The following is a 57,313-nucleotide window of genomic DNA, read 5'->3' as shown; positions in this document are numbered from 1 at the left end:
TACGGCAGCGTCGATCCCGTGCTTCGGTCGCGGCCCGGGTCAGCAGGTCGTGGCGGCGGAACCCGGTGTCGGCGCCGGCGGCGTCGAGGAGGGCGTTGACGATCGCGGTGTCAATGTCGGTTCGGCGGGACCCGGTCGCCACCTCCCGCAGCAGCTTGAGGAAGCCGACATGGGCGTGCACAGCGCCGACATAGCGACGTGCGGCACGTTCCGCGAAGTCCGTGACGTCGTAACGCTGATACGCGCATTCCTTCCAGAAGGCTGTCCAAAACGTCCTCGGGGTCGGCCAGGACTCGTCCGACCAGGGCGACCATGTGCTCGGTGCCGCGCTTCCGCGGGGCTGGCTGGTTGAAGGTCCGGGCGAGCTCTCCGGCCCAGCGTGGCCGCGGCCGGTCCTGGCCGAGTAGCCGAGCACCCTGGTGAGGGATTCCTGCCGCTCGGCCAGGCTCGGCCAGGAGTACTCACCCAGCAGGTTGAAGTGTGCGGCGCGTAGCGTAAGCCATGCCGAGCCACGTCACTGACGTGCTCCCGACTGGCACCCGTTAAGCAGGATGTCGTGAATGTATCGGTTGCGATGCGGGCGGCCGCGCCTGCTGTGAAGATAGGCGTCCGAGGGCTTCTCGCTGACGATCAAAGGGATCAGCTGCTCGTATCTGCCGCCGTGCGAGCGGAGGTGCCTGGGCGGTTCGGCCTGGCGGTGAAAGGCGGATGATCTTCCGAGGACCGTGTGCCGATCGGCGGCTATGGCGATGTCACCCGTGAGATCGCTGGGTAGTTCGAACGCTGTGGCTGCTTCGCTACCGGTGTAGACCTCAGTGATACCTGCGGTGTTACCGAGCAGTTCGATGGCGCGTTCGCGGTGGACGGGCTCGGTGTACAGCCAGGCGAAGGATCCCAGTGCGCCGTGGTGAGCGGTGTAGGGATCGGTGATGGGAAGCACTGCGTGGCCGGGGATTCCGGCGTCACGGAGGATGTCTTCGAGCATGAGCACTCGAGGTGCCCCGTCCGGGTGGTGCTTGGAGTTCATGCCGTGATCGGCGGTGATGCCGACGACATAGCCGGCGTCGAGGTATTGGGCGAGCCGGTCATCGAAGGCGGCATAGAACTGGTTGGCCAGCGGTGATCCCGGCGGCTCGCGGTGCTGGACGTAGTCGGTGAAGGAGATGTAGAGCAGGCCGATGGGACCCGCTTGGCGGTGGGCCGCCAGCCCGATGTCGAGGGCGTAGATGCTCGCGTCCCAGTCGTAGATATGCGGGGCGGGTCGTCCTACGAGCTCGGATGCGGTGCCGTCACCGAACGGGGAGATGAGGTTGGAAGCGGCCTGCTCCACGCTCACTGTGGGGACGCCGCCGATGCCGAGCAGTCGGCGGAGTTTCTCTTTCGCGGTGACGACGAAGACAGGCACCCCGACCTGGTGCAGTGCGGCGTGGATGGTGGTGACGCGGAGGTCGCTCACCTCGGTGAGCTGGCGTTCCCGTCCGTCGCGGTCGCGGTAGTAGTTTCCGATGATGCCGTGCTGGACGGGAGGAACGCCGGTGACAATGGAGACATTGTTGGGGTTGGTGAAGCTTGGCATTTCCGACAGTGCGTCCACGAAGAAGGCTCCGCCGTCCAGGAGGGCGCGCAGATTCGGCATGCGGCCGGCGTTCAGCGCCGCGGTCAGGTAGTCCACAGCGCATCCGTCGATGGTCACGACGACAGTCGGCCGGCTGGGGATGCTATAGACAGTGCCGTTGACTGTGACGGCTGAGACTGTGGATGACACAGGAGAAGACATAGGGGAATACACTCCGGTGGTGGCGATTTGATGTTGGGGTACGCCCTTGGACGGACGCGGGGACGTCAGCGTGGGACGTGCAGGGCGTATTCGGCCCGGTCACCGCGGATGCGGTGAACGATGTACGCGACGATCCGGCCGTGCTGATCGACATTGGTACCGCTGAGCAGCAGCAACGGGGCTCCGACTGCGATGTCGAGTAGCGCGGCGTCCCGCGCGTCGGCGGCGAGTGCGGAGAATCGGCGATCGTCCCGGCGCAATTGCAGGTCGTGAGCGTCGGCCACGGCGTTGAAGACGCTCTTGTCGCGATCCCAGTCCTCGGGAACCAGTTGGCTGGGCAGCACCGCGAATGACCGGCACCAGGGAACCTCGTCGAGGAGCAGTTTGTAGCGGTACTCGACCAGGGGCCCGGGGAAGGCGGGGAAGGTCCACAACTCGCTTGGTGAGCTCAGCCCCACTCCGGCCAGTTGAGCCAGCCCTGGTACGCCTTGGTCGCCGGTCGCGGCGGGATCGGGATGAGTGATCACCTGCTGGTGTTCCTGGCGAACGGCGTGCCCGCGCGAGTTCATGGACTCCAGCAGGCTGATATTGCCGTCGTCGATGCGGTGCCGGATGGGCTGAGGTGCGACGAAGGACCCTACGCCGTGCTCCGTGCGTACCGCTCCGGCTCGCGCGAGCTCGGCAAGCGCCCGACGGACCGTCATCCGGTTGACGCCATAACCGTCCGCCAGGGACGCCTCGCTGGGCAGCTGCTCCCCAGCGGCGAACTCCAACCGCTTGATCCGGTCGAGCAGATCGGCGCGGATCGCGTCCCACAGCGCCGTGCCCGCACCTCGCGGGAGCGGAGTGATCGGCCGTCGCCGCTCACCGCCATCCCCCATCTCCCCTGCCGCGGCAGTCATCTTGGCATGCCTCCTTCATCTACGTGCGGTACATGGTCGACCACCCTCTGGTCCGCGGCTCTCGGGGCCCTCCCCGGTCCAGCCGCCACCCGATCGGTGGTCACCTCGAAGGGCTTCCGCGGCCGAAGGACACCGGCCCTGCACCTGCGATCGACATCTGTTCACCTGGCCTTCGACGCCCGCTCACCTTATTTAGAAGTCTACACAAGTATAACTGACCAGGCAGAACCGTGAAAACGATCAGGAGGTAACAGGTGAAGGTGTTGTTCCTGGGTGACGTCGTCGGTCCCGAGGCAGCCGAGTACGTCGTCGAACGGATGCCCTCACTGCGTGCGGAGGTGAGTGCTGACGCAGTCGTCGTGAACGCGGAAAACGCCGAGCAGAGCGGTCCTCGAATCCGCACCGGCTTCGGAATGACCAGGGCGCTGGCCGACCGGCTCCGCGGCGCCGGAGTGGACGTGATCACGAGCGGTAACCATGCGTGGGACGGAGAGATGACGACGGTGGAGTCGGCCCTCGCGCACCCCAGGGTCGTCCGGCCAGCCAATATGCCTGATGGACTCCCGGGCCGGGGCAGCGTCACGATCGACGTTCACGGCGAGAAGCTGACCGTGCTCAACCTCATGAGCCGTTCGGCGGTCGTCGAACCCAACCCCCTGTTCCAGCGGTGGCTCGCCTCCCCCGACGGCGTTCAGCCACTGTGGCCCGCATGGCGCGCCGCGGACAAGGCCGGAGCGGTGCTCGTGGACCTCCACGGACTCGTCATCAGCGAGAAGCACGCCTTCGCCCACGCCGTGGACGGCACCGCCGCCGCCGTCCTCGGGACCCATACCCATGAGGCCACTTATCACCTGCACCGGTTGCCGGGCGGCACCGCATTGGTCACCGACGTCGGGATGACCGGACGCCTGGGCGGAGTTACCGGTATCGATCCGCTCCACTGGGTCGCCGGCCTGCAAGGAGACGATCCAGCGAAGCTGCCTCCCTATGAGCTCGCCACCGGTCCGATGACGCTCGGTGCCGTGGTTCTGACCATCGAAGGCGGCCGTACCACGGAATTGGAACGCGTCTTCTGACCCTGCTCCCGCCGATCAACGGGCTTCAGCACCCGTATCGCACGCTCCTGTCGAACCGACATTCGTCCGACCGAAAGGTGAAACACTCATGGCCGTCTCCGGCCGTCGTGGCATCCCCGTCCTGTTGGCCGCGCTGATCACACTGGTCTGCTCGGCCTGCGGAACGGGTGTTGCCCTCAAAGACCAGAACGACTCCACCCCCACTGGAGGCGTCATCAAGGTAGGCGCCCCTTACCCTCTTACCGGGGCCTGGGCGGAGAACGGCCGCAACGCGTTGCGTGGCATGGAGGTGGCCGTCAAGGAAATCAACGCAAGCGGCGGCATCAAAGCCCTCGGGGGAGCACGACTGAAGATCGTGTCAGCGGACACAGGCTCGACCGATCCGAGCCAGGCACGGACCGCCACCACGAAACTGATCGACACCGACCATGTCAGTGCCGTGGTGGGAAGCTTCCTGAGCAGTATGTCGCTCACCGTCTCGACGGTCGCCGAGCAGTCGAGAGTGCCGTTCGTGACACAGTCGCTGATCGATCAGCTGGTCACGCGTGGATACAAGTACACATTCAAGGTCCCGGCGAACACCAGTGCCACGGGACCCGCTGCCCTGCGGGCCTATCTCGATATCGCCGCCTCCCATGGCCCGGCGCCGACCAAGGTCGCGGTCTTCACCTCGAACGACGCGGCGTCGAAGGCCCAGTCGGACGCCTTGCGAGCCGAGGCGGAAAAGCGCGGTCTGTCGGTGGTCGCGTACAAGGCCTACTCGCCCGGTCTGACCGATGCCTCGGCCATTGTCACCCCGCTCGCCGCGGCCGAACCGGAGGTCGTCTTCGGGGCCGGTTCCGTCAGCGATCTCACCATGATCGTGAAGAACCTGCGCGATCGCGGCATCAGGACGCCGATCGTCGGCAGTGGCGGAACGGGCTTCCTCGGCAAGGGCCTCAAAGAGGGCCTCGGGGACGAGACGAACGGTCTCCTCGCCATCTCCGGGTGGAGCGACGATCTCAAGCTTCCCGGCGTCGGGCAAGCCAGGGCCCGCTACCGCTCGCAGTACCACGAGCCGTTCATGCCGAACGAGGCCGGAGAGTCGTGGGTCGCGATGCACTTGGTCGCCGAGGCGATGGAGAACGCCCACAGCAGTGCCCCCGCAGCAGTCGCCAAGGCTCTGCGCGCCACGCCGGCGACCAGCGGACCAGCCTCGTCGATGCCGCCCGGACGGGTCGGATTCGACGCCTCCGGCTTCAACTCCGGGGTCGTGCCGATCATGATCCAGTGGCAGAACGGCCGGCCGCGCACAGTCTGGCCGGCTTCGGTAGCCACCGTAACCCCGACCGGCTGAGGGGCGACGATGACCATTTTCGTTCAGACGGTGCTCGGCGGCCTGCTCCTGGGCGGTGTGTACAGCCTTGTCAGCGCCGGCTTGGCCCTCAGTTTCGGTGTCACCAACATCGTCGACTTCGCCCACGGCGACTTCGTCACGGTGGGCATGTACGTCGCCGTAGTCCTCGGAGGGGCCGGCATCGGCCCTCTTCTGTCCGCCCCCGTGGCCGCGATCGTGGTGGCGCTGTTCGGAATCCTGATTTACACCACCGCGCTGCGCCGAGTAGTCGACCGCCCCCAGGACACCAGCGACGCACGCCACGTGCCCCAACTCGTCGTCACCTTCGCCCTGGGCATCGTGATCCAGAACGCGCTGCTGCTGGGGTTCGGGCCCGACCAGCGGACGACCCCGGGAGGGGGCCATGTCCTCATGCTCGGACCCTTCACCCTCGACCGCGCCCAGCTCATCGCGTTCTGCCTGGCCGTGACCATTCTCGGTCTCCTGCTGATCACTCTGCGATCCACCCCCTTGGGGCGGGTCATCAGCGCGGTAGTCGACGACCAAGAGGTCGTCACCCTGCTCGGCATCCGTTCGGGACGCCTGCTTCCTCTCGTGTTCGCGGTAGGGCTTGGACTAACCGGTTTCGCCGGAAGCGTGATCAGCAGTTACTTCCCCGCCGCACCGGCCTCCGGCCTGTCCTTCATGACGATCGCGTTCATCGCGGTCGTCCTCGGCGGGATGCGCAATGTCCTCGGTGCGGTGGTCGCCGCGCCCCTGATCGGCATCACCCAGCAGATCACCGCGACCTACCTGTCCCCGGAAATCGCCAACCTGGGAGTCTACGCCGTGTTCATCACCGTCCTGCTGGTGCGACCCCACGGACTCTTCGGGCTGAAGGGACTCGCATGACCGGCCTGCTCAAGTCCCCCACGACCCACATCACCGGCTTCGCCATCGCGATCGCAAGCCTCCCGTTCTGGCTCATCCCCAACAGCGGCATCCTCGCCATAGCCATAGTCGCGCTGCTCTACGCGGCCGCCGCCACCGCGTTCAACCTCACCGCCGGCCTCGGTGGCCAACTGTCGTTCGGCCACTCGATCTTCTTCGGGCTCGGCGCTTATGCCACCGCGCTGCTCCGGCAGGACCTCGGCTGGAACGTGTGGGCCGCGGTCCCGGTCGCGCTAACCATCGCCGTGGTGGCCGCCCTCGCCCTCGCCCTGCCTTCTGCACGGCTCGGCGGTGTGTACTTCGTACTGGTCAGCTTCGTCGCCACACTCGCCCTCGAATCCATCGCGACCTGGGCCAGTGACGTCACCGGAGGCGCCGCAGGTATCTCTCTCACAGTCGGCTCACCGGCACCAGCGGAACTGCGGTTCGAAAATCCGCTCGGGCACTACTACGTCGCACTCATCCTGCTCACCACCTTCCTCGGGCTGTTCGCCGCGGTGACGCGCAGCAACTTCGGCCTACGTCTGCGCGCGGTGCGCGACGATCCCGCCGCGGCAGCCGCCTCCGGGATTGCCGTGGCCCGGCAGCGAACCGTCTCACTGCTCGTAAGCGCCGCGCTGACCAGCCTCGTCGGCGTCGCTTACCTGCAGTACATCTCGTACATCGACCCGACAAGCGCCTTCGGCTCAATGACAGCTTCCATGATCGCCATGCCTGCACTGTTCGGAGGACTCGGCACATTGTGGGGACCCGTTCTCGGCGCCACCGTGCTCATCTCGGTGCAGCAAACCCTCAACCCGGCATTCTCCGGACTCCCCGCAGGCCTCGGACTCATCGTGTTCGGAGTGCTCGTCATGGCGCTGCAGACCATCGAGCCCAAGGGAGCCGTCCACCTGCTCCGCTCCGGACTCCGGCACCTCGGCCAGCGCCTGGGCACCTCGAAGCGAACGGCCCAACCCGCAGGGGACAGCCTGACATGACCGGACAACCGCTCCTCCAAGTCCGCGACCTCGTCGTCCAGTACGACGGCCTCCGAGCCCTCGACGGCGTAAGCTTCGATGTGCGGCGCGGCGAATTCCTCGGGCTGATCGGCCCGAACGGCGCCGGCAAGAGCACGGCCTTCGGAGCCATCGCAGGAACCGTCCGCCCCACCGCCGGCACGATCACCTTCGATGGCCGACCGATTCAGGGCCTGGCCGGCCACCGCATCGCCAAGCTCGGGATCAGCCGCACCTTCCAGCACGTACGGCTGTTCACGTCACTGACCGCCCTCGAGAACGTGACCGTTGCCGCGGCCACCCGACACCGCTCCCGCCGGACCGCCCGGCTGCGGGCACAGCAGCTCCTCGAGCACGTCGGATTGGCCCACCTCGCCACGAGCCCCGTGGCAGCCCTGTCCCTCGGGCACCAAAAGCTCGTCGCGATCGCCCGCGCCCTGGCCAACGAGCCCTGTCTGCTCATGCTCGACGAGATGATGTCCGGGATAGCCGACCACGAGTGGTCCCACATCCTGAGCGTGCTCACCGACCTGCGCGACACGGGACTGACCCTGATCGTCGTGGAACACATCATGGAGATCATCGACCGGCTCACCGATCGCGTCATCGTCTTCTCCGACGGACGCATCCTGGCCGAGGGCAACAGCCTCGACGTCCAGGCACAACCCGCGGTACGAGCCACCTACCTCGGAGAACCCATTGCTTGACATCGACGGTCTCTCAGTACGCCGGGGCACCCGCCAGGTACTGACCGACCTCAACCTGTCCGTCAGCGCGGGAGAATTCGTCGCGATCGTGGGCAACAACGGAGCCGGAAAAACCACTCTGCTGCGCACGATCAGCGGCCTGCTCCCACATCACCGCGGCCGTGTCTCGGTCCTCGGACACGACCCGGCCCGCGCCCGCCCGGACCAGATCGCCCAAGCCGGCCTGGGACACGTCCCCGAAGGACGCCGCGTGTTCGCCTCCCTCAGCGTCCTCGACAACCTCACCGTCGGGGCGACCACCCTGTCCCGTCGACAGCGCAAGGACACGATGGAACGAGTCCTCAGCCTGTTCCCCCGACTTCAGGAACGGGCCGCACAACGCGCCGGAACCCTCAGCGGCGGCGAACAGCAGATGCTCGCCATCGGCCGCGCACTCATGGCACGTCCACGCATCCTCATGCTCGACGAGCCCTCACTCGGGCTCGCGCCCATCATCACCCGCAACACCTTCAAGCACCTACGAACCGTTCAGCAGGAGTGGGACGTCGCCATCCTTCTCGCCGAGCAACGCACACGCATACTCACCGAAATCGCCGACCGCACACTGCTGCTCAGCTCGGGGCGCCTCGAGCCGGAACAGCAGGTGCCCCGGACCGCGGGAGCAAGCGCCTCATGAGTACAGCCAGCTTCATCGCGGGCAGCATCGTCGACGTCGTCACCGGCACCACAACCGACGAGGTGGTGATCCACACCGACGATGGCCTGATCACCGGCCTCGACAGCACGGCCGGGAGCAGCGGCGAGGTCCACGACCTGCGCCCGTACACCGTCGTACCAGGCCTGATCGACTCCCATGTCCATCTCACCTGGAGTGGCCTCGCGGTACCCAACGAGATCAGTAACCAGGAGAGTGACGAATTGTCACTCCTGCGTGGCGTCGCCAACGCAGCCGCGCACCTGCGGGCCGGTATCACGGCAGTCCGGGACCTCGGCTCCCGACGCGGCACCGCACTCCATCTCGCGGCCGCCACGCGTCTGGGCATCATCACCGCCCCCGAAATCGTCGCCAGCGGCAACCTCATCGCGATGACCGGCGGCCACGCACATTACCTCGGCGTCCAGGCCGACGGCCCATGGGCGGTGACGAAAGCGGTCCGCACCGAACTCGCCGCCGGCGCGGGCGTCATCAAGATCATGGCATCGGAAGGGCTCTTCGGGATCGACGAAGACCCTCGCGTCCCCCAGTTCGAGATCGAGGAACTGCGCGCAGGAGCGCAAGCAGCGCACCGCGCCGGGAAGACGATCGCCGCTCACGCGTACGGGGCCGCCGCCATCACCAACGCGCTCGCCGCCGGCGTCGATACAGTCGAGCACGGCGCTCATCTCGAACCCGATCAAGCCGAGAAAATGGCCTCGAGCGGCACGATCTTCGTGCCCACCCTGTCGACCTACCACTCGTATACGACCAAGGCCGACGCCCTCGGCTTCAACAGCCAGATGCGCGCCACCGCACACGAGACCTACGACCGCGCCCGCCACGCCGTACACCTCGCGCAGCAACACAAGGTGGCCATCGCCGCGGGGACCGATGCCGGGGTCCCGGGACAACCACACGGCGCCCTTGCCACCGAACTCAGACTCCTGGTCGACGCCGGCCTCTCCCCAGCCGAAGCACTTCGGGCCGCCACCGTCACCGGAGCCGCCGCCCTCAACCTCAGCACCACCCGCGGCCGCCTCACCCCCGGCATGACAGCCGATCTCATCGCCCTCGACGGAAACCCACTCGAAGACATCACCGCCACCGCCCGAGTGAGAACAGTCGTACAGTGCGGGCGGATCGCAACCAAGAAGTGATGCCCCGATTTCCGCAGCGCTGCGGCGTCTATGGGCTGCGAACGATCCGGTGTGACTTGCCCCATGGGTTGGTGCGGTCTCGCGGTTCGCTGGTGTGCCTCGCCGGCATGAGCAGGGGACGGTGGGGTGGCATGTGGCGCAGATGGTGTGGTGGTGCCAGCCGGTCCAGGTGCGGCCTTCGAAGTGGTTGAAGCTTCCTGCCTACCCCCGGTTCGCCCCCACCTGTCGGTCGAAGAGCTACTGGCGGCCAAGAACACCCAGCCGATCCGTTTCCTGGACGATCTCGTGGCGGACACCTTCGAGTCCGATGAGGAACTGGATGAGTTCCTTGCCTTTACCTACACCGAGCGCCACCGAGACGTCGCCTGACAGCCGTGCTGGCTATGTGCCTGTTTGCGGGGCAGGGATACGAGGAGGTCACGCGGCTGCTCACGCACGGGCTGCAACAGATGGGCCGGTGGAAGGGAACGTGACGGGCGCCGACCACCGCGGCCATCGGCCGGGCCCGGCTGGGGCCGGAACCGCTGAAGACCCTGTTCGCCCGGTTGTGCCACCCCGTGGCCACCGAGGAGACCACAGGGGCGTGGTATCGGGGCTGGCGGTTGGTGGCGGTGGACGGCACCACCTTCGACGTGCCGGACACCGAGGCCAACGCCGCCTTTTTCGGCCGCCCGGGCGCCAGCCGGGGACAGGAGAAGAGCGCCTATCCGCAGGCGCGAGTGGCCGCGCTGGTCGAATGCGGCACCCACGCCGTCTTCGCGGCCGAGGCAGGCCCGTTGGCGGTCTGTCATGGACCTTGAGGACGTAGCTGCCGGGTCCTCACGGCGTCCAGGGCCCACAGGCATACCACGTGCTCGGCGTCACCACGCGCTCGGAGCAACACATCCGGGCGCCTGTCGTGGACCGTGTCCTACTGACCCACGGACTCGGAACGCACCATGTGGAAACAGCGTCTACCGGACGGCCACCCCCCGATTCGCACACCCACAGGGTGTCGCCGTCAGCGGCACCGGACGACTGCCCCGGGCAGGCCGTCACAGGTCGAGGATCTTGGTGATGCCTCGCTCGGCGATATGCTCGGCGTCATCCTGGTGACTGGCGCGGACGATCGCGGGACGGACGCCTTCGTCCACGAGTGAGAAGAAGCGCTCGGCGAAGGTCCAGTCGGGGGCTCGGGTGTCGTCGAGAAGGAGCGCGGTCGTGCGAGTGGCAGGTGTGGGTGGCTGCTGACGAAGGCGGTCAATGAGCGTGGCCAGGCGGCGGCCGGCTGGCTTGACCTGGTTCTCGGTGGTGAGCAAGCCGAGGTCGTACTCCAGGTCGGCAAACCCGGCGAGCCCGCGGTCGATGTCGTGCGACGCCCACCAGGTGACGCCCCACAGCTGGTCACAGCTAAGGGCGGCGGCAGTGAACGACTCGGTGAACTCCGCGACGGCGTCTTCTGAGATCCATTGTGGTGCGGCGCCGAACTCCTGCAGCCAGAGGGGGCGGTGGGGGTCGGATTGGAATGCCTTGGCGAGTTCGAGGAGGTATTCGCCGAGGTGGTGTGTGGCGGTGGACGGGTAGCCGTAACGCTTGAGGGCTCCGGTGAATTCGATCCAGGCGTGGAGGGGCGTGGCGCTGCCCGTCCGGGCCAGGATCTCACGGCTGAACGGGGCAGAGTCCGTGAGCCAGGGCTCGTGGTCGAATCCCGCGACGTGCATCCGCCCTGGGGCGATGGCCTCGCAGTGGTTCAGCAGGCGCCGGGTCCAGGCGTCCCCCTCGCTCGTGGTGATGTCGTTGCCGGCGTAATGAGCCAACACATTGGGCTCGTTGGCAATGTCGAAACCCAGGAACCGGGGGTGCGCCGCGATCCGCTCGGCCATGGCGGCCAGTAGATCGAGCTGCGCGGCGACGGCCACGGGATCGGTGAACAGGTTGACGCCATGCTGCCAGGCGGGACGGAAGTAGAAGCCGCTGAGCCATCCGTTCAGAACGGTGACACTGACATCGAGGCCACACTCGTCGGCGAGGTCCAGCAGCGAGTGGAGGCGGGCGAGCGCGGTGCCGCTGATGTGACCGGGGTTGGCCTGGAAGACCGGCCACAGGCAGTGGATGCGGATGTGGTCCATGCCCAGGTCCGCTACGGCCCGCAAATCGGCGGCCATGGCGGAGGGTTCCCAGTCCAGCCAGCTGTACCACCAGCCTCGCGACGGTACGTAGTTGACGCCGAACCTTGGTGTTCCGGCGGGCCGGGGGAAGACCGCTTCGATAGCGGATCGGGGGGTGCTCATGGATAGGGGTTCTCCCATGGTGATCTGGCGAGGGCGAGGCGAGGGGATTACGGCGGGGCCTATCTGAGGATGTCGTCGGTTGATGTCAGAGCAGCCAGCTCAGCCCTGCGGGTCGGCCCTTCGCAGCCCCCGGGCACGCTCACTGCGTATGCTACGGCGGTCACGGCTGTCCGCAGACGGGTCTTGCGACGGTAGTTGAAGGCCGAGGCTGACCAGCGCTCCAGCGCCTCGGGCGCGCTCCACTGCCGCGAGCACGGCCTCACCTGCCGAGGCAGACAGAGCGGGGGTGATGCGGGTGACGTGCAGGACGCCCGCCACTTCGGTGCAGCCTGGCGGGATGTCATCCGCAGCGAGCCGGGAACCTGCGCTTCCGGCACGGAGGTAGTTCACTGTCAATGTGGTGCCGAAGCGCCGGTGCTTGACCATCAGACCGGTGAGGGAGGGGTCTCGTACGGCGATCGTCGTCACGTTCTCGGCGCGCAGGCGGCGCTCGATCAGGTCTCCGGTGGCGTCAGTGCCGAGGCGGCCGATCCATGTGGCGGGTGCGCCGAGACGGGCCACACCGATCGCTACGTTGCTCTCGGCGCCGCCGAAGCCGTAGGTGAAGGTGCGGGCGAACTCCAGGCATCCGGTCTCGACGGTGGTGACGAGGCCCATCCTCTCGCCCAGGGTGAGCAGGCCAGTGCCGTTCGGTGTCATGGGGCCGGCCGGCCGTCACGAGGCGTCGTTTCCATGTGTGGTGTCTCCTTGAGGCTCACGCAGAGGTTCACTGCTCGGCGGTCCTGATGCGTTCGGGCCAGCCGAGCTGGAAGCCCAGCGCTCTGGTGAGTACCTGCTGGAACTCTGCGAGTCGCGCCGGATCATTGCGGACCGCGCGAGGCGTGGTGCCGATGTTGAGGCAGTGTGCGGCGAGCGCCCCGGCGGCCTCGCCGATGTTCCACTCCACGGGGTGGAGCCGGTAGCAGCCGTTGGTGATGTGTGTCGTCCCGATGTTCTTGTTGGCCGGCAGCAGGTTCTCGACGCGCTGCGGAATCAGCGCGCCCAAAGGGACCTGGAACGGGTAGTCGGCGATGTCGATGTACGAGTTCGGCCCGTCGGGACCGCCGGTGCTGGGGTGCAGGTCGATGCGGTAGGAGCCGACGCCGACGGAATCGGGGAAGATCTCCGAACCGGCAGGCAGCCCCGCCTTCTCCCGTGCCTCGACGCCGACGTGCTGCTCCAGGACCGTGAACTCTGCCCGGATTCTGCGCGCTTCACGTATGTAGGGACGCAAGGCGAGACCGTCCGTCGTGCCCAGTACGTCACCACGCGGCCGCAGGCCCCGGTAGCCGGTGCCTCCGTCGAGCCGTGGTGCTTCGGTCTGCATCCAGTACAGGAAGGAAAGGCTGTGCCGACGGGAAGCTTCCAGATGGCGTTGCCCGGTCTCCTCGTCGACACCGGTCAACGGTCCGGCCATATAGTCGACTTGGGGCCAGTTGACCAGTGTGATGTCGCTCTTGTAGCGGCCAGGGACGTGATGGGCCACGCTGAAGATCCGCCGGTAGTTCCAACGGTCGGGTGCCGCACGGCCGCGTGATGAGTCCGGGTGCGCGAAGAGCCCCTGATGCCGCGGAGCGAGCGTACGGGGGTGCACATCCTGCCAGGACAGCAACGGGCCCGGCCAGCAGTTCGGTTGGTAGTCGCGCCAGAAGGCGTAGTCGGCCGGGCGGTCGATCGTGTAGTCCGCGTCGGGGTGGTAGTCCATGGCGAAGCACCAGGTGAAGGACTGTTGGTCCAAGGGGCGGGCCGGTCCGTCCGGAGCGTGCAGTTCACCGGTTTCATTGCGGCTCTCCGCTCCGGTGACATGTTCGACGCCGGCGAGTTCAAGGAGGTCGCCCAGCTCAGTCGCGTCCAGGATGTAGGGGGCACTCACGGTCAGTTCGGCACCGGTCGCCCGGGAGCGCAGGGTCACGGAGCTCACACGGTCGCCGTCGGTCTGCGCGGCCACCGGTTCGTACTGTTCCAACACGGTCACCTGAGCGTCGGCCCGGTACGGCGCCAGCAGTTCCTCGATGGCCGCGAAGCCCACCCGGGGTTCGTGGCAGACCGCGCTCACCGCTCCCCCACCGGGGTTCAGCAACGGTGCCGTGCGGGCGTCCGCTGCGAGGTCGTAGTTACGTCGGTAGAAGGCACGGATGTTCTCCCGCAGGCGCCGATAGCTGCGCGTGGCACCCTGCTCCTCGATCCAAGGATGCTCGTCGGGCGGTACGCCCTGTGCCGTGATCTGGCCGCCGAGCCACGGTGACTCCTCCGTGAGCACGACCCGACGCCCCAGCCGGGCCGCGGCGACCGCGGCGGCGACACCGCCGAGGCCACCGCCCACCACGAGCACGTCCGTCTCCTGCGCTGTCATGGGAAACCTTTCGATAATGCCCGCGGCGCGCTGCGTTGTGTGCGGCGCCGGCGGTCTTCTTGCAGGACGACACCAAAGGAGGGACCGGCCCCACGCCAAGGGCAAGGCCCGTGATGAACGCTCCGTTCGTCAGATCAGGGTCTTGTCCAGGAAGCGGATCTGTTCAGCCGTCTGATGGGCGCCTCCGCCCTCATGGCCGTTGAACTTCCACACCTTGATCTCCTTGTCGTCCCCGGCCCAGCGGTGATACGCCGCGAAGACCGTGGACGGAGGACAGACGGGGTCCATCAGTGCCGCTGAGAACAGCACGGGTGCGGTGGCCCGAGCCGCGAGATTGACCCCGTCGAAGTAGTCCAGCGTGCTGAACACCCGCTCCTCGCTGAGCCGGTGCGAACGGCAATAGGTGGCGATCTCCTTGTACGGGCTCCCGTCGGTGATCTGCACCGCGCGCCGGAAGTGGCACAGGAAAGGCACATCGGCGGTCACCGCCGTGATGTCCTCGCTGAGCCCGGCTGCCGCGATCGCGATGCCGCCGCCCTGGCTGCCGCCGTGCAGCACGAGCCGCTCGGGGTCGATGCGCGGATGCTCCCTTGCCGCATCCACCGCACGCGCCGCGTCGGTAAACAACCGCCGGTAGTAGTACGTCTCCGGTGAGGCGACGCCGCGTGTCAGATAGCCAGGAGTGAACGGATCACCCAAGGGGTCCGGATCAGAGGTCTCCGCGTGGGCGAAACCCCCGCTCCCCTGCCCGCGGTTGTCCATCACCAGATGCGCGTACCCGGCAGCCGACCAGGTCAGATACTCGTGCGGCAGGCCCCGTCCACCGTTGTAGCCGATGTACTGCACGACGCACGGCAGCCGCCCCTGAGTGTGCCGGGGCAGCAGCAGCCAGCCGCGCACCGGCTGTCCGGCGAAGCCACTGAAAGTCATGTCGAACACCTCCACCGTCCGCAGGCCACTGTCGTACGGTTCGTACCTCGTCGGTGCGGCCGCGGCGCGGGCCTCGTCCAGCGTGCGCCGCCAGAACGCATCGAAGTCCTCGGGCTCACTGGGGTCGGGGCGGTAGGCCAGGAGTTCCGGCAAAGGCATGTCTACGAACACAGGTGTTCTCTTTCATCCAGAGAGGGCTGCGGCCCTGGTGAGGTGCCGGTCAGAGAGGAGAGAGTGGACGCCGCTGGGGCTCAGCCGTCGGGCAGTACCTCGGGAGGTGTCACCCGCGACTGCACCGCCAGGGAGTCCAGACGCTCGGCGGCCTCGGTGATGGAGGTCATGAGATCGAGGACGTGCTGGGCCATCTCCCCCGAGGCACGGTGCGGGGAGTCCTGGCGGATCGCCCGGGCCAGCCGTTGAGCAGGTCGGCCGTGCGTCACAGACCGTCCAGGGTCGAGAACTCCTCCTGCGGGATGCCCCCGTGTTCGCGAGGTCGGTGCCGAGGGCGGCGACGCGGTCGAAGACGTCGTCGGGGTCGTTCTTCAGCAGCGCTCCCGCGTGTGTGCTGACCACGCTGATTCCCAGTTCGTCGACGATCTTACGGAAGCCGGTCGGATCGTCGTGGAGGTCGACGGCCTCCACCGCCCGGTATCCGATCTCGGCAAGCCGGGCCAGGGTGCCGGTGCGATCCACCGCGAGGGGGTCTCGCGCCGAGTAGAGCTGAACGCTCAAAGGGAAGGGCATGGAATCGGTGTCTCCTGACATCACGGAGGACGAGGAACAGAGGATGAGCGGCGACATCGGCACACGGCGCCGGACTTCCGTCCGTGTTGCCGCAGTTGTCCGGCAGCGGCCCGTCAGCCCGCGGCCGCACCAAGGGGGCGTTCCTCAAGGTCGGTCATCGCGCGTGGGGTGAAGCCGAGCAGTCTGGTTGCCGCTGCGGTGTCGATCGGCGTACGTCGTCCGAGGATCGGACGGCGCAGCGGGGTGTCCGGGTGGTAGGTGGCGATCAGTTCTTGGGTCGGGTAAGGGGCAAGGATGTCCGGGGCCGCGGTGAACACGGCGTGGAAGCCCGTCAGCGGCTCAGTGATGGCATGCCACGCGGTCTCGGCCGCGTCGTCCACATCGAGGTAAGCCCAGGAATCCGCGGCCGCCACACCCGGATCGTGCAGGGTCTCGCTGAGCCGCTCTGCCAGCCGGGCCTCGTTGGAGACGAAGGGGTAGCGGATGGCGACGATATCCATGCCGTGTCGACGGGCCATCATCCGCGCGGTGGCCTCGTCGGCCTGCTTCGAGAGCGCGTACGCGTCGGTGATCTGCAACGGTATCTGTTCGTCGATCGGGTAGTACGCGGGATGCAGCCTCGTCGGGGCCCACGGGATGCCGAGGATCGAGTAACTGCTCGCGATCATGACCCTGTTGATGCCCGCCTTCCCGGCCTCCTCCAGGACGACGAAGGTCGCCCGGGTGTTACCCAGGTACACCTCCTCTGGTGTGCCGTGGTGCGGCGAGGGCCGGGCCGCGAGATGGATCACGGCCTCCACGCCCTCCAGGGCCGCACGAACGGTGGCGGGGTCTCCCGCGTCTCCGGTGATCACCCGGCCCACCGCCAGATCACCGGGATCGTCGAGCGCGAGCGCGGTGGCCTCGACCCCCCGCCCACGCAGCAGGTGGGTGACGGCGCGTCCGACCAGTCCGGCCGCGCCGGTCACCAGGACACGTCGTGGCTGAAGTGCCTCGCCGTCGGCGACGTCGCGCATCACGGGGCCTCGAGTCCGCCGTCGGGACGGCGGACTCGCGCCGCCCACTTCTCGTGCAGGAACTTCGTCGGCGGGTACTGTGCCGCCGCCGTCTCGTTCAGGTCCACACCCCAGCCGGGCTCCTCGGACGGGCTCAGGTAGCCGTCGTGCACGACCGGCGTGCCCTCGAAGACCTCGTGCGTGGCGTCGTTGTACTCGTGCGACTCCTGGAACCCGAACGCAGGGGTGGAGATGTCGACGGCCAGGTTCGCGGCGACGCCGACCGGGGAGATGTCGCCGGGCGAGTGGAATGCGGTCCGCACACCAGACAGTTCGGCCAATGCCACCAGTTTGCGAGTGGGGGTCAGGCCACCCACCGAGGAGGTGTGCAGTCGGAGCAGGTCCACTCCCCCGTCCTTCACCAGCCGGGCGGCGTCGGTCACCGACCCGACCTGCTCCCCCACCGCGATCGGCACCGGCGAGGCGGCACGGACCTCCGGCAGCCGGTCGTAGTGCTCGGGCGCGATGACGTCCTCCAGGAACGACAGTCCGTACGGCTCCAGGGCCCGGGCCAGCACCACCGCCTGTTTGGGCGTCAGCCGGCTGTGCACGTCGTGCATGAGGTTGATGTCCTGCCCCAGCCGCTCGCGGGCCGCAGCGAACAGCGCGGGTGTGCTGCGCACGTAGCGTTCGGCGTCCCAGCCGTCGGGGTGGGGAGAACGTGGGTAGCCGCCCGGAACGCCCGGTGCGCCGTACGCGCCCACACCCGGCTGGCCCGTCTGCAGGCGGACGTTGCGGTAGCCGCGACCGATGTACTTCTCCGCCTGGTCCAGGGTGGCCTCGATCGTAGGTGCCGCAGCATGGGTGTAGACCTCGATAGCCGCCCGGGCACGCCCGCCGAGCAGTTCGTATACCGGCAGGCCCGCCCGCTTGCCCGCGATGTCCCACAGCGCCTGGTCGACACCGGAGAGCGCATTGTTCAGCACCGGCCCATTGCGCCAGTACGACGAGTAGTGCACCAGCCTTGTGATGTCCTCGATGTCTGCGGGGTGGCGGCCGATCACCAGCGGCGCGACATGTCCCTCCACCGCGGCGACCACGGCCTCGTAGCGCTGGGTGAAGGTGGCGCAGCCGAGCCCGTACAGGCCGTCGTCAGAGGTGTCCACGCGCACGACGACCAGCGGCAGGCCCTCGGGGGCCGTGACGATCGCCCGTACCTGGGTGATGCGCAGGCGGTCGCGGTGTGTCCACGGTGGGCCGGCCTGCGGCAGAGCGCCAGTGGCATCCAGCAAGCGGTCCGGATCGTGCCCAGTCATGTTTGTCCTAAGTTCGGTGAGTTCCAGGTCATGCGGTGGAGTGCCCTTGGGGGGCTTCGGTACGGCTTGAGGCTCAGCCCTTGGAGCCGGTGTCACCACCGACTCCGTTGACCACTTGCCGCTGAAAGGCGATGAACAGCAGCAGTGGCGGCACGCTCGCCAGGAGGAGGCCGGCGATGAGCAGCCCTTGATCGGACGTTTTGGCGATGGTGGGCAGTGCCACGGCGATGGGCTGTTTCTGCGGGTCGGTGAGGGCGATCAGCGGCCAGAGGAATTCCTTCCATGCCGCGATGAGGGTGAACAGCGACACGACGGCCAGGACAGGTCGGGACATCGGCAGCACGATGCGCCACAACAGCGTGAGCGGTCCGGCACCGTCCACCCGTGCTGCCTCGTACAGTTCGGCGGGGATGCCGTCGAAGAAGCGTTTGACGAGCAGCACGTTGAACGCGTTGGCGCCGGCGGGCAGCCAGATCGCCCAGAAGGAGTTGATGAGGTTCACGCCGAGCCCCGGCATGCGCTGCGCGGTGAGGTAGAGCGGGACGAGACTGACCGTTGCCGGCACCAGCAGGGTGGCCAGGATCATGGCGTACATGACCTTGCCGTAGCGGGGTTTGAGCACCGACAGCGCGAAGCCCGCGCTGGTCGACACGATCAGCTGAACGACCAGGCAGCCTCCTGCGAGGTACACGCTGTTGAGCAGGTAGCGGCCGATCTCGAGGCCACTGAGTGCCTCGCCCAGATTGCCGAAGCGATTTTCGGAGGGCCACAGCGACAGCGGACGTGCCACGATGTCGCTCGATGGGGAGACCGCCGCCTTGAGCATCCACAGGATGGGGCCGGCGCAGAAGGCGATCAGGAGGAGCAGGACGACGATCTCGGTGATCCGAAGCCCGATCCTCACCACGCGCCGCCGCCGGTCGTGCGGTGAGACCAGTCGGCTGAACGGCTCGGTGTCTTTGGGGGGGCGCTCGGACGTCTGCCGCGGGCCTTCGTCGATGATCAGGCTCATGAGGAGCTCCAGCGGCGGGTGGACCACAGGTACACGGCGGACAGCAGGGACAGGGCTGCCGCCAGCAGCAGCGACATGGCGCTGGCGGCGCCGTAGTCGCCGTCGATGAAGGCGTATCGGTAGATCAGGAGGAGCACGGTGACGGTGGCGTTCTCGGGGCCGCCGTCCGTCATCAGGTACGGCTCGGCGAACACCTGGAGCGTGCCGATGAGTTGCATCAGCAGGAGGAGGAGCACGGTGCCGCGTAGTTGCGGGAGTGTGATGTGCCACATTCGGCGCCAGATGCGCGCTCCGTCGGTCTCGGCGGCCTCGTATAGCTCCGGCGGGACGCGGGTGAGCGCGGCCAGGTAGATGAGGGTCGCCGATCCCATGCCGGCCCAGGTCGATTCGAGGACCAGGCTGAGCATGGCCGAGTGCGTGGACTGCAACCATGGGTAGGGGCCGAGACCCACCAGTCCCAGAACCTTGTTGAACAGCCCGTGGTCGGGGTCATAGAACATCTGCCACAGCAGGACGCCCACCACCGGTGGCAGCATGACGGGCAGGTACACCAGGTACCGGTACAGCCCGGCGAGACGGCGCAGCGTCGACATCTGCACGGCCAGCAACAAGGGCAGGGGGAAACCGATGACCAGGGCGAGTCCGGCGAACAACAGTGTGTTCTTCACCGCCGTCGCCAGCATCGGATCGTCAAGAACGTGCTGGAAGTTGCTCAGTCCCACCCACTGCGCCGGGTCGACCAGGTTGGTCTGCTGGAAGGAGAGTTCGAGTCCTCTGACCAGCGGCCACCAGGCGAAGTAGCCGAAGCAGAACAGGGCGGGAAGCAGAAACGCCAAGGCCACGAGGTCGTTGCGCAGCCGACGGCGCGCATTGCGAGGCGGTGCGTGATGCGCGACGGTCTCTGTCTTGCGGACCGCCCCGCCGCGCGGGCCGGTGCGCACGTCGAGCGAACTCACTGCCCGCGCTCCAGGTCTGAGGACACCTGCTGGGCGGCCTTGTCCAGGAGCGCCGCCGGATCGGCGTTCTTCTTGGTGAGGACGGCCTGGACGACCGGGTCGAGAGCCGCGTACACCTTCTGCGCCGCCACCGGCGGCTCCGTCAGCAGCTTGAGTTCGGCATTGCCGTCGACGTAGGGCTGGAAGTTGCCCAACGGCACGTTGACGTAGGGCTTTCGCGCCGCGTTGACCTTCTGCTGCGCCTGCTCGGAGAAGGAGGCGACCCGTGGCACCCCGATGAGGATCTTCGGATCGGCGGAGGTCATCTTGTCGCGCTTCGCCGCTTCCTTGGGATCGTAGGCGGGCTTCAAGTACTCGGCGAGGATCCATTTGACAGCCGCAGAGGTCTGCGCCGCGGTGGCCCTGGCGGTCACCATGACCACCGAGCCCCCGAGTTGGGTGGCGTTGCCGCCGTCCTGCGGCAGTGCTCCGGCACCGAAGTCCTTCAGTCGGCCGCCGTACTGCTGCACGATCGGCCCGACCGCGTTCGGCCCGTCGGTGTACATACCGATCTGGCCTGCGGCGAACCGGCGCTGGACGTCCATCTGGCTCTGCAGTTGGTTGCTGCCCATCGAGTTGTCCACGAAGCGCATGTCGTGCAGGAGTTGGAGAGCGTCTGTGGTCGCCTTGCCCGTGAAGGCCGGGACGTACTTGTCGCCCTGCCGCTTCTCCATCGTCCCGCCACGGGAGTAGGTGTACGACGTCAGGTGCCATCCGCCGGTGTTGTTGGTGGTGGTCTCGGCGTACCCGACCTGGCCTGTCTTGTCGTGGATGGCCTTTGCCGCCTGGCGCACTTCCTCCCACGTCGTGGGCGGCTTGTCAGGATCGAGACCGGCCTTGGCGAACAGGGCTCGGTTGTAGACCAGCCCCATGCTGTACGTCCCAATGGGCGCGGTCAGTCCGTAGACCTTCCCGGTGGCGGCGTCCTTGGTGGGCGCCAGCAGCTTCGAGTTGTACTCGTTGTATTGGGGCCATGCCTTGAGGTCAGCCGTCAGGTCCTTGACCTGGCGTCGGGCGATCAGCCCCTGCGGCTCGGTGAGCGGAGCCGTAATGACGGTCTCCGCGCTGCCGCCGGCCAGTTTGGCGGTGAACGTCTGCGCGTCCCACGTCGCGTCCGTCGGCTTAATCGTGATCTTCGGGTTCGCCTTCTCGAACGCGGCGACCCTGTCCAGGAACGCCTTCCGGCTGGCGGGATCGCTCTTGGGCGGCATCCCCTGCACGGTGATGCTCACTTTGCCGTCGCTGCCGCCACCACTGCCGGAGGAGCAAGCCGCCACAGAACCCACAAGCGCGCAGGCCATCACGAGACCAAAGGCCCGGGCGAAGGAACTGCGATGCATGAGCTCACCCTCACCGTCACGCGAATGTGACGAAACCCTTGAGTCGTCGTGTCGCCGCTCAGGGGCGGACGCTGTCCGATGCGCTTTCATGTCGTGCTCCATACGTAGATGGTTGTCTTCGAGCGGTGGTGATCACGGCGTGAGGGGTGAGGGACCGGGGTGACGGGGTCTGCCGCAGTCAGGGGCGGCGGGCCCCGTCGGCCCGTTCGGTACCGGTGCGGGAGTCAGGTGGTCTGCGGGTGCAGGGCGTGGAATTTCGCGGGGTCCTTGCCGTCGGCGATGCCGCCACCCCATGTGATCCAGCCAAGCCGGGTCGCACCATCGGCGTCGTTGACCACGAGGGACGACGAGAACAGACCGTCGGATGCCTGAGGCCCGCCGAGCGAGGCCCACGGCAGGGCGATCTCGTACGTGGTGGTGTGGGCGTCATCGTCCCGGGACACAGCGATCTTGGCCCCGTCGACCGTGGCACGGGCAGGATCGGCCGGGTCGAGCCAGCGGTAGAGCTGAGGCCCGGAGGAGGTGAGGGCGGCTCCGAGCTCGTTCCACCTGGTCTGCTCGCCGGGGCCGCCGCGGGCCACCGTGAACTGCAGCGAGTCGCCCTGCCAGATCGACGCGCCGGAGCTGTCCTGGTGGTGGACGCGGTCGGAGACGACGGCCGTCAAGTAGAGGTTGGAGGCGTCCGTGTCGTACCACGCCTTGCCGCCGAAACCGGTCGGCCGCGTAGTGCCGGACGTGGTCGGAACGAACGGGGCGGCGTCCAGGTCGATCCCGGGCTGTGCCTTCACGACGGAGTCGACGGTACCATCGACGTCCACGCTCGTGCGCGGGACGGTGGTTACGGCATCCTGATCCAACTGGTGCAGTGTGCCGCTCGCTTGATACGTCGCGCCGTCGCTCATCGTGGCGGTGGCCGACCAATTGGTGTCCGAGGTCAGTGCGGGTAGCGGCGCGGTGAGCACGGCGGTTTCCTTCGCTGCCACGGACGCGCCCTCCAGGCTCGAGCCCGTGGCGCTGCCGACCTTCCAGGTCACGCTCTTGATCTTGGCGGCCGTGCTCGCGGCGTTGGTCACGTTCAGGCGAAGCGACTGCTTGCCGTCGTCCGTGACGGAGTGTGTGCCGTCGACGCTGATGGGGGCCCGTACCTTGCCGGTGGCCGACAGGCGCAGGAACGGTTTGCCGTCCATCGTGACCGCTGCCCGATAGACGACGCTGGCCGGAGTCGATCGCGCTGGCAAAGAGAGGGCGACGTCACGGCTGACGCCGGGCCCGACACGGGCGGTGGCTGATGTGTGCCCCACCGTCAGGCGGAACTCGTGTGTCTTGGCGGGGTCGGGGTTCTGTACCGTCCAGTGTGCCCTCGCGGCTTCGCTGGTGACGGCTGGTTCGACGACGAACTTGTCCGCGGTCTGGGTGGGCGCTGCGAGGACTCCGCGAATCCATACGGGCGACGCACTGGCCTGCACGGTGATCTTGCCGTCGACCGGACTGACCACCCGGGAGCCGCCGCTCATGTCGGTGACCAGGACGTTCCCGGTGGCGCCGGGAAAGGACAGCGTGGTGGCCTTGTCCGCCCACACCGCTTGGACCCGTCCGCCATCCGCGGTCTGGAAGCGCAGGTCCGTGACTCCGCTGGGCGTGGTGACGGGTGCGAGAGGCTTCGCCCCCGCCAGTTGGCGCGTGGCCGTCGCCCAGGCGGCGTAGGACGGCTTCGGCGTGTAGGCGCCGAGCGTATTGGTCCCGCTGTGCACGAGACCGAAGTTGTGCTCGGGGTTCGCTGGATCGTCACCGTCGTCGATGAAGTCGTAGACGTAGTACTTCGCCACACCGTGGAAGGTGGCGATCGCGGCCGCCTTGGCCGTGTTGCGTGCCTGGTCGGTCTCGCTCACGGCACGTACGTCGGTCCCGGTCGGCCAGCCATTCTCAGTGATCCACAAAGGCTTGTCCGCACCGTTGTTGTATTTGCGCACGAGCGACTGCACCGCAGTGATCCGCGGCCCTAAGCCGTCAGCTGCCGCAGGCCAGTTGTAGGGGTGGGCGATGACCGCATCGACGTAGGACAGCGCACCCTTCTGGAACGTCGTCTCGAGCCAGGCCGTCGACAAGTTCGCCACTGCCGGGCCGAGTACCGGTACCGATGGATCCGCGGCCTTGATGGCCGTCGACGCGGCCTTCAGCAGGGCGACATAGTTCTCGGGGTCCCTGGTGGCGTTGTGGCCGGTGCCGACATCCCACTCGTTCCAGACCTCGATGCCGGCGATGTGCGAACCGAACTCTTTGGCCATGCCCGCCGCGTATTTCGCGAACGCGGCACGTCCAGCGTCTGTGGTGGGGCCCTGGCCGCCGTCGTAGAAGTTGTTGCCGTAGTCGGCGATCAGGAGCGGCCGGATGCCCTTCGCGAAGAGAGGGTCGAGGTACTTGTGCGCTGCGGTCCAGTCCAGAACGCCCTTTGCTGTTTCGGCTCTGGCCCAGGACGCCTCGTCCCGTACGGTTACGGCGCCGCTGGGCAGAATGAGCGCCTGGGTGGAGGTGTCGCGGCCGAACGAGTAGTGCGTCGCCACGCCGAAACGGCCCGTTCTCGCGGGCGGAGCGGCCACGGTGGCGAGCGTGGTGGACGCCTTGTCACCGGACGTGTCGGTGGCCGTGAGCGAGTACCACCCGTACGGAACGCTGGCGGGAATGGTGATGGTCGCGGCGCCGCCCGACGGAGCAACGGACCCGCTCTTGACGGTGGCACCGTCCACGTCGCTGAGGGTCCAACGGACCGACGTATCAGTGGTGTTGGCCACGACGGTGCGGGGGACCGACGGCGCGAAGATGTTGCCCATCGCCGTCTGCTTCAGCGTGAGCATGGCGGCTTCGGCTTTCGGAGCACCTGCGGCAGAGCTCACCGGCGCGGTGCCGTACACGACGGCTGCACCCAGGACCGCGCATGCTGCGGCTGCGAAGCGCTCAGCTCTCAGTGGAGACGTACGTGTGGAGCGGACGGAACTCCTCATGGATGGTCCTCAAAATGTGAGACCGGATGGAAGGTGAATCGCCGGAAGTCAGGGGCAAACGTTTGCCCTTCGGATGCTGCGCCGCGCAGCCCCGCACTGTCAAGAGTTTGGTGCGCGGTGGTAACCTCATCCGATGTTTGAGTCGGCAGCAGTGGTTCGCTCAACCGCAATCACGGTGGTTCCATGGCCCCATCAGTGACATTGCACGATGTCGCGGCCCGAGCAGGGGTGCACTACTCAACCGCTTCCCGTGTCCTCAACGGTCAGGGGAAGGTGTCGTCGGCGACCCGGGAACGCATCCTCAAAGCCGCCGCTGACCTGGACTTCGTGCCCAATGCGCAGGCACTCTTCTTCGCTCGCGGCACCAGTCGCACATTCGGTGTCCTGACGCAGGACGCCGCCGAGACATTCGCATTGCCGACCTTCGGCGGCGCCTCGCTCGCCCTCGGCGCACACGACATCGCGATGCTGCACTACGACGCCAGTGGCGACGCCGCAGCCCTGGAACGCGTCACGGCACGCATGCGCTCCCGCCAGATCGAGGCCCTGCTCGTCCTCGGCAAGGGCCCCGAGCAGCCGCTCGAGGTACCCACGAGCGGCCTTCGAGTACCTGTCGCTTTCGCCTACGCCATCTCGGCGAACCGGAAGGACACCAGCTTCGTCACCGACGGCGTCGGCGCCGGACGCATGGTCGCCGACCACCTACTCGACCTGGGGCGAAGCCGCTTCGCCCACGTGACCACCACCGGTTCGATGGCCGCCCAGCAACGGTACAAAGGCTTCGTGGAGCGTCTACGCGAACGGGACACACAGATGGCGGTCCGCCGGGCACTGCGTGGCGACTGGAGCCGCGGCTGGGGCGAGGAGGCCGCGCGTCGCCTCCTGCCGCGCATCGGCGAACTGGACGCGATCTTCTGCGGCAACGACGCAATCACGCTGGGCGTCGAGTCCGTGCTCACCCGTCACGGAGTCCGAGTGCCGGACGACATCGCCCTCGTCGGGTACGACAACGCCGAGGGTCACGGCTGGCCCGGCGAGAAGTACCCACGCCGACAGCACCTCACGACCGTCGATCCGCGGCTCAGCGAGATCGGCCGTTGCTCCATCGAGGCCCTGGTTTCAGCAGCAGCAGGGACAGCCCCCCTCCCCCGCGGGCCGCAGCCTGTGCCGGGCAAGCTGATCCTGGGGGAGACCACCGCGGCATCTGCCTGAGCTCACGCAACCCTTGCCACCGGGAGCCATGGCATCTATAAGAGGGCGTTTGATCTAGGTCGATTGCCCTTTATCTCCTAGTAAGTTCCTCGCCAGGTGGGTGTCGTCTCGTCCGTTATGCGCTTGGTGAGGTTGTCGATCGAGGCGACGTGGATCATGGCCTCGGAGCTGGCGGGCAGGGTCTCGTAGTCTCAGGCGAGGCGCTGGTGCATCATGATCCAACCAATACTTCGTTCGACAACCCAGCGCCTTTTGACAACGTGGAAGCCACGAATCGGGGGAACCTCGCTCACCCACGACGGGCTGCACCAGGAAACACCGTGGCGAACCGTCGTCCACCTGCGTGACCTGCTGATGGACAGCGGCGTCCTGCCACGCGTCAATCGGCAGCTGATGCTCTATCAGCGTTGGCTGACCGAACGGCTCGCCACCATCGAAAACCCCGAACACCGTCGGCATCACCAGCACTTCGCCATCTGGCACCAGATGCGGCGCCTGCGGAGCAAGGCGGAGAAGGTGCCGCTGGGACGCTACCAGACCAGCCAGACTAAACGGGAGACGCATACATCCAGTCCTGCCGGCACCTGCCGTACGCCAGCGGCAGAAGCTCACAGTGGCTCTTCCCTGGCCGCCGGCCCGGTCAGCCGATGAACCGGTCAGCCTCCAAGTCCACCTGCGGGAGATCGGCGTTCCGCCGCAACGCGGAAGGACTTCCGCGATCCGCCAACTCGTACTCCAAGCCCCGGCCCCTGTCATCGCGAAGGCCGTCGGCTATCACGACAAGACCGCTATCCGGCTAGTCACCGAGGCCGGAGGGACCTGGAGTCGATACGCCCTCGGCGACCACACACGGTGAGACCAGATCCATCGGGAAGAGCAAGCGGAGAACCCCAGTCGGCTGGGCTATACATCACCCCTGCCCGACGCCTCTGTCGAGCAGACCCAGGGCTGAGTACAGCGAGACGGATAGGGTCATCCATACGACGAATGCCCCACCACCGCAGAGCACGGCGCGTGGCATGCTTCCGTCCGCTGCCCAAGACAGCACACCAGCGATGACTGCAACTAGCGGAGAAAGAACCGTTGCCAGGGCGACGAGCAGGAGGCGCGTCAAAGGTCCGGAACTCAACGGCCGACACCCTTCTGTGAGGGTGGCCGTCCCGAGACATGCCGTCTCAGCCCGACCACCGAAGCACGATGGTTGGCTGAGACGGTGTAACCCCTGGAAAACAGCGGACCGTTATGGGCCCACGCAGCCGCGAGGTCACGCCCTCAATCAGTTCTCGGATGATAAGCGACTCCGGGAGAGCACGCCGGAGTGTGGTCATAGGTCGAGAACCATCGGCCATCGCTCAGGGTGACCGCAGGGGTGACGCCTGGCAGACATACGCGACACCTCAACATGCGAGCCCACCAGTCTCGCGGGCCGATACCCGCGCCTCGGGCAGTGACCGACCAGGACGCAGACGAGGTGGGCTTCCCTTCCAGGGCGTGAAGACGCAGCGCGGGCACTCCGATTCGCCGCCCGGCCGCTCACCTGTGCGCTGGGCGCACGGGGGCGTTCAGGGGATGTAGTAGGCGAACTGCTTGAGCAGCGGCTCGTCGACGCGGTACTCGCCGCGCCAGCCGGCGGCGATGGTGAACGCGTCGCCGGGTCCAAAGGTCCAAGTGGTGCCGTCGTCCTGGGTTAGGGTGACGCGGCCTTCGATGATGCGGGTGTACTCGTCGCCGGGATAGGCCTCGATGTACTCGGCGTACGGCTCGGCGCGCCAGGTGCCGATAGAGAACTTCTCGTCTGCGGAGGCCAGGTGTGTTGCGGCGGTCTCGGCCGGTACCGCGGTGCGGAGGTTGGCAGGGTCGATGTAGTCGGACGGCTTGAGCAGCGAGTCAACGTCTGGGGTGGTCGGGATGAGGGCAACAGAGCTCACGGCGGTTCCTGTCGTGGGACGTGTTGGCGGCGACGGGGGCTGTCAGCGGGAGGTAAGGATTTCGTGGGCGACGCCGCGGCCAGTGCGCACGGCGCCTTCCATGTGGCCGGACAGCCACTGGTCGGACCCGCACACGTAGAACGGCGGCTCGCTCTTGCCGTGCAGGGGCCCGACTCCCATGACGTCGCCGGGACGCCATGCGGTTACGTATCCCTGGGTCCACGGGTCGGTGCCCCAACTGCGGGTGTACGTCTTCGCGGGCGAGGCGGCGACGTCACCGAACGCGTCGACGACTTCGTCGATGAGTGCCTGGCCGAGGTGCCGGCGGGGCGTGGCGAGGTAGGTGCCTATGCGCTGCGGTGGGACGAGGCCGGACATGATGCCGGCGCTCTGCGCCCAGACGCCGCCGAGAATGTTGTGCTCCATGTAGGCGACGCCGTTGAGGCCGGCGTCCTCCCAGAAGGAGTGGTCGTAGACGGCGACGAACTTCGCGGCCAGCGCGGACTTCTGGCGGTGCAGGGAGGCGAGCTTGGTGTCGCTGACGCCGCTGATGGAGATGTCGCGCAGCGGCCCGGCCGGTACGGCGCAGACGACGTTCGCAGCGGTGAGGACCTCGCCGGTGGTCAGTATGACCTCACAGCGGTGCGGAGAGACGCGGATGGCGCCGACCGGGCTCGAACAGCGGATGCGGTCGCCGAGCTGTTCGGCCATGGTGAGTGCGACAGTAGCCGAGCCTTCGAGGACGCGCTCGTTCTCCCACGCGTCGTAGTTGTAGAAGCCCTCCGCGCCGGCCGCGGACTCCCTGCGCAGGTCGGCCAGCATCGAGGTGCACTCGATGGGCTCGTCCGCCAGCGCGAGCTGCGACAGAGTCAGGGCGCGGATGACGCCGGGGGTGGCGCCCTCCCCGCGCAGCCAGCCGGCCACGGAGATTCTGTCCAGCGCGGCGGCATCGGGGTGACTCCACGGGTCGTCGGGGTCGACGGAGGCGGCGAGCTTGGAGAACCGGCGCTCGATGTCGTCGTAGATGCGGCGGTCCGAGGCGCTCATCCACGGCAGGGGGTCACCGGTGTGACGACCGTCGGAGAGGACCCAGCGGGTCTCGCCGGTGCTGGCGGTGAACGTCGGCCCTATGGTGAGTCCGAGCTCGGCAACGAGTTCCTTGTAGGCGGTGTGGAACGTGCCGACGATCTCCCCGCCTAGTTGAACCTTGCGGCCGTCAGGTGTCTCGACCTGCTCGACGCGGCCGCCCACCCGGTCGCGTGCCTCAAGGACCACGACCTCGGACCCGCCGTTGGCCAGGTCGCGTGCGGCGGACAGACCGGCCAGGCCGGCCCCGATGACGATGGTGTCGTACTTCTGCACGGTGCTACCTCCTTCGGGGGCGAGTTGCGCGACGTGCTGATGTACGCCCCACAACGAACGAAAGACAGTGTGGCTGCCGCCACAAAGAACCCGAACAGTGTCGCGGCACGATTCGCTCATGTTGTTTCGTGCTGAAGTACGAGTACGGCAGTGGTGTTCCCTCGGGCGCGCCGCCAACCTCGGTTCGAGCCGCCGACGGGTCCCGGAGAGGGGCGGGCGAGACAAGGCTGTCGTCGGCGGCAGCTTCTGGGAGACGCGTGTGCCTCTGATGTGACTGGGGTATCGAAAGGCTTGCTCAATTCGTGCTGCGAGACGATTCAGGCAGGGGTGTGGCGAGGACCACACTGGCCCGCGTCCGAGCACTCCCTAACGAGCATCCAGTGCCGGTTCAGCGGAGGAATGGCCTCCCCCTTCTCAGCAGCGTGAGGTTTCGACGATGCCAGAGTCTCAGATTCATCCGAGCGGTTCGCTCACACGCCAGATCGCTTTCCTGCCCCTCGTCGGCGTCATCTTCTTCAGCGTTTCCGGTGGCGCCTACTCGCTCGAGGAGATGATCAGCTCCACCGGACCTGGCCTCGGTATCTTGCTGCTTCTGCTCGTGCCCCTGGTCTACGGCATCCCCATCGGCGCCATCACCACCGAGCTCGCCACCGCCATCCCCGCCGACGGCGGCACGTACGAGTGGACCAAGCGGACCATGGGCGGCTTCATGGCCTTCCAGGCCGGCCTCGTGCGGTGGGTCAACAGCTGGATTGACATGGCCATCTACCCGGTCCTGTTCGCCGGCTACCTCGCCACCTTGTTCCCCTCCATCGCCGAGGGGAAGTACGTGCTGCTCGAGGCGGGACCGTTCACGCTCGACGCCAACTGGGCGCTCGGTGTCCTGCTGGTCGTGCTGCCGTTGGCGGTGCTCAACATCCGCGGCGCCAAGAGCGTCGGCGACAGCGCCCTGCTGTTCAGCGTCTTCGCCATCGCACCACTGGCCATCATCGCCGCCCTGGGCATCTGGGAGGTCGTCACCAACGGCGTCAATCCACTGACCCCCTTCACGCCGGCCGGGACGAGCGGGCCCGACGCCCTGGCGGTCGGGCTGTCCTTCACAATGTGGTGCTACTGCGGATTCGACCAGGTGGCGCAGATCGCCGGGGAGATCGAGCAACCCGCCCGCGTCATTCCGAAGGCGATGTTCGTCTCCATGATCCTCATCGTCGCCTCCTACACCCTCCCGCTCCTCGGCGCCCTCGCCGTGCCCGGCTGGGAAACCTGGGTCCCCGGATCGTTCGGTGACGTCGCGCTGGTGCTCGGCGGCAAGTGGCTACAGACCTTCGTCACCGTCGGTGGCATGTTCTGCGCCATCGGGCTCTACTCCTCGCTGCTGATGACCAGCTCGCGGTCGCCGTTCGTGCTCTCCCGCGACCGGTGGATCTCGCCCGCATTTGCCCGCCAGACCAAGCGGACAGGCTCGCCCTTCGTCGCCATCATCGTGTCCTCGGTGATCTACTCCCTGTTCAGCGCGGGCGCCTTCACCACGCTGGTCGGCCTCGACGTGTTCTTCATGAACCTGCTCCTGCTGCTGAACCTTGCCGCGCTGGTCATCCTGCGTCGGCGCAACCCCGAGATGCCGCGCCCGGCGAAGATTCCGGGTGGCACCGTTGGGCTCGCAGTGGTGGCCGTGCCGTTCACAGCGAGTGTGGTCTACCTGATGTACCTGCAGTACCTCGACTACGGGATTGCCGGGTACGTCTATCTCGGCGTGGCCCTCGCCCTGTGCGTGCTCGCCTACTTCCCGGCCCGCGCCTACCAACGACGTCACGCCGGCCCGGTCGCCGATGCCACGCTGGAGGATGAGGCAGCCGGCAGCGCCCAAGAGAACCCGATCGTCGACGTCTGACCAGACGTCGTCCCTCGAGGCCGCGTGATGCGGCTGAAAGGAAGAGCCCAGCATGAGCACCAACGAGGCCCTCCACCGAGTCCTCAACCCGGCTACCGGGCAGGTCATCGAAGACTTCGCCCACGCCACCGACGCCGAGGTCCAAGACGCCATCGCGGCCGCCCATGAGGCGTTCATGAAGTGGCGCCGGCGGCCCATCGCCGAGCGTGTTGCCGTCGTGGCCCGGCTGGCCGGCCTGTTCACCGAACGGGCCGAGGAGCTGGCCAACATCATCACCCTTGAGATGGGCAAGCGGCACGACCAGGCGGTCGGTGAAGCCGAGTTCAGCGCCGACATCTTCCGCTACTTCGCCGAGCAGGGTGAGCGGCTGGCCGCCGACCAGGCGATTCCGACGTTCTCCGGAGGTCGCGCAGTCGTGCAGCGCCGCCCGGTCGGGGTACTGCTCGGCGTGATGCCGTGGAATTACCCCTACTACCAGGTGGCCAGGTTCGCGGCCCCGAACCTGGTCCTGGGCAACACCATCCTGCTCAAGCACGCCGAGTCGTGCCCACGTTCGGCACTCGCCATCCGCGACCTCATGCTCGAGGCCGGTGTCCCGGCCGGCGTGTACGAGAACGTGTTCGCCTCCCACGATCAGGTCGCCGACATCATCGCCGACGACCGCGTCCAAGGCGTGTCCGTGACCGGTTCGGAGCGGGCCGGTGCGGCCATCGGTGCGCTGGCCGGCAAGCACCTGAAGAAGGCGGTCCTCGAACTCGGCGGCTCCGACCCCTACATCGTCCTGGACGCCGACGACGTGGCCGAGGCCGCCACCACCGCCTGGGGGATGCGCATGGAGAACACCGGCCAGGCGTGCAACTCCAACAAGCGGATGATCGTGGCCGAGCCCATTTTTGCCGACTTCGTCGCCTGCCTGGTCGAGCACGCCAGCGGTCTTCAGCCCGGAGATCCGGCCGAGGCCGAGGACGGCACGTACGCGCCTATGTCGTCGCGGGCAGCAGCCGAGACCCTGCACGAGCAGGTCCTAGACGCCGTCGCCAAGGGAGCCACCCTGCACGCCGGCGGAGAACTCTCCCCGGGCCCGGACGCCTACTACTCGCCCGCGGTACTGACCGGCGTCACCCCGGGCATGCGCGCGTACAGCGAGGAGTTGTTCGGACCTGTCGCGGTGGTCTACAAGGCCGCAAGCGACCAGGAGGCTCTCGACCTGGCCAACAGCAGCCGCTACGGCCTCGGGGGCGCGGTGTTCTCCACCGACGTCGCTCGTGCGACCGCCGTGGCAGCCGAGCTGGAGGTCGGCATGGCCAACGTCAACACACCGGTCAGCGAGGGCGCCGAGCTGCCGTTCGGAGGCATCAAGCGGTCCGGGTTCGGCCGCGAGCTCGGCCCGCTCGGCATGGACGAGTTCGTCAACAAGCGGCTGTTCTACATCAGCGACTGACCGCCGACCGTCCAGTACTGGCTGCGTAGCGCGGCTGCGTGAGGGCCGGCCCGCGGGAGGCGGGCCGGCCCTCACGCCGTTCCTCAGCGCATCAGGCTTCGACGTCGCGTGCGTGCCGCACGGCTCGGACTGCCACCCACAGGGCCGCGATGTCAGCTGAGGACTTCATGTTGCGCCCGGTGAGCTCCTCGATGCGTCCCAGCCGGTGCGCCAGCGTCTGTCGGTGGATACCCAACGCCTCGGCGGTCTCCTTCCAGCTGCGGTTGTTGTCGAGGTAGGCCGACAGCGTCTCCAGCAGCCGACTCGACCGGTCGTTGTCGTCGAGCAGGGCACCCAGGACCGCGTTGGACAGCTCGGTGGCCGCGCCGACGTCACGCGGGACGATGGAGCCGCGGACGTCGGCGTACGACACGATCGGTGTGCCGCCGCTGGCGTTGCCCAGCGCCCACAACGCGTCACGTTGCGCCTGCCGTAGCTGCTGCAGTGACCCAAACGCCGACGAGACGCCGACCCGGTCCACGGTCGAGCCGACGGTGGCCAGCGCGGCGTCGAGGTCAACCTCGCGTACGCAGCACACCAGGCGCCCTTGGGCGCGGCGCGGCAGGAACCGCAGACCCTTGGCGCCGAGCGCGGCGACCGCGTCGTCCGCGTGGGTGGTGGTTGCCGCGAACGAGACCAACTTGGACCCTTCCAGTCCGAGATGCACGGCCTCGTCCTGGACGGCTTCGACGGCAACGTCACCGACGAGCACGGCCGAAAACAGTTGCTCGGCACGCGCCGCTCGGGCCGCGGCATCGGCCAGCACCCCGTTCACGGGAACGATGACGGCCTGGCGCAGGTGCCCCACGAGGAAGGAGTCGAGCAGGTCCACCGGCCCCTCCTCGAGCATGAGCAGCGTGGGTCGCTGTGTCGGTAGCGGCCACGCCTTCACCGACGACGACAAGGCCGTCAAACTCGCGCCAACGGGCAGCTTGGCCTCGGCGGCTCGGGCGCACAGGTCGACGACTACCTCGGTCGCCACCTTCAGCGACCCCTCCAGCACCGCCCCATGGTGCACCACGTCCACGACGGCCAGCCGGGCGCCGAAGACGCTTTCGATGCGCTCCAGCGCCTCGGTGGAGGTCGTTTCCAAGCCCGCCAATACCCGGTAGAGGCGGTTGAGTAGCTGCAGCTGCTGCAGCTGACGTGCGCTTCCGGCCAGGGCGACCGTGCGGCCCAAGGACACGAAAGGGACCGCGAGCGAGGTTCGTAGCAGTGGGAACCCGAGCCGGTCGGCCTCGGTCAGCATCTCGTGGCTCAGCGCGGGTGCCGGATCGTCGTCACCGATGGTGACCCCGGCCAGGGACGCGTCGGCCAGACGGCGAATGAACTCGACCTGAGCCTCGGCGTCCTCGGGCACGCACAGCCCGACCGTCATCAGCAGTTCGTTCGGTCCTAGCCATCGCCACGGGTCGGGCAGCTCGCAGCTGTGGGCCCACAGCACCGGGCGGTCCAGTCCCTGCGAGCCGGCCAGCAAACGCTGCCCCAGCGTAGGCATGCCGAGGAGGTCACTGACCGTCAGCAGCTGTTGTTCGCTCACTTACCCAGTGTAGGGGTCTTTGGTACGTGAGTATGACAGCGCCGCCAGAAACCGGACTCTCGCACCGTAGAGTCCGGGGCTGCTGCCTGCCTACGCTCGGTGACGTTCCAACCCCGGCCGTCCCTTCATGACCCTCACGCAAAGGACACCTCGCATGCCACAGATAGAGAGCCTCCACGGCCCCTGGGAATGGGCTGAGTCTGTCGGCTACGCGCAGGCCGTCCGCGTCGGCGAGACCATCACGACCGGCGGCATCGGCCCCTACGACGAGCACGGGAACGTCATCGACGGCACCTTCGAGGACCAGGTCCGCCAGACGTTCCGCAACGTCGAGGCCGTGCTGCGTGCCTTCGGTGCCGACCTGACCAACGTGGTGTCGGTGAACGTCTACGTCACCGAGTCGGACAATTACGGACGCTTCACGGTCGTCCGCCCCGAGTTCCTCACCGCCCCCTACCCGGCCTCCACCGCCGTGGGCGTGACGCTGCTGGCAGAGGGGATGCAGGTCGAGATGAACGCGGTCGCGCTGCTCGGCGCCACCCGCGTGCCCGCACCCCCCATCGACAGCACGCCCCCGCCCAGCGCTGGCAACTAAGTCGCGACCACCCCATCCGGAGGCACCTTCCGTGACCACCCACACCCCGCCTCGCCACGTGGCCGTACTCGGTGCCGGGTTCGCCGGCCTTGCAGCCGCCACCAAGCTCGCTGACGCCGGCCTCGACGTCACCGTCCTCGAGGCGCGCGGCCGCGTCGGCGGCCGCGTCTGGTCCCAGCACCTCGACATCGCCGGCCGCGACTGCGTTGTCGAGCGCGGCGCCGAGTTCATCCTCGACGGCTACAGCACCTTTGCTGCCATCGCCGAGCAGCACTCACTGAGGCTCGTCGACTCCGGCATGAGCTACTACGTCCGCGAGCTCGCCGAGACCCCCGAGGTCACCTCCGAAGTCCTGTCCCACGCCGGGCAGCGTGCCGCCGCCCTGGCCCGCGAACTCGAGCGGCCGGTATCAGTGGAGGAGATCCTGCAGCTGCTCGACCTTCCGATGGCCGTCGACCAGGCGCTCCGTGCCCGCATCGAGGTTTCCGCCGCGACCGCCGCCGACCTGGTCACCGCCGAGGCGCTCGACCACGTCGCCTCGTTCGAGCCGTTGCCGAGCTACCGCGTCGCCGGCGGCAACCAGCGCCTCGCCGTCGAGATGTACCGAGCCCTCGGCGAACGGGTGCACTGCTACGAAGTCGTCCGGTCCGTCGAGAACATCGACGACGGACAAGGTGCTGCTGTAGTGCGCACCAGCAGTGGTGAGCACCTTTTCGACCACGTCGTCGTCGCCCTCCCGCTCACGGTCCTCACCGGTGGGCACGTCTACGTGCCCACCAGCGACGCCCGGGACAAGGCGCTCGCCAGGCTGCGCCAGGGACACGCCGCCAAGCTCCACTTGCCGCTGCGCTCCACCCCATCCACCAGCGCCGTCCTGTCGGTACCCGGCCGGTTCTGGACCTGGACTGCCGTCGACGAGCACGACACCGTTGCACCGGTCATGAACAGCTTCGCCGGCAGCGAGCACGGCCTCGCCGCCATGGCCGTCGATGCCGGACCGGAGCAGTGGATGCGAGCCGCCCGGCACATCCGCAACGACCTCGACTTCGCCGAGCAGGAACCGTTGCTCTCTACCTGGTCCGATGACCCGTTCGCTCTCGGCGCGTACGCCTCCCACGCACCAGGCACCACCATCGAAGACCAGACAGCACTCGAGGCCGCGGTCGGTGCGGTCAGCTTTGCCGGCGAGTACGCCGAAGCCGAATTCACCGGTCTCATGGAAGGCGCCCTGCGCAGCGGAATCCGCGCCGCCCAAGCCGTCCTGATGGACCTCGGCGGGCGTCTTGTAGCCGAGCGCTGAGTGGAGACGTCTGCGATTGCAGAAGACTTCTATGTAGCGGGCAATAGCCTTGCGCGCGTGCTCTCGTGTCGGGAATGTCACTCGGTGGATGAGTTCGTTTTTCAACTCTCCGAAAAATGATTCGACGGCTGCGTTTTCCCAACAGACACCCGTACGACCAACGGATGCCCTCATCTCGCGCTTCCTCCCGGCGATCTTCTTGGCCGCATCCGTTCCCTGGCTGGTCAGGGGCACGTTACTGGAGGTCTTCACGCTCTGGGTGTCGATCACGGAGGCGGTCGGCTCGGGCCTGCGCCCCTCCTTCACCCGGGCCAGTCCTGTCAGGTCGTAATTGAGCTGGGCAAAGATTCCTTCGTCACGCCACGCGGCGTAGCAGGCATAGGCGGTGCGATGGTTCGGGAGGTCGTGTGGGAGGTACTTCCAGGGGATCCCCGTACGGTTCGCGTAGAGGATCGCGTTGAGGACGTCGCGTAAATCGACCTTGGCCGGCTGCCCGGTCGGCCTGCGGTCGAGCCGGGCCTGTCTCCAGGCCGTCAACGTCGGCTCGATCAGAGCCCATCGGGCGTCGGACAGGTCGCTGGGGTACGGCTTGCGCTCGCTCACGGCGTAGCGTGATCACGAGCGAGCCGGAGGGCTCGGTTCCGCTGCCCATCAGGCAATTCCGTGGCATCTTCAAATCAGACGGACTCCCAGGTACAGAACCGAACGAGACGGACGGCCGAGCCTTCGCCCTGGAGAAGGTCATTCACCATCTATGGGATGAAAGTCTTCGGAGCAGGGCAGGGACGAGAGTCGCATACGGGGCCTGACCTGCATAAACGCCCTCTGATCGACATGCTGGAGACCGACGGCCTGATCGCGCTCGCGGCGAAGCGCCCGGAGCTGTTCGGCACCGGGTGAGGACGCCGTCGGCCCGGCACCGCGGCGGCGGACCGAAGGCCGGCGGCCGCTGGGACGGCCACGGCCAGTCGGCCGGCCCGGAATGGAGGATGGAAAGAGCCGGCGTGCGTGCGGCAGAATCCGGAGCCCATGAGCCCACGGCAGTCCCGACCCACACACCTCACGAACCTCGACCTCAACCTCCTGGTGACGCTCCGAGCGCTGCTTCGCGAGCGGAACGTCACCCGGGCCGCCCGGAACCTCGGCGTCACCCAGCCCGCCGTCAGCGCCGCGCTGTCCCGGCTGCGCCGGCACTTCGGGGACGAGCTGCTCGCCCGGGTACACGGCGCCTACGTCCTGACACCGCTCGCCGCGCAGCTGGCCGGACAGGTCGAGACGGTGTGCGCGGCCGCCGAAAGGCTCTTCGCGACCGGCAGGGCGTTCGACCCCGCGACCACCGAGCGGGAGTTCACCCTGCTGATGGCCGACTACCCGGCGACGGTCCTGGGCCCCCCGTTGTCCCGGCTGTTCGACCACGAGGCGCCCCATGCGGCGCTCCACCTCCAGTTCATCAGGGAGACCCTGGGCAGTGGCGCGGGCGACGCGATCCGGCTCGTCGATGCCATGGTCTCCCCACCGCTCGGCCACTTCCGCACCCCGGGGGTCGATTCGGCTCCGCTCTTCCACGACCAGTGGGTCTGCGTGGTGTCCGCCGGCAATGCGCTGTGCGAGGCCGAGTCGTTCGGCATCGAGGATCTGGCACGGCTGCCGTGGGTGGTGCCCTACCACCGGGACGAGGGCTACCCGTCGGCCGCTCCGGCGACCCGGCAGCTGACCGCCCTGGGCATCCGGCCACGCATCGCCGTACGCGTGGAGAGCTACCGGGCCGTACCCGACTTCATCACCGGAACACGGCGGGTGGCGCTCGTTCCGGAGCGGCTCGCCGCGCCCATCGCGTCCGCGTACGGGCTGCGCACGCTCACCTGCCCGGTACCGCTCGATCCGCTGGAAGAGCATCTCTGGTGGGAGGCGAGCCACGACGAGGACCCGGCACACAGCTGGCTGCGCGACCTGATGGCCCGGGCCGCGGCCTGCCTCGGAGCATAAACGCCGTTGATGCCGCCCAGTCGAACGCTCTATTGACCTGGGCATTCCCTCCGGTGAAGCGGGCTGCCTACGGTGCGGGGCACGCGATGAGAGCCGCGTTCGCGGCACAGCCCCCTTCCCCAGGAGCCATCATGCCCCATGCCCTGACAGAGCTGCGGTCGTCATCCGCGTCCCCATCGTGGCCGACTTCAACGGCGAGGAGACGGCCATGAGCGCCACCCGACCCGTCGCGGAAGTGGCCCCGATCGTCGAGCGCCAGCGTGCGAGCCGCTACTGGCTGCTGATGTACGCCGTCTGCTGTCTGATCACCTTCCTCGACGGCTTCGACTTCCAGATCCTGTCGTTCGCCGCCACCTACATCCGAAAGGACTTCGGGTTCACCGGGACCCAGCTCGGCACCCTGGCCACGGTCGGTCTCTTCGGCACCATGATCGGCGCGCTGATCATGGGTTACCTGGCGGACCGGATCGGACGCCGTCCCACCATCGTCGCGTCGGTCGCCGGTTTCGGCCTCTTCATGCTCGGTTTCGCCTATGCGGACACCTACGCCCACCTGTTCGCCCTGCGGTTCGTGTCCGGGCTCTTCCTCGGCGGGGTGCTCCCGCTGACCTGGGCCCTGGCGGCCGAGTACGCGCCGAAGCGGTTCCGGGTGACCGCCGTCTCCATCATCATGGTCGGCTACACGCTCGGCGGCGCCGCCGGTGGTCCCGTCTCCAACTGGCTGATCCCCGAGTTCGGCTGGCGATCGGTGTTCGTCGTCGGCGGCGTCTGCTCCTTGCTCACCGTCCTCGCGGTGCTGCCGCTGGTGCCCGAGTCGGTGAAGTTCCTGGTGCTGAAGGCCCGCCCAGGCAGCGATGAGCGCGTTTCCCGCATCCTGCGCCGCCTCCAGCCGGGCCTGTCCATCGAGCCCGGGACCCGCTTCACCACCGAGGCCCAGGAGCAGGCGCACTCGGGGAAGCGGTTCACCCCCACCCAGCTCTTCCGCGGCCACCTCGCCGCCATCACACCCCTGCTGTGGCTGGTCTACCTCCTCTCCTCGGCGCTGATCTACTTCATGGTCTTCTGGACCCCGATGATCAACGAGCAGATGGGCTTCAGCGTGAGCGCGGCCGCCACCATCGCCGCCCTGGCGAGCGTCGCGGGCGCCGTGGCGCAGCTGTTCATCAGCCGGTTCGTGGACCGCAAGGGGGCGGGCATCATCCTGTGGATGCCGCTCGCGGCCGTCATCTGCATGCTGACGCTGGGCACCGGAATCCTCGGCCCGGCCGTCTACGTCGCCTTTGTCATCGGCGCCAAGATGTTCGTCAACGGCGGTCATGGCGGTATCACCAGCATCGCCGGCACCTTCTACCCGACGGGCATCCGCGCCAACGGCGCTGCCTGGGCCTCCTCGGTCGCCAAGGTCGGCGCCATGGTCGGCCCCTGGCTCGGCGGTGTCATCCTCGACGCCGGTCTCGGGGCACACGGCGCGTTCACCGTGTTCGCGGCCTGCCCGGCCGTGATGGTGCTTGTGCTGTTCGTGCTCGGCCGGGTCCAGCGCCGGCTGCCGGCCGAGGCGGAGGGGGCGCTGTCCGTGGAAGCGCCCACGACCGGCGTGGCGCAGGTGAAGACGGCGGCTCTCCTCCTGACAAACCCCTCCGCCCCGGAAGCAACCACGAAGAACGAGGAAGGAGTGTAGAGGTGTCCACCGAACCGCGCAGCAACCATCCGGTCGGGTCGTCTCGCTGGGCGACGACGCGTACACAGTGGAAGGCGCTGGGCTATGACGACGAGGAGATCCGTCGGCCCAAGATCGCCATTGTCAACTCCTCATCCGGACTCGCGCCGTGCTTCGCCCATCTCGACAAGGTCGCGGAGGCCGTCCGCCGGTCGGTGTACGACGCCGGCGGGCTGGGCTTCGAGATCCGCACCGTCGCGCCGACCGACTTCATCATGGCCGCCGGCCGGGGTGGCGGCTATGTGCTCTCGGGCCGCGACCTGGTGTCCTACGACATCGAGGCGGTTGTTGAGGGCGCGAAGCTCGACGGGATGATCTGCCTCGCGTCATGCGACAAGACGACGCCCGGCCAGCTGATGGCGGCCGCTCGGACCGACGTTCCCACCGTGATCGTCGCCTGCGGCTACCAGAGCTGCGGTGTCCTCGACAACGGCCGCCGCGTCGACATCGAGGAGGTCTTCGCCGATGCCGGCAAGCTCGCCGCGGGCGCCATCAGCTTCGACGACCTGTGCCGGATGTCCGACCGCGCCATCACCGGCCCCGGTGTCTGCCAGGGGATGGGCACCGCCAACACCATGCACATCGTCGCCGAGGCGCTCGGCATGGCGCTGCCCGGCTCGGCCCCCACCCAGGCCAACAGCGAGACGATGTGGGCGGCCGCGCGGGCCGCGGGGCCGGCCGTCATGGCGGCAGTCGAGGCAGACCGGCGACCCAGCACGGTGATGACGCCCGCCGCGTTCCGCAACGCGGTGACGGCGGTCATCGCGGTCAGCGGCTCGATCAACGCGGTCAAGCATCTGGAGGCGATCGCCGCGGAGTCGCCGTACGACATCGACGTCCACCGGCTCTTCGAGGAGATCGGGCGGGAGGTCGGGCCGATAGCCGCGGTCCAGCCCAACGGGCCCACGACCATCGACGAGTTCGACGCCGCGGGCGGGGCCCGGGGCGTGCTCCGGCAACTCGGCGACAGGATCGACGGATCGGCCATGACGGTCTCGGGCACGTCGATGGCCGAGGCCGTCGCCGGTGCCCCCGTCGACGCGGAGGTGATCCGCGCCGAGCCGATGCGCCCCGAGTCCACCATCGCCGTGATGCGCGGCAATCTCTGCCCCGACACCGGAATCGCGAAGCTGTCGGTCACAGAGCACCGGGCCCGCGCCTTCCGCGGTACGGCGCGCGTCTTCGAGTCCGCGCCGGAGGCCACCGAGGCGATCGAGCGCGGCGAGGTGCTGCCGGGCGAGGTCCTTGTGCTGCGGGGCCTTGGCGTCACCGGCACCCCAGGGATGGGCATGGCCTCCAACGTGGTCTTCGCGCTGGCCGGCGCCGGCCTGAGCGAGCAGGTGGCGTTCGTGACCGACGGACAGCTCTCCGGCCTCGTCAACAAGGGCATCGTCGTCGGCGAGATCTCTCCGGAGGGAGGCGTGCCGGGCCCGCTGGGGACCGTCCGCACCGGTGACGAGATCGCGATCGACGTCCCGAACCGGACCGTCGACCTCCTGATCGACGCCGAAGAGCTGAACCGCCGGATCGAGACGTACGCCGAAACACGCGCGCCACGGACCTGGCCGGCGCGGCCCGGCTCCTGGCTCGGCGTGTACGCCGGGGCCGTGGAGCCGCTCGACCGGGGCGCCACGCTGCGCCGGGCCGCCGCCAACTGACCAACCACCTTCCGGGAGAAGACCACACCATGCCCCACCCCCTGTCCGATCTCGTCGTCCACACGGTCACCAAGCCGGCCGACGCTCCGGCCGAACGGCTCGACGCCGACATCCTCGTCGTCGGCGCCGGTATCGCCGGGCTCTCGGCGGCCATCCAGGCGCGCCGCCTCGGCCGCGATGTCGTCCTGGTCGACGCGCTCCCGGTCCTCGGCGGCCAGTGCGTCAATTCGATGATCGGGCTCTTCTGCGGGATCTACGGCAACGCGCCCGACTACCGCCAGCTCACCTACGGGATCTTCGGCGAGCTCTTCGAGGCGCTGGAGAAGACCGACGACCTCCACTACAACCGCACCCACACCCAGACGGTGACCTATGACGAGGTCGCCCTTGGCCGCTGGTTCGAGAACATCGTCGAGGAGCTCGGCGTCCGGGTCGTCCTCGGCGCCTCTGTCAGCAGCGTCGGGACCGAGGGCGGCGTCATCGAGCGGGTCGACTTCGCCACGCGCTTCGGCCCGGTGAGCGTCACCGCCCGCGGTGTCGTCGACGCGACCGGCGACGCGGCCCTCGCATGGGAGGCGGGCCTGCCCTGCCAGGTCCCGGACCGTACCGTCTGGGGCTCCCAGCAGATCCGGCTGGAGGGACTCGACCAGTCCGGCAAGCCGGAGCCCGCCGAGCTGGTGGCCCGGGTCGATGAGAAGGCCGCCCAGTACGGCCTGGTCCGCCGTGACGGGCTCGCGTTCTTCTTCCCCGGCCGCGACACGGCGGTGATGAACATGACTCATGTCGAGGCCCCCTTGGGCGCGGTCGAGGCCGCCGACGCGCAGCTGCGGGGCCGCGCCCAGGCGGACCGGGTCGTGGAGTTCCTCCGGCGGGAGTTCCCGGCGGCGTTCCGCAACGCCCGGGTCCGCGCCTATGGGTTCCCGGGGCGCCGGCAGACCCGCTGGCTCGCCGCCGCCCACCGGCTGACCCTGGACGAGGTGCGGGGAGAGACGAGGTTCGAGGACGCCGTCGCCCGGACGGCCTGGCCGGTCGAGCTGCACGACCGGGCCGAGGGCTACGTCTGGGAGACCTTCGGCCCCGACCACCTCCACTACGTCCCGCTGCGCAGCATGCTCTCGCCGCGGGCGCGCAACCTCGTGGCCGCCGGACGCTGTGTCGACGGGGACGCCGCCGCGCTCTCGAGCGTCCGGGTGATGGGTCCCTGCTCGGCGATGGGCCTCGCCGCCGCGCACACCCTCGATCTGACCCTGGGCGAGGACGTCCACCAGGTCGATCTGACGGCGCTGCGCGACCGCGTCCGCGAGAACGTCGAGGGCTGAGGAGGAGTCGATGGTCACTCTGACGGACGAAGAGAAGGCCATGCGCGACGGTCGTGACGGCGATGCCGTCGCGGCGGCGATGGACCTGCTCATCAGATACGCCGACGCACTCGGTGCCGCGCACCTGTGCGAGACCCGCAACGTGGCGGGGACCAACACCCAGCCCTCACCCGCCAAGACGAAGCTGTTCGAGGAGGGTGGCTGGTCGAAGGCGTTCGCGGTGATCAGCCTCGACTGCGACGACGACATCGAGGTGCCGCGGATGAAGGTGCCCACCTGCCAGCTCCAGCACGGCTTCGGCGACGACGCGCTGGGGATCATGCCGTACTCCGAGCGCAACATCGAGCTCCAGGCCGACGCCGAGTCGTTCTACAGCTCCAAGGGCGTCAACGTCCTGGCCACATGCACCCCGTACCAGGTGGGCAATCTGCCGACCTACGGCGAGCACATCGCCTGGATGGAGTCCTCGGCGGTGGTCTACGCCAACTCGGTCCTCGGCGCTCGCACCAACTGCGAAGGGGGCGCCTCGACCGGGTCGGCGAGCATCACGGGCCGGATCCCCTGCTGGGGCAACCATCTGGTGGAAAACCGCTACGGAACCCATCTGATCGAGTCCGGGCTCCGGATGACTGGCTTTCAGGACTGGGGCATGTTCGGCTACTTCGTCGGCGACGCGGTTCAGGAAGCGCGCCCGGTCATGGTCGGCGACCTCGGCCAACCCGACCTGGCGGACCTGAAGCACTTCGGGGCGGCCGCCGCCTCCTCGGGCGGCGTCGAGATGTACCACATCCCGGGACGCACCCCCGATGCGCCGACGCTGGAGGCGGCCTTCGGCGGCGCCACCCCGCCCGAGCGGCTGCACTACGGCGAGGCGGAGCGCCGCGCGATCTACGACTCGCTCAACTCCATCGGGAACAGCGAAGATGTCGACTTCGTGCTGATTGGCTGCCCGCACGCCTCACTCGAGCAGATCGGCCGGGTCGCGCGGGCGCTCGAAGGCCGCACGCTGTCGGCCGGGACCGAACTGTGGGTCATGACGCCGCGTGCGCTGCGTGCCGTCTCGGACCGCAACGGGTGGACGGCCACCATCGAGCGCGCCGGGGGCCGGGTCCTGACCGACTCCTGCCCGGCCATGTCGCGGGCCGCGCCCACGGGCACCAAGGTGTTCGCCACGGACTCGGCCAAGCAGGCGCACTACCTTCCTGCGATCCTCGGCATCGAAGCCTGGTTCGGCACCACCGAGGCGTGCGTCGATGCCGCCGTGACCGGTCGCTGGCGTGGCTCGCTGGCCCCCGCGGCGGTGGTCCGATGACCAGCGCCGCGGGGACCCGGCTCGTGTTCCGCGGTCGCGGCATCGTCCCGGGGCGCGTGGCGGGCCGGGCCCTGGTCTCCCACGAGACCATCTCCGGCTGGGGCGGGATCGAGCCGGCCACCGGCACCATCATCGAGCGCAGACACGAGCTCTACGGTGTCTGCTTCACCGGCAAGGTGCTGGTTTTCCCCGGAGCGAAGGGTTCCTCGGGCTGGTCCGGCTTCTTCCAGTCGACCCGCCTGCTGGGCACCGCTCCGCTGGCGATGGTCTTCACCAACCTGACCACGAAGGCCGCCCTCGGCGCGATCGTGACCCGCGTCCCCACGGTGACCGAGTTCGACGACGACCCGGTCGCCAAGATCGCGACCGGCGACCAGGTCGAGGTCGACGCCGACAACGGACTGGTGGTCGTGTACGGACCGCGGCCAGGTCATCCGCGATGACGAGCCCGCGCTCCACGGCCGTCATCGAAGCGGCCCGCTCCGGCCAATGCAGCTTCCGCTCCAAGATGATCGGTTCCAAGGGGTCGTGATCGTAGGGGGTGAGCGAACGGAGGGTGTCCCGTGCGGTGTGGTCGTTGTGCCAGATCACGGCGGTCAGTGCGAGTATTCGCTGCATGACACGGGCGATGACGCCTCCAGGCGTGCGCGCTCGGTGCTGTTCGAGGTCGAGTTGCCCCTTGAAGGTCTCGTTGACCGTCTCGATGACCTGCCGCAACGGCTTGAACAGGGTTCCACCGGGCCGCTGCCGTTCGCCCTCGCGGGTCGGCCGTAGCAACTGGACGCCCTGCTGGGCGAGTTCCTGTTCGAAGGCGCGGCCGAAGTAGTGCTTGTCGCCGATCAGCGTCTGGCCGGGCCGGGCGGCGAGGAGGTGCGGTTCGGCCGCGAGCAGGTCCAGCAGTGTTGCGCGTTCGTCGGCTTTGGCTCCGGTCAGGGCGAAGGCTACGGGCAGGCCCTGGAGGGTGCACACGAGGTGGAGGCGCAGACCCCAGAAGAAACGGCTGTGACTGGCGCAGTAGCCGTATTGGGCCCATCCGGCCAGCTCGGAGCGTTTGACGGTTTCCCATGAGCGGCCGCATTCCACGGGTGTGGAGTCCACGATCCACACGTCATCGCTCCACGCTGAGGTGCTGGTGGCCAGTATCCGGGTGATCCGGCGGAGCAGGTCGGCGGCTTTGCGCAGCCGCTTGTTGTAGCCGGGTTGCTGCGGCAGGTAATCCAGGTTGTTCGTCACAAAACGATCTTGGATGCCCTCGCTCTCGTCTCCGCAGGCACTCCTTGGAATCGATCATCTAGTCGATCACCGATCACATGCCCCACCTCGCTGGTCGCCGACGCGCTCCGGGCTGCCGCCGCGCCCCGCGGCAACCTGGCCGGTGCCGTGTTCCACAGTGATCACGGGGCGCAGGCAGTACACCTCTCGTGTATGCGCTGGTGATCGCGCCGAGTCGGGGTGCGGCAGTCCATGGGCGCGGTCGGCACGAGCGCGGACAACGCACTCGCCGAGTCGTTCAACGCCGCCCTCAAACGCGAGGCGCTCCGTGGCGGCCGCCGCTTCGACGGGGCACGTGCCGGCCGCCTGACGGTCTTCCGCTGGACCACGCGCTACAACACCCGCCGACAGCACTCGGCCAACGGCCAGCAGGCGCCGATCGCCTACGCGCAGCAGTCAGCTACCCTCACACGTGGCGTCCTGAGCCCTGTGCGATTCCAGTGCGCCGTGGAAAACCTCCAGCAACGCATTGTTCCGCAGATCGCCCAGAAACACCGTGCCGCCGTCGCGGGTGGTCTCGATGGCGCCTTCCAGCACGCGGTCATCACCTCCCGCTCGCCGAGCCTGGGGTTGGCCAGGCATCAGGAGATGGGGAGTAATAGTCAAGATTTGTGGATCGGCGAAGTTATCGTCTGATGCTCCGGCGCCATCGGATCTCGCCGTCGTGCCATTCGTCGGTGGGTGTGAGCCCGGCGGCAGTGGCGACGGCGGCGGATGCCCGATGTTCGGGGTGGATGTGGGCGATGACGGTGTGCACCGGCTGCTGGCTGAGCCAGTCGACGAGTCCTCGGGCTGCTTCGGTGGCGATGCCTCTTCCCTGCCACGGGGTTCCCACCACCCAGGCGATCTCGGCGATGGGGCCGTGGCCGGAGGGGCTGACTGTCGCCTGGACGGTGCCCGTCAGGCCGGCCTTGCCACGGAGCCGGATCACCCAGTTCAGCCAGGAAATGGCCGGATCGGGAGAGCCTGCGGTCATGCGCTGGTAGCGCGAGCGCAGGGCTCGCGGGGTATCCGGAGTGCCGCCGATGAAGGTGTGCAGGGCCGGGTCGGACAGTACGGCGGCCATCTCCTCGGCGTGCTCGACGTGCAGCGGCAGCAGGTCCAGCCGCTTGGTACTGATCGCCTGGGTCACGAGGGTACTCACGCCGCGACCGCCTCGGGGCGTTCGACGAGCTGGCCGCGTTCGAAGCGGGCTCCGGCACGGACGAGGGCGACGAGGTGGGGCGCGTTCACGGCCCGCCACCGCTGCTGGGCGGACTCGACGAGCTTGAAGACCATGGCCAGGGCGGCGGTGCGGGAGCCGGCCCCGCGGGTGACCTTGGTCCGCAGCCGGACGGTGGAGAAAGTCGACTCGATGGGGTTCGTGGTGCGTAGGTGGTTCCAGTGCTCGGCCGGGAAGTCGTAGAACGCCAGCAGCTGGTCCTGGTCGTCGGTGATCTTCTTGACCGCCTTGGGGAATTTCGCACCGTAGAGCTGGGCGAACGCCTGGATCGCCGCCTCGGCATGGTCGCGGTCCTCGGCGTTGTAGATGTCCTGGATGGCCTTCTTCGCGCCGGGCTGTGCGGACTTCGGCATGGCGTCCAGAACATTGGCGGTTTTGTGAACCCAGCGCCTTTGCCCGCGTGTTTCGGGAAACACCTCCGCCAGAGCCTTCCAGAAGCCCAGGGCGCCGTCCCCGACCGCGAGCACCGGGGCTCGCATGCCCCGGCGGGCGCAGTCCCGCAGCAGGTCAGCCCACGACTCACCCGACTCGCGGTAGCCGTCCGTGAGCGCGACCAGCTCCTTGGCACCATCGGCCCGGACTCCGATGAGTAGCAGGACGCAGGCCTTGGCCTCCTCCAAGCGGACGTTGAGGTGCATGCCGTCGGCCCGCATGTACACGTAGTCGACCTCCGCGAAGTCGCGGTCCATGAAAGCGGCATGATCGGCCTGCCACTGCGTCGTCAGCCGGGTGACCGTCGCCGCCGAGAGCCCAGCGGACGAACCGAGGAACTGCTCCAGAGCGGGCACGAAGTCGCCGGAGGACAGACCGTGCAGGTAGAGCAGCGGCAGCACCTCGCTGATCTTCGGCGACTTGCGACACCACGGCGGCAGGATCGCCGAGCTGAACCGCTTGCGCTCGCCCGTGGCCTCGTCGACGCGCCTGTCGTTCACCCGCGGTGCCTTCACCTCGGCCACGCCAGCCCCGGTGGCGACCTGCCGGGGCTGGTGATAGCCGTTGCGCACCACCAGACGGTGCCCCCTGCCGTCGCGCTCATCGACCAACTCAGCTATGTAGGCGTTGACTTCGGCCTCCAGTGCGGCGGCGAGCATCCGCCGTGCGCCTTCCCGAACGATCTCATCCAGCGGCGAGCTGCCGCTTGGCGTGGTGCTGTCCTCGTTGACCACCGTAAGCACGGGCGTGCCTTCCCGACCGACGCTGCAACGTCGGCTTTGCTCGATGACCTATCGATCGATCCATCGGGAAGGTACGCCTCCTTCCGCCAGGAGTGATCCACAGGTATTGAGCATTGCTCCCGGTCAGTGATCGGTGGCGGAATGAGATTGGCGAACCGGTCAGCCTTGGGGAGGGCGGCCACGGTGTCTCACTCCCTTCCGTACAGTCCACTTCGGAACTGCAAGGTGTACACAGGGAATAGCTGGTGGGGCGAAGGGCGAATACACCGTCGACGGCGCTGGCCGGCGAGTGTGGATCTGGTGCGGCGGCGACGTCGATCCCGGCGCTCGACCGGAATGCGACCTGGGAATGTGCGAAGACGAGCCATAGTCTGGAAGAAGCGGGGCGACGCTACGTTGCTCGACATATGCCGAGAGCAGGTGATGGTGGTGACGCGGTTGCCTTAGCCGCCCGCCCGGAGAGTCCGGGAGCCCGGGTGGCTGGTTCCGGAGGAACGAGATGTCCCGCACGGACAAGACGAAACCGTCGTGGGTGCGCCACCGCGAGCATGGTGGCCTGCCGCTGCATGACCACCGGCATGGCCCCTGTGACCTTCCGCCACTCCCGCCCCGGAAGGACACTGGTACCCGCTGCCGATGGGCCACGGTCACCGGAATGGCCTCCCCTTGGACATGCTGTGCGCGCACCCAGGAGCGCTCAGCGTACAAGGAATGGCAGGGGTGGGTGAGGGCTGCCAACCGCAAAGTACGCTACGCCGGTCGCCGCGCTGCACACCTCTGGCAGATGGACATGGATTGACACCGACAATCGGTCTCGTATCAAACAACGCCAGTGCATCCTCAACCCACGTAGGTCCGGAGTTCCCCGCGCGACGCGGCGGAGTCCTCGGGTGAGCACAGGCCCCCGCAGCCTTCCGTGGTCGGGCGGATCGAGGCTGGTCAGCGCCGTCGGTTCCGGCCCCAGCGGGTGGCTGGCGGGCGCCTGCGGCGCGACGGCCAGGGCGCGGCTGAACCGGTCCTCGGCGAGTACCCGCCGACCGCCTCCGGCTGGTGGCCAGCCGGAGGCGGTCGGCGGCCGGAGGCGATCGGCCGCGCCCGGGGGATCGTTGAGGTCGGCCGACGAGCCCGTGGAGACGGTCGTCGAGGAGCGACCCGTGGAGTGCGAAGATCCACTTCGGGTCGATTCCGGCGCGCTCGATGCCGAGCAGGAAGCCGACGCTGTTCTCCACGTAGTGGTTCCGGAACATCAACGCCCAGTCGCGCAAGGCCGGTTCGGGGCCGCGTACCGGTCGACCAGCGACATGCCCCTGACGATGGTGTCGATCTCCGCGCCGGTGTAGCACTGCCCGCGCGGGCGCACGGCCCCCACCAGCCGGTCGAAAACAACCTCGGCCTTCTCGGAGAGCGCTCCGGCGGCGGCGAACAACACCTGTGGGCGGCCCAACACGTCAACGGCGGAAGCATTCGAGGCACACCACACGATGTCGAGTCCTCCTCCGGCCCGCGACACCGCGAAGTCGCCGACGTGCCCTGGGCGCGGCGGATCCGACGGGTCCGCTACCACTGGGTGCCCTCCCACCCTCGGCCCGCGCGATCGGCATCTCTTCGCGGCGGGCGACCATGGTGATGTGCGCCCCTTCTGCGGCCCACCCGGTGACGACGCCCACCGGGTGGGCCGAGCGGCGCTGTGAGCACGAGGAAGTGTCCGGCACGGTCAGCAACCCATTGAGCCGACCCCAAAGGTCTGAGATCTGCTGCCGACTGGTGTGCGCCGCTCTCCTCTGCGGAGCGGGTCAGTGCCGGGTGGTGAGTTCGGTCGCGGGTTCTGGCCGCGCGCCGGCCGCTGGGGACTTGGCCAACCGTTCGCCTTCTATATCGACGTTGGGCAGGACGCGGTCGATCCAGGCGGGCAGGGACCACGCCCGGCGGCCGAGGAGAGCCAGGACCGCGGGCACGATGGTCATGCGGACGATGAAGGCGTCGAGTGCGACGGCGACCGCGAGACCGAGTCCGAGGGCCGCGATGACGGAGTCGGTGGAGCTCATGAAGCCCGCGAACACGCAGATCATGATGAGGGCCGCGGCTGTGATGACCTTGGCGCTGTGCTCGAAGCCCGTGACGACGGCTTGACGCGGATCGGCGCCGTGGACGTGCGCTTCGCGAATGCGGGTGACCAGGAAGACCTGGTAGTCCATGGCCAGGCCGAAGACGATGCCGACGGTGAGGATGGGCATCAGGCTCATGATCGGCCCGGGCTGTTCGACGCCGAACAGGTCCTTCAGCCAGCCCCACTGGAAGACGGCTACCACGGCGCCGAGTGAGGCCAGGACGGACAGCAGGAAGCCCAGTGCCGCCTTCAATGGCACGAGCAGGGAGCGGAAGACAAGGATCAGGACCAGGAAGGCCAGTCCGACGACGACCAGGAGGTAGGGCATCAGGGCGGCGCTGAACTTGTCGGAGACGTCGATGTTCAGCGCGGCGGTGCCGGTGACCATGCTCTGGGCGCCGGTGGAGCGCTCCGTGGTCGTCGCCAGGGAGCGGATGTTGGCGACGAGGTCCTTGGTCGCGTCGTCGGACGGGGCGCTGTCGGGGATGACGGTGATGATGGCCGTGTCACCGGAGGTGTTGAACACGGCGGGGGTCGCCACGGCCACGTCGTCCAGTTCGCGGATCTTCGAGCCCATGGTGGCGGCGGCTTTTTGGGCGGTGGCCGCGGCTTGGTCGGTGACGACCACGGTCAGGGGGCCGTTGAAGCCCTTTTCGAAGGACTGCGCGAGCATGTCGTATGCCTTGCGCTGGGTGGTGGACGGCGGCTTGGAACCGTCGTCGGGCAGTCCGAGTTCCAGCCCGGTGACCGGGAGTGCCACCACGATCAGTGCTGCCACAGCGGGGACGAGGACCCGCACCGGTCGGCGCACCACCGCCGTGACCCACCGTCGGCCGAACTGCGCCTTGGCCTCACGGCTGTCGCCGCCCTCCACGCGGTCGCGGGAACGTCCGCGGACGCGTTCGGGGGCGAAGGCGAGCATGGCCGGGATCAGCGTGATGGCGACGAGGACGGCGATAGCGACGGCTCCGGCGGCGGTGACGCCCATGGCGGTCAGCACCGGGAGGTTGACCACGGCCAGGCCGACGAGGGCGATCATGACGGTGAGGCCGGCGAAGACGACGGCCGACCCCGCGGTGCCGTTCGCCCGGCCCGCTGCCTCGCGGGCATCGTGGCCCGCGGCACGTTCGGAGCGGTAGCGGGAGACGATGAACAGCGCGTAGTCGATCCCGACCGCGATGCCCAGCATCGAGGCGAGTGCCGACGTGCTGCTGTTCAGATCGAAGACCGAGCTCAGCGCTGTGATCGCGGAGAGGCTGATGCCCACCCCGACCACGGCCGTCAGCAGCGGAAGACCTGCGGCGATCAATGAGCCGAGGGTGGTGAGGAGGATGACCGCCGCCAGAGCGAAGCCGATGGCCTCGGCCGAGGCGCCCTCCTCCTCCGTGGCGACCGCGTTGCCGGAGGCTTCGACCGTCAGCCCGGTCTTCCTGCCCTCACTCAGAGCGCCGTCGAATCGCTCGTGGTCACGATCGGTGAGCTCCGCGGCCGTGATCCGGTACGTGACCGTGGTGTAGGCGGTCGCCCCGTCCTTGCTGATGGTTCCGCTTGTGAAGGGGTCACTGACGGTACTGACCCGGGAAGAGGAGGCCGCTAGGTTCTTCAGGGTCGTGGCCACCGAGGTCTGGTTGCCCTTACTTGTGATCTTTTCCCCGTGCGGGGCCCGCATCACCACGCGGGCGGTGGCACCGCTCGCGTTGGCCGCGGGGAATTTGTCGCCCAGCAGGTCGTTCGCGCGTTGTGACTCGGTGCCGGGCAGGGTGATGGCGGACGTCGAACCGCTGGTGGTCTGCGCGGCGGCGGCGCCCACAGCGGCAACGACGATGCCCCAGAAGAGAAGCACCAGCCAGCGCCGCTTGAAAGCGGTCCGACCGATCCAGTGCAAGAAGGTGGCCATGAGGGTGCGGAAAACTTTCTACTTATGCGATGTTGGGGCGGGAGGTTGGGACAGGGAAATGCTGCACACGCCGCTTCACTTGGACGGCGCGCTGGTCACAGGCCGACCCTTGGTGAACGTCGCCGACCGCCCGCGATCACCATCATCGGCCCGGTGCACGGGTCGGCACGTCAGCCCTACGTACCGGGTGGGCGCGCTGCTGTCGGTCGTTCGGCCGACAGCAGCGCGCCCACCCGCCCTTCTACGCTGAGCATCGTGGATCGACATCTTCCGCGTACTCCGCACGTCAGACGACTGATCACCGTCAGCGGCCTGTTCGCGTTCGCTCTTACCTGGCTGGCGGACATGGCCGTGGTCAGGAGCGATTCCATGACGTTCGGAACCGCCTGGCTGCCCGTCGTGGCCACCGGCCCCCTGATCATCCTGGCTGTCGCCGAGACCCGCTGGTCGCCGTCGCTGGGCACGTGCGTCGCCGCCGCGGTGTCACCGTCCTTGGCGCTGACCGCTTGGAGCCTGATCGCGCAGAGCACCATGGCGTGGTGGGGAGCACTGGAGACATTGGGTCTGCTGTGCATGGCCCTGCGCACCTCAGCCCAACCCGGCCGGCCGGCCGTCGCGGTGGCGGAAACCGTCCTGATCAGCGTGACCGTACTTCTGCTGCCCCTGCGGACCGGGTCGTGGCAGGCGTTCACCGGCGGCGGCTATGTGCTGACCGTCGCCCTCGCCGTCTTCATCACGCTCGGCTATACCATCCGGGCCCTGGAAGCGCGGAGAGAGCGCACAGCCCGCGAGGTCCGCTACGGGGAGCGCCTCGCCCTGGCCCGCGATCTGCACGATCTCATCGCCCATCACATGACCGGCATCATCGTGCAGGCCAACGCCGCCTTGTCCATCCAGGCCGCCGCACCGGACAAGATCGAGCCCATCCTGCGCAACATCGCCCAGGCCGGTGCCGAGACCCTGGAATCCACGCGCCGTCTGGTCCTCGTCCTGCGCGAGGAAAGCAACACGCCATTGCGGCCCGGCGACTTGCTCACCGATCTCGGTGAACTCGTGTCCGCCCACTGCGCCGCCGCGTCGCCGGGCTCCGGGCCCACCGAAGCCGAGACGGCACGCCTCGAAGCCACAGCGGCAGCGCGGGTGGCCCGGCTGCGCCCCGAAGTGGAGACCTCCGCCCACCGCGTGGTCCAGGAAGCCCTGACCAACGTACGCCGCCACGCACCGGACGCGCACACCATCGTCCGCCTGGACGCCGACACCGAGCAACTGCGCGTGACCGTCACCAACACTGCACCGCACCGCAGGGCGCTCACGCCGGCCGGGGGCGGGGGCGGCTTCGGCCTGCTCGGGCTCCAAGAGCGCATCGAGGCCCTCGACGGCACCCTGCGCGCCGGGCCGCTGCCCGACGGCGGCTGGGAAGTCTCCGCCGCCCTCCCGCTCGCACCGTCATGACCCCGGGCCGAGCCCGGCCCGAGCCGGGCCCTGACGAAGCGGCCTGGGCCATCTCGACGCAGCCCAGACCCGTGATGATAGGAACGGTCAGTGCACGAACCCCAGATTGACGTCGTCATCGCCGACGACCAGGAACTGGTGCGGATGGGATTCAGCCTGATCCTTGGTGTGCAGCCTGGGATCACGGTGGTCGGTGAGGCGGCAGACGGTGTGGAGTGCGTCGAACTCGCGCGTCGTCTGCGTCCTCGGGTCGTGCTGGTCGACATTCGCATGCCGCGGCTGGACGGGCTGGAGGTTGTGCGACAGCTGGCCGGTCCCGGCGTGGCCGATCCGATGAACGTCGTCGTGATCACCACATTCGACCAGGACGACTACGTGCGAACCGCACTGCGCAACGGCGCCTGCGGTTTCCTGCTCAAAGACGCCTCTCCCGCCCTTCTGGTGGAGGCGGTCCAGGCAGCAGCGCGAGGAGACGCCCTCGTCTCCCCCGCGGTCACCGTGCGGCTCCTGCGAAGGCTGGAAGCGACGGAACGCGGGATGGCACAGGAGCCCGCTGCGTCCGATGACGTCGGCCTCAGCGAACGGGAGCGGGACATCGTCCGGCTGGTGGCCGTAGGGCGCACGAACCAGGAGATCGGCGATGAGTTGTTCCTGTCGCTGTCGACGGTGAAAACGTACCTGGGACGCATCCAGGCCAAGCTCAACGCCCGCAACCGGGTCGAGGTAGCGGCCTGGGCCTGGGAATACGGAGCAGTCCACAGGAGCCGATGAGACAGCCGGCGGCCAGGGCACGGTGGGCTCGACGGGCAAGCGCCCGCTCTGGTACTGCAAGGGTGTTTGAGCTGATTGCTGGCCAGTTCACGGGCTGCGTCCGCTTCGTTTGTAGTGACTGGTGCGGGCTTGGTGCCGGCGTCTGCGACGCCAGGTGGACCAGTGCAGGATGTGGTCGACGGGTGTGGGGCGGCGGTCGGTAAGGCGAGGCGGACGAGTTCGTGTCGCAGCTGCGGAAAGCGGCCGTCGCCGCGAGCACCTGCGGGGCTGGGGCATCGACACGGTGGTGGGCGAGCGACTGATCGAGGTCTTCGCGGCCCTGGCCGCCCATGCTGTCGCGGTGGACGCTTCCGTGCCCGCCGCACAGTTCGATGCTCTGCCCCTCAAGGGCCGTGGCCGAAGCGGCGATCGGCAAGCAGGATTTCGAACTGCTTGCCGGACTACCGGGCGGCTTCGCCGACGACCGCGACGAACTGGCCATCAACCTCTTCCGCCTGTACACCTACCGGGGCGGACAGTGCAGCCATCAGCTCATCCGACTGAGCACGGAAGTGCGCCATGCACTGGTCATCCTCGCCGAACGCTCGTCGGCGCCGTCCCTCACGCGCGGGGACGTCTTCCACCAGGCGGCCGAGACCGGCCTGCCGGGTGATCATGGACATCAGGCGAGCTGAGGCCGCGCTCCCCGCCGTGATGGTGGTGGTCCGGCGGCCGTCAGTTTCGGCCGGATCCGCGGCAGGGTGATGAGCATCGCCTTGAGAATGATCGAGTCAGCCTGCGGGGTGGGTCGGGCGCGTGGTGCCCGGGGCGGTGGCATCAACAGCCGCAGGCGCCCGCGACCGGGGCGGTCAGGGGGCGGCTCGCGGCGCACCGAGTTCGGCGAGGGCGAGGGCGGCACGCGTGGCACCGTTGCAGCCCGGCCACCAGCAGTAAGTCACCACAGGCACCGACTTGTCGGGCAGGTCCCCGGCCTGGTCGGGGATGAGTGCGGTGGGCAGGTGGACCGCGCCGGGGATGTGTCCCTGGTCCCAGCATTCGGTGGAGCGGGAGTCGACAACCACGCATTCCGGGTCGCCGCCGGCTGTGAGCACGGTGGCGACGTCCTCCAGCTCGACGGCCGGGCCAGCTTCACCGACCTCGCGCGTGCCGTCTCCATGTCGGCCAGCGCGGTGCCGAGCGCGTGCGCCGGCTGGAGGAGGCCGGGATCATCAGCGGCTACGCAGCCGTCGTGGACCCGGACAAGGCCGGGCTGACGATCACGGCGGTCGTGCGGCTGCGCTACCCGAACAGCAACTACAAACCCTTCCATGACCTGGTCAAGGCAATGCCAGAGATCCTGGAAGCCCATCACGTGACGGGCCACGACTGCTTCATCATCAAGGTCGCGGCGCGTTCCATGCGCCACCTGGAAGAGATCTCCGGCCGAATCGGCCATCGGTGCGCTCCAGCACCGACCAGTTCCTCACGCGGATCCCACCGGGCGGCCCAGACGGCGTTAACGGTAGGCGGGGTTCGATGTGCCACCAGAGAACTGATCACACGCGTCAGCTTGTGCACGACTCGGACTCAAGGGATGAGCCTGGCGGGAGGGCGCCTCTCGACACCGGGCGAGTGTCGAGAGGCCGTCAGGGAGCGAGCGGTGCGATCGGCTCACCGCCAGAAGCACTCTTCGATCACGAGCTGAGGGTCGGTGGTTCTCCTGGTGAATTGGTACCGCAGCCAGCCACGGCCGTGGTCGAAGTAGAGGACGTGCTGACCGCCGGGACGGGTGGACTGGGCCGGTTCCACGCTCATCCCGGATGGAAGGTCCCGGTCGGCGTCGACGCCCCGAAAGTACGGGTCGGCGGCGGTGACGAGTTCGGCGCGGGCGGCATATACCATGGTGCGGGCCGCTTCTGGGAGGGCATCGCGGTCTTCCTCGGCCCTCTTGGTCCAGTCCGCTTGCCAGGGCGGCCCCATGAATCCGTCGGTCACTGGCCGGGTTCCGCCTGTGCTGCCTGACGGCGAAGGTTCCCGGCTTCCTCAATGAGGGCTTTGGCGCGGCTGTAGTCGGGCTCCCGGTCGGCCTCGTCCTCCAGGGCGTGCACCTTCGCCTCCAGGCGCGGGTCGCGGGAGACGGCGTATTCGCCCCACCAGCGGGCCATGAAGGCGGGGACCGGCGCCAGGTCGTAGGCATCGGCGATGTCGCGACGCCAATGCCGGTCGAAGTCGACGAGGAGTTGCGGCGCGTGCTGGGCGATGGCGGCGCGGAGCGCTTTCGGCGTCCTGTCCGGCATGGGGGGCACGGCCCCCGAGGCGAGCGGCCCGGCGGTCATGAGCGGCATTCCTTTGGTGGTGGCGGTCAGGCTACGGACAGTGTGGAGCGCGTAGCGCCCGTGGGGTCGCCGGGGGTGCCGGCGAAGGCGAGGGCATCGCGCTGGCCGGTGGTGACCATGCGGGCGTGGGTGTGGACCTCGCCTCGGGCGTAGGCGTCCAGCAGGATCTCGACGAGGGCGGACATGGACCGGACCGTGTCCTTGGTGCGGCGCTCGTTGGCCGCGTGCCATACGGCATCAGTGGCGAAGATGGTGCGGCCACGCCGGTTGCGCGCATCAGGATTCGGAGAGGTGCGCGGCAGCACGAGAGCCCCGGCGGCGTAGTCGGTGAGGGCTCGGGAGGCCACCCAGATGAGGGGGAGGCCTTCGTTCCTGGCACGGCGGCCCGCGGCGTCCCATACGTCCTTGGCGATGTTCGGGGCGCGCTCTGCCTCGCCTGCTGCCGGCATGCGACGGCCCTCCTGTCGTGACACCCTCGGATCTACCTATGGAAATGGTACTACGGATCGAACCGGTAAGTCAGCGGTGCCCCGGTCAGGTCGATGGGGTCGAACGATCAGGGTCACCATCCATGGTGGACGGCATCCAGGCCGGCGAGCGACATGTCCCCGCCGCTCCAGTACCTGTGAAATCCCACAGCCATCTGGCCATAGCGTTGTTCCCTTTGAAATCTGCACACGGGGCAGGCTCGCGACGCGCTCTGGCACCGGAAACGCGGCCGAGGGCTGAACGGGCTGTCGGAGGTGTGGGCTACGGTGGGCACCGTCCTTGCACCCCCTTGAGTCCCTCGGGCCGCTTCGGTCAAGTACGAGGAGAAGAGGAGCATGGGGAGTGACTCCCGAGCAGTTGCGGTCCTTCTGTCTCTCCTTCAACGCGGCGGTGGAGGAGTTCCCGTTCTCCCGTCACCCGGAAATCTCGGCCTTCAAAGTGGTCGGCAAGATCTTCGCCCTGTCGACGCTGGACGCCCGTCCGCTCACGGTGAATCTGAAGTGCGACCCGGCGGACGCGGGTCGGCTCCGTGCCGGGCACCCGGAGCTGATCGTCCCGGGGTGGCACATGAACAAGCGCCACTGGAACACGGTGACGGTCGACGGCGACCTTTCCGACCAGCTGGTCCGGGAGCTCATCGAGGACTCCTACGACCTGGTGGTCGCGGGGCTGCCGAGGGCCGAGCGCCTCCGGCTCGACCGCCCTTGAGATCGCGGTTCCGGTTCCGGGAGACGCTATGT

The 57,313-nt window shown here is 68.1% G+C and carries 51 protein-coding genes and 6 pseudogenes; 29 read left to right on the top strand and 28 right to left on the bottom strand.

What is annotated here, in order from left to right; translation table 11 throughout:
• Positions 1-514 precede the first annotated feature (514 nt).
• Positions 515-1,777: an alkaline phosphatase family protein gene (locus NP777_RS31080; RefSeq protein WP_256653499.1), complete on the bottom strand. Its 1,263-nt coding sequence runs from the start codon at positions 1,775-1,777 to the stop codon at positions 515-517.
• Between the two features lie 65 nt (positions 1,778-1,842).
• Positions 1,843-2,679, bottom strand: a complete 837-nt coding sequence (locus tag NP777_RS31075; protein ID WP_256653498.1) for a GntR family transcriptional regulator — start codon at positions 2,677-2,679, stop codon at positions 1,843-1,845.
• 254 nt (positions 2,680-2,933) lie between these two features.
• On the opposite strand from NP777_RS31075, the gene NP777_RS31070 reads away from it, so the two are divergent.
• The 10 genes from NP777_RS31070 to NP777_RS31025 all read left to right on the top strand — a co-directional run bounded on the left by NP777_RS31070 (position 2,934) and on the right by NP777_RS31025 (position 10,380).
• The gene (locus tag NP777_RS31070; protein WP_256653497.1) at positions 2,934-3,755 is read left to right on the top strand and encodes a YmdB family metallophosphoesterase; all 822 of its coding nucleotides are present in this window, start codon (positions 2,934-2,936) and stop codon (positions 3,753-3,755) included.
• An 88-nt stretch (positions 3,756-3,843) separates the two neighbouring features.
• Positions 3,844-5,091 (top strand): ABC transporter substrate-binding protein, encoded by a 1,248-nt coding sequence (locus NP777_RS31065; protein ID WP_256653496.1) that lies wholly within the window; start codon positions 3,844-3,846, stop codon positions 5,089-5,091.
• Positions 5,092-5,100: 9 nt separating this feature from the next.
• Positions 5,101-5,982: a branched-chain amino acid ABC transporter permease gene (locus NP777_RS31060; protein WP_256653495.1), complete on the top strand. Its 882-nt coding sequence runs from the start codon at positions 5,101-5,103 to the stop codon at positions 5,980-5,982.
• Positions 5,979-7,001 (top strand): branched-chain amino acid ABC transporter permease, encoded by a 1,023-nt coding sequence (locus NP777_RS31055; protein ID WP_256653494.1) that lies wholly within the window; start codon positions 5,979-5,981, stop codon positions 6,999-7,001. Before NP777_RS31060 ends, NP777_RS31055 begins: the two co-directional genes overlap by 4 nt.
• Positions 6,998-7,726: an ABC transporter ATP-binding protein gene (locus NP777_RS31050; RefSeq protein ID WP_256653493.1), complete on the top strand. Its 729-nt coding sequence runs from the start codon at positions 6,998-7,000 to the stop codon at positions 7,724-7,726. Before NP777_RS31055 ends, NP777_RS31050 begins: the two co-directional genes overlap by 4 nt.
• Entirely contained in the window at positions 7,719-8,402 is a 684-nt protein-coding gene (locus tag NP777_RS31045) for an ABC transporter ATP-binding protein (protein ID WP_256653492.1), read from the top strand. The genes NP777_RS31050 and NP777_RS31045 overlap by 8 nt, the downstream gene beginning before the upstream one ends.
• Before the next feature lie 62 nt (positions 8,403-8,464).
• Positions 8,465-9,580: a metal-dependent hydrolase family protein gene (locus tag NP777_RS31040; RefSeq protein ID WP_256653491.1), complete on the top strand. Its 1,116-nt coding sequence runs from the start codon at positions 8,465-8,467 to the stop codon at positions 9,578-9,580.
• Positions 9,581-9,733: 153 nt separating this feature from the next.
• Entirely contained in the window at positions 9,734-9,949 is a 216-nt protein-coding gene (locus NP777_RS31035) for a hypothetical protein (RefSeq protein WP_256653490.1), read from the top strand.
• Positions 9,950-9,963: 14 nt separating this feature from the next.
• Positions 9,964-10,053 (top strand): transposase domain-containing protein, encoded by a 90-nt coding sequence (locus NP777_RS31030; protein WP_256653565.1) that lies wholly within the window; start codon positions 9,964-9,966, stop codon positions 10,051-10,053.
• A gap of 84 nt (positions 10,054-10,137) precedes the next feature.
• Positions 10,138-10,380: a hypothetical protein gene (locus NP777_RS31025; RefSeq protein WP_391858609.1), complete on the top strand. Its 243-nt coding sequence runs from the start codon at positions 10,138-10,140 to the stop codon at positions 10,378-10,380.
• 234 nt (positions 10,381-10,614) lie between these two features.
• On the opposite strand, the gene NP777_RS31020 is transcribed toward NP777_RS31025, so the two are convergent.
• The 11 genes from NP777_RS31020 to NP777_RS30970 all read right to left on the bottom strand — a co-directional run bounded on the left by NP777_RS31020 (position 10,615) and on the right by NP777_RS30970 (position 24,483).
• On the bottom strand, positions 10,615-11,850 hold the full coding sequence (locus NP777_RS31020; RefSeq protein ID WP_256653489.1) for a glycoside hydrolase 5 family protein: 1,236 nt from the start codon (positions 11,848-11,850) through the stop codon (positions 10,615-10,617).
• 99 nt (positions 11,851-11,949) lie between these two features.
• The gene (locus NP777_RS31015; protein WP_256653488.1) at positions 11,950-12,549 is read right to left on the bottom strand and encodes a PfkB family carbohydrate kinase; all 600 of its coding nucleotides are present in this window, start codon (positions 12,547-12,549) and stop codon (positions 11,950-11,952) included.
• Positions 12,550-12,616: 67 nt separating this feature from the next.
• Positions 12,617-14,242, bottom strand: coding sequence for an FAD-dependent oxidoreductase (locus tag NP777_RS31010; protein WP_256653487.1), 1,626 nt, complete (start codon positions 14,240-14,242; stop codon positions 12,617-12,619).
• Positions 14,243-14,371: 129 nt separating this feature from the next.
• A complete protein-coding gene (locus tag NP777_RS31005; protein WP_256653486.1) occupies positions 14,372-15,331 on the bottom strand; it encodes an acetylxylan esterase in 960 nt (319 codons plus the stop codon).
• Positions 15,332-15,423: 92 nt separating this feature from the next.
• On the bottom strand, positions 15,424-15,612 hold the full coding sequence (locus tag NP777_RS31000; protein WP_256653485.1) for a hypothetical protein: 189 nt from the start codon (positions 15,610-15,612) through the stop codon (positions 15,424-15,426).
• A gap of 417 nt (positions 15,613-16,029) precedes the next feature.
• Positions 16,030-16,884 carry an NAD-dependent epimerase/dehydratase family protein gene (locus tag NP777_RS30995; protein WP_256653484.1) on the bottom strand — a complete coding sequence of 285 codons (855 nt, stop codon included), beginning with the start codon at positions 16,882-16,884 and terminating at the stop codon, positions 16,030-16,032.
• A gap of 47 nt (positions 16,885-16,931) precedes the next feature.
• Entirely contained in the window at positions 16,932-18,203 is a 1,272-nt protein-coding gene (locus tag NP777_RS30990) for an enolase C-terminal domain-like protein (RefSeq protein WP_256653483.1), read from the bottom strand.
• A gap of 97 nt (positions 18,204-18,300) precedes the next feature.
• Entirely contained in the window at positions 18,301-19,239 is a 939-nt protein-coding gene (locus NP777_RS30985) for a carbohydrate ABC transporter permease (protein WP_256653482.1), read from the bottom strand.
• Entirely contained in the window at positions 19,236-20,195 is a 960-nt protein-coding gene (locus tag NP777_RS30980; RefSeq protein WP_308405264.1) for a carbohydrate ABC transporter permease, read from the bottom strand. The genes NP777_RS30985 and NP777_RS30980 overlap by 4 nt, the downstream gene beginning before the upstream one ends.
• Entirely contained in the window at positions 20,192-21,676 is a 1,485-nt protein-coding gene (locus tag NP777_RS30975; RefSeq protein WP_256653481.1) for an extracellular solute-binding protein, read from the bottom strand. The genes NP777_RS30980 and NP777_RS30975 overlap by 4 nt, the downstream gene beginning before the upstream one ends.
• Before the next feature lie 122 nt (positions 21,677-21,798).
• Entirely contained in the window at positions 21,799-24,483 is a 2,685-nt protein-coding gene (locus tag NP777_RS30970; RefSeq protein ID WP_256653480.1) for a sugar-binding protein, read from the bottom strand.
• A 273-nt stretch (positions 24,484-24,756) separates the two neighbouring features.
• Here NP777_RS30970 and NP777_RS30965 point away from each other — a divergent pair, with 273 nt between their 5' ends.
• Positions 24,757-25,785, top strand: coding sequence for a LacI family DNA-binding transcriptional regulator (locus NP777_RS30965; protein WP_256653479.1), 1,029 nt, complete (start codon positions 24,757-24,759; stop codon positions 25,783-25,785).
• Positions 25,786-25,862: 77 nt separating this feature from the next.
• Here NP777_RS30965 and NP777_RS30960 read toward each other — a convergent pair.
• Positions 25,863-26,066, bottom strand: a pseudogene (locus NP777_RS30960) (IS5/IS1182 family transposase); the annotation flags it as partial.
• Between NP777_RS30960 and NP777_RS30955 the strand changes: the two are divergent.
• Entirely contained in the window at positions 25,999-26,436 is a 438-nt protein-coding gene (locus NP777_RS30955; RefSeq protein WP_256653568.1) for a hypothetical protein, read from the top strand. The pseudogene NP777_RS30960 and the gene NP777_RS30955 overlap by 68 nt on opposite strands.
• A gap of 911 nt (positions 26,437-27,347) precedes the next feature.
• On the opposite strand, the gene NP777_RS30950 is transcribed toward NP777_RS30955, so the two are convergent.
• The gene (locus NP777_RS30950) at positions 27,348-27,713 is read right to left on the bottom strand and encodes a cupin domain-containing protein (RefSeq protein ID WP_256653478.1); all 366 of its coding nucleotides are present in this window, start codon (positions 27,711-27,713) and stop codon (positions 27,348-27,350) included.
• A gap of 42 nt (positions 27,714-27,755) precedes the next feature.
• A complete protein-coding gene (locus NP777_RS30945; protein ID WP_256653477.1) occupies positions 27,756-29,075 on the bottom strand; it encodes a flavin monoamine oxidase family protein in 1,320 nt (439 codons plus the stop codon).
• A 436-nt stretch (positions 29,076-29,511) separates the two neighbouring features.
• On the opposite strand from NP777_RS30945, the gene NP777_RS30940 reads away from it, so the two are divergent.
• Positions 29,512-30,966 (top strand): APC family permease, encoded by a 1,455-nt coding sequence (locus NP777_RS30940; RefSeq protein WP_256653476.1) that lies wholly within the window; start codon positions 29,512-29,514, stop codon positions 30,964-30,966.
• 52 nt (positions 30,967-31,018) lie between these two features.
• On the top strand, positions 31,019-32,407 hold the full coding sequence (locus NP777_RS30935) for an NAD-dependent succinate-semialdehyde dehydrogenase (protein WP_256653475.1): 1,389 nt from the start codon (positions 31,019-31,021) through the stop codon (positions 32,405-32,407).
• Between the two features lie 91 nt (positions 32,408-32,498).
• Here NP777_RS30935 and NP777_RS30930 read toward each other — a convergent pair whose 3' ends face one another.
• Positions 32,499-33,986 carry a PucR family transcriptional regulator gene (locus NP777_RS30930; RefSeq protein ID WP_256653474.1) on the bottom strand — a complete coding sequence of 496 codons (1,488 nt, stop codon included), beginning with the start codon at positions 33,984-33,986 and terminating at the stop codon, positions 32,499-32,501.
• Between the two features lie 154 nt (positions 33,987-34,140).
• On the opposite strand from NP777_RS30930, the gene NP777_RS30925 reads away from it, so the two are divergent.
• A complete protein-coding gene (locus NP777_RS30925) occupies positions 34,141-34,581 on the top strand; it encodes a RidA family protein (RefSeq protein ID WP_256653473.1) in 441 nt (146 codons plus the stop codon).
• A gap of 31 nt (positions 34,582-34,612) precedes the next feature.
• Positions 34,613-35,881 carry a flavin monoamine oxidase family protein gene (locus NP777_RS30920; RefSeq protein WP_308405262.1) on the top strand — a complete coding sequence of 423 codons (1,269 nt, stop codon included), beginning with the start codon at positions 34,613-34,615 and terminating at the stop codon, positions 35,879-35,881.
• Here NP777_RS30920 and NP777_RS30915 read toward each other — a convergent pair.
• Both NP777_RS30915 and NP777_RS30910 read right to left on the bottom strand, forming a co-directional pair.
• Positions 35,843-36,052, bottom strand: a pseudogene (locus NP777_RS30915) (integrase core domain-containing protein); the annotation flags it as partial. The gene NP777_RS30920 and the pseudogene NP777_RS30915 sit on opposite strands and share 39 nt — an antisense overlap.
• A gap of 6 nt (positions 36,053-36,058) precedes the next feature.
• Positions 36,059-36,484 (bottom strand): annotated as a pseudogene (locus tag NP777_RS30910) (transposase); the annotation flags it as partial.
• A gap of 156 nt (positions 36,485-36,640) precedes the next feature.
• Here NP777_RS30910 and NP777_RS30905 point away from each other — a divergent pair.
• The 7 genes from NP777_RS30905 to NP777_RS30875 all read left to right on the top strand — a co-directional run bounded on the left by NP777_RS30905 (position 36,641) and on the right by NP777_RS30875 (position 44,316).
• Positions 36,641-36,781, top strand: coding sequence for a hypothetical protein (locus tag NP777_RS30905; protein ID WP_256653472.1), 141 nt, complete (start codon positions 36,641-36,643; stop codon positions 36,779-36,781).
• A 129-nt stretch (positions 36,782-36,910) separates the two neighbouring features.
• Complete coding sequence (locus NP777_RS30900; protein ID WP_256653471.1) at positions 36,911-37,867, top strand: LysR family transcriptional regulator; 957 nt, start codon at positions 36,911-36,913, stop codon at positions 37,865-37,867.
• A 208-nt stretch (positions 37,868-38,075) separates the two neighbouring features.
• Positions 38,076-39,545 carry an MFS transporter gene (locus tag NP777_RS30895; RefSeq protein ID WP_256653470.1) on the top strand — a complete coding sequence of 490 codons (1,470 nt, stop codon included), beginning with the start codon at positions 38,076-38,078 and terminating at the stop codon, positions 39,543-39,545.
• Positions 39,546-39,547: 2 nt separating this feature from the next.
• Entirely contained in the window at positions 39,548-41,242 is a 1,695-nt protein-coding gene (locus NP777_RS30890; RefSeq protein WP_256653469.1) for a dihydroxy-acid dehydratase domain-containing protein, read from the top strand.
• A 29-nt stretch (positions 41,243-41,271) separates the two neighbouring features.
• A complete protein-coding gene (locus NP777_RS30885) occupies positions 41,272-42,561 on the top strand; it encodes an FAD-dependent oxidoreductase (protein ID WP_256653468.1) in 1,290 nt (429 codons plus the stop codon).
• A gap of 10 nt (positions 42,562-42,571) precedes the next feature.
• Entirely contained in the window at positions 42,572-43,873 is a 1,302-nt protein-coding gene (locus tag NP777_RS30880; RefSeq protein WP_256653467.1) for an aconitase X, read from the top strand.
• The gene (locus tag NP777_RS30875; protein WP_256653466.1) at positions 43,870-44,316 is read left to right on the top strand and encodes an aconitase X swivel domain-containing protein; all 447 of its coding nucleotides are present in this window, start codon (positions 43,870-43,872) and stop codon (positions 44,314-44,316) included. The genes NP777_RS30880 and NP777_RS30875 overlap by 4 nt, the downstream gene beginning before the upstream one ends.
• A gap of 85 nt (positions 44,317-44,401) precedes the next feature.
• Here NP777_RS30875 and NP777_RS30870 read toward each other — a convergent pair.
• A pseudogene (locus NP777_RS30870) lies at positions 44,402-45,088 on the bottom strand (IS982 family transposase); the annotation flags it as partial.
• A gap of 237 nt (positions 45,089-45,325) precedes the next feature.
• On the opposite strand from NP777_RS30870, the gene NP777_RS48595 reads away from it, so the two are divergent.
• The gene (locus tag NP777_RS48595; protein ID WP_391858608.1) at positions 45,326-45,781 is read left to right on the top strand and encodes an integrase core domain-containing protein; all 456 of its coding nucleotides are present in this window, start codon (positions 45,326-45,328) and stop codon (positions 45,779-45,781) included.
• On the opposite strand, the gene NP777_RS30860 is transcribed toward NP777_RS48595, so the two are convergent.
• The 4 genes from NP777_RS30860 to NP777_RS30845 form a co-directional block, all read right to left on the bottom strand.
• Positions 45,771-46,289 carry a GNAT family N-acetyltransferase gene (locus NP777_RS30860; protein WP_256653465.1) on the bottom strand — a complete coding sequence of 173 codons (519 nt, stop codon included), beginning with the start codon at positions 46,287-46,289 and terminating at the stop codon, positions 45,771-45,773. The genes NP777_RS48595 and NP777_RS30860 overlap by 11 nt on opposite strands.
• Positions 46,286-47,542, bottom strand: coding sequence for an IS256 family transposase (locus NP777_RS30855; RefSeq protein WP_256653464.1), 1,257 nt, complete (start codon positions 47,540-47,542; stop codon positions 46,286-46,288). Before NP777_RS30855 ends, NP777_RS30860 begins: the two co-directional genes overlap by 4 nt.
• A gap of 1,246 nt (positions 47,543-48,788) precedes the next feature.
• Positions 48,789-48,989 (bottom strand): hypothetical protein, encoded by a 201-nt coding sequence (locus tag NP777_RS30850; RefSeq protein WP_256653463.1) that lies wholly within the window; start codon positions 48,987-48,989, stop codon positions 48,789-48,791.
• A 346-nt stretch (positions 48,990-49,335) separates the two neighbouring features.
• Positions 49,336-51,546 carry an MMPL family transporter gene (locus NP777_RS30845; protein ID WP_256653462.1) on the bottom strand — a complete coding sequence of 737 codons (2,211 nt, stop codon included), beginning with the start codon at positions 51,544-51,546 and terminating at the stop codon, positions 49,336-49,338.
• A gap of 369 nt (positions 51,547-51,915) precedes the next feature.
• Here NP777_RS30845 and NP777_RS30840 point away from each other — a divergent pair, with 369 nt between their 5' ends.
• The 3 genes from NP777_RS30840 (at position 51,916) to NP777_RS30830 (ending at position 54,443) form a co-directional block, all read left to right on the top strand.
• Positions 51,916-52,998 carry a sensor histidine kinase gene (locus tag NP777_RS30840; protein WP_256653461.1) on the top strand — a complete coding sequence of 361 codons (1,083 nt, stop codon included), beginning with the start codon at positions 51,916-51,918 and terminating at the stop codon, positions 52,996-52,998.
• Between the two features lie 90 nt (positions 52,999-53,088).
• A complete protein-coding gene (locus NP777_RS30835; protein ID WP_256653460.1) occupies positions 53,089-53,769 on the top strand; it encodes a response regulator in 681 nt (226 codons plus the stop codon).
• Between the two features lie 392 nt (positions 53,770-54,161).
• On the top strand, positions 54,162-54,443 hold the full coding sequence (locus tag NP777_RS30830; RefSeq protein WP_256653459.1) for a hypothetical protein: 282 nt from the start codon (positions 54,162-54,164) through the stop codon (positions 54,441-54,443).
• A 195-nt stretch (positions 54,444-54,638) separates the two neighbouring features.
• Here NP777_RS30830 and NP777_RS30825 read toward each other — a convergent pair.
• Positions 54,639-54,881: pseudogene (locus NP777_RS30825) on the bottom strand (rhodanese-like domain-containing protein); the annotation flags it as partial.
• Between NP777_RS30825 and NP777_RS30820 the strand changes: the two are divergent.
• Positions 54,867-55,201 (top strand): annotated as a pseudogene (locus NP777_RS30820) (Lrp/AsnC family transcriptional regulator); the annotation flags it as partial. The pseudogenes NP777_RS30825 and NP777_RS30820 sit on opposite strands and share 15 nt — an antisense overlap.
• A gap of 218 nt (positions 55,202-55,419) precedes the next feature.
• Here the strand turns inward: NP777_RS30820 and NP777_RS30815 are convergent.
• The 3 genes from NP777_RS30815 to NP777_RS30805 are packed head-to-tail and all read right to left on the bottom strand — an operon-like array spanning position 55,420 to position 56,533.
• Entirely contained in the window at positions 55,420-55,743 is a 324-nt protein-coding gene (locus tag NP777_RS30815; protein WP_256653458.1) for a hypothetical protein, read from the bottom strand.
• Positions 55,740-56,084, bottom strand: coding sequence for a DUF6247 family protein (locus tag NP777_RS30810; RefSeq protein ID WP_256653563.1), 345 nt, complete (start codon positions 56,082-56,084; stop codon positions 55,740-55,742). The genes NP777_RS30815 and NP777_RS30810 overlap by 4 nt, the downstream gene beginning before the upstream one ends.
• A gap of 26 nt (positions 56,085-56,110) precedes the next feature.
• Positions 56,111-56,533: a hypothetical protein gene (locus NP777_RS30805; protein WP_256653457.1), complete on the bottom strand. Its 423-nt coding sequence runs from the start codon at positions 56,531-56,533 to the stop codon at positions 56,111-56,113.
• 382 nt (positions 56,534-56,915) lie between these two features.
• Between NP777_RS30805 and NP777_RS30800 the strand changes: the two genes are divergently transcribed.
• Positions 56,916-57,281 carry an MmcQ/YjbR family DNA-binding protein gene (locus tag NP777_RS30800; RefSeq protein ID WP_256653456.1) on the top strand — a complete coding sequence of 122 codons (366 nt, stop codon included), beginning with the start codon at positions 56,916-56,918 and terminating at the stop codon, positions 57,279-57,281.
• The last annotated feature ends 32 nt before the right edge of the window (positions 57,282-57,313 follow it).

It is taken from the genome of Streptomyces rugosispiralis, from assembly GCF_024505145.1.
Taxonomy (GTDB): domain Bacteria; phylum Actinomycetota; class Actinomycetes; order Streptomycetales; family Streptomycetaceae; genus Streptomyces; species Streptomyces rugosispiralis.
The sequence above is the reverse complement of the archived record's forward strand: the minus strand, read 5'-3'. Positions and strand labels throughout refer to the sequence as shown.

What these genes read in the sequence shown, in the direction of transcription:
- NP777_RS30885 (WP_256653468.1), top strand. Translation starts at nt 41,272, where the DNA reads ATGCCCCACCCCCTGTCCGATCTCGTCGTCCACACGGTCACCAAGCCG.
- NP777_RS30985 (WP_256653482.1), bottom strand. Translation starts at nt 19,239, where the DNA reads ATGAGCCTGATCATCGACGAAGGCCCGCGGCAGACGTCCGAGCGCCCC.
- NP777_RS30880 (WP_256653467.1), top strand. Translation starts at nt 42,572, where the DNA reads ATGGTCACTCTGACGGACGAAGAGAAGGCCATGCGCGACGGTCGTGAC.
- NP777_RS31015 (WP_256653488.1), bottom strand. Translation starts at nt 12,549, where the DNA reads ATGACACCGAACGGCACTGGCCTGCTCACCCTGGGCGAGAGGATGGGC.
- NP777_RS30955 (WP_256653568.1), top strand. Translation starts at nt 25,999, where the DNA reads ATGATCCAACCAATACTTCGTTCGACAACCCAGCGCCTTTTGACAACG.
- NP777_RS31050 (WP_256653493.1), top strand. Translation starts at nt 6,998, where the DNA reads ATGACCGGACAACCGCTCCTCCAAGTCCGCGACCTCGTCGTCCAGTAC.
- NP777_RS30925 (WP_256653473.1), top strand. Translation starts at nt 34,141, where the DNA reads ATGCCACAGATAGAGAGCCTCCACGGCCCCTGGGAATGGGCTGAGTCT.
- NP777_RS30895 (WP_256653470.1), top strand. Translation starts at nt 38,076, where the DNA reads ATGAGCGCCACCCGACCCGTCGCGGAAGTGGCCCCGATCGTCGAGCGC.
- NP777_RS30810 (WP_256653563.1), bottom strand. Translation starts at nt 56,084, where the DNA reads ATGACCGCCGGGCCGCTCGCCTCGGGGGCCGTGCCCCCCATGCCGGAC.
- NP777_RS30845 (WP_256653462.1), bottom strand. Translation starts at nt 51,546, where the DNA reads ATGGCCACCTTCTTGCACTGGATCGGTCGGACCGCTTTCAAGCGGCGC.
- NP777_RS31030 (WP_256653565.1), top strand. Translation starts at nt 9,964, where the DNA reads ATGTGCCTGTTTGCGGGGCAGGGATACGAGGAGGTCACGCGGCTGCTC.
- NP777_RS31065 (WP_256653496.1), top strand. Translation starts at nt 3,844, where the DNA reads ATGGCCGTCTCCGGCCGTCGTGGCATCCCCGTCCTGTTGGCCGCGCTG.
- NP777_RS30965 (WP_256653479.1), top strand. Translation starts at nt 24,757, where the DNA reads ATGGCCCCATCAGTGACATTGCACGATGTCGCGGCCCGAGCAGGGGTG.
- NP777_RS30900 (WP_256653471.1), top strand. Translation starts at nt 36,911, where the DNA reads ATGAGCCCACGGCAGTCCCGACCCACACACCTCACGAACCTCGACCTC.
- NP777_RS31010 (WP_256653487.1), bottom strand. Translation starts at nt 14,242, where the DNA reads ATGACAGCGCAGGAGACGGACGTGCTCGTGGTGGGCGGTGGCCTCGGC.
- NP777_RS30875 (WP_256653466.1), top strand. Translation starts at nt 43,870, where the DNA reads ATGACCAGCGCCGCGGGGACCCGGCTCGTGTTCCGCGGTCGCGGCATC.
- NP777_RS30975 (WP_256653481.1), bottom strand. Translation starts at nt 21,676, where the DNA reads ATGGAGCACGACATGAAAGCGCATCGGACAGCGTCCGCCCCTGAGCGG.
- NP777_RS30905 (WP_256653472.1), top strand. Translation starts at nt 36,641, where the DNA reads ATGAAAGTCTTCGGAGCAGGGCAGGGACGAGAGTCGCATACGGGGCCT.
- NP777_RS31080 (WP_256653499.1), bottom strand. Translation starts at nt 1,777, where the DNA reads ATGTCTTCTCCTGTGTCATCCACAGTCTCAGCCGTCACAGTCAACGGC.
- NP777_RS30840 (WP_256653461.1), top strand. Translation starts at nt 51,916, where the DNA reads ATGACGTTCGGAACCGCCTGGCTGCCCGTCGTGGCCACCGGCCCCCTG.
- NP777_RS31020 (WP_256653489.1), bottom strand. Translation starts at nt 11,850, where the DNA reads ATGAGCACCCCCCGATCCGCTATCGAAGCGGTCTTCCCCCGGCCCGCC.
- NP777_RS31005 (WP_256653486.1), bottom strand. Translation starts at nt 15,331, where the DNA reads ATGCCTTTGCCGGAACTCCTGGCCTACCGCCCCGACCCCAGTGAGCCC.
- NP777_RS31075 (WP_256653498.1), bottom strand. Translation starts at nt 2,679, where the DNA reads ATGACTGCCGCGGCAGGGGAGATGGGGGATGGCGGTGAGCGGCGACGG.
- NP777_RS30805 (WP_256653457.1), bottom strand. Translation starts at nt 56,533, where the DNA reads ATGCCGGCAGCAGGCGAGGCAGAGCGCGCCCCGAACATCGCCAAGGAC.
- NP777_RS31055 (WP_256653494.1), top strand. Translation starts at nt 5,979, where the DNA reads ATGACCGGCCTGCTCAAGTCCCCCACGACCCACATCACCGGCTTCGCC.
- NP777_RS30935 (WP_256653475.1), top strand. Translation starts at nt 31,019, where the DNA reads ATGAGCACCAACGAGGCCCTCCACCGAGTCCTCAACCCGGCTACCGGG.
- NP777_RS31060 (WP_256653495.1), top strand. Translation starts at nt 5,101, where the DNA reads ATGACCATTTTCGTTCAGACGGTGCTCGGCGGCCTGCTCCTGGGCGGT.
- NP777_RS30940 (WP_256653476.1), top strand. Translation starts at nt 29,512, where the DNA reads ATGCCAGAGTCTCAGATTCATCCGAGCGGTTCGCTCACACGCCAGATC.